Source organism: Bradyrhizobium sp. SZCCT0231 (genome assembly GCF_018130245.1).
Lineage (GTDB): Bacteria > Pseudomonadota > Alphaproteobacteria > Rhizobiales > Xanthobacteraceae > Bradyrhizobium > Bradyrhizobium japonicum_F.
In genome coordinates this window covers 1-57,671 of the sequence record NZ_JAFCKP010000024.1, presented here as the reverse complement: position 1 = coordinate 57,671, position 57,671 = coordinate 1, and the positions used below count along the sequence as shown (strand labels likewise).

Annotated in this window: 47 protein-coding genes and 1 pseudogene (1 of these 48 running past the window's edge); 31 read left to right on the top strand and 17 right to left on the bottom strand. The window is 62.8% G+C overall.

From position 1 onward, the window contains the following. Both flgK and JQ566_RS32030 read left to right on the top strand, forming a co-directional pair. Positions 1-32, top strand: partial view of a flagellar hook-associated protein FlgK gene (flgK, locus tag JQ566_RS32035; RefSeq protein WP_212379835.1) — the end only. It extends 1,744 nt beyond the left edge of the window; only the last 32 of its 1,776 coding nucleotides appear in the window; the start codon falls outside the window, past its left edge; it ends in the stop codon at positions 30-32. 12 nt (positions 33-44) lie between these two features. Then, on the top strand, positions 45-956 hold the full coding sequence (locus JQ566_RS32030; RefSeq protein ID WP_212379833.1) for a flagellin: 912 nt from the start codon (positions 45-47) through the stop codon (positions 954-956). 153 nt (positions 957-1,109) lie between these two features. Here JQ566_RS32030 and JQ566_RS32025 read toward each other — a convergent pair. The 6 genes and pseudogenes from JQ566_RS32025 to JQ566_RS32000 form a co-directional block, all read right to left on the bottom strand. Continuing rightward, positions 1,110-2,099: pseudogene (locus tag JQ566_RS32025) on the bottom strand (ATP-binding protein); the annotation flags it as partial. Positions 2,100-2,810: 711 nt separating this feature from the next. Next, a complete protein-coding gene (locus JQ566_RS32020; protein ID WP_212379831.1) occupies positions 2,811-3,458 on the bottom strand; it encodes a helix-turn-helix domain-containing protein in 648 nt (215 codons plus the stop codon). A gap of 100 nt (positions 3,459-3,558) precedes the next feature. After that, positions 3,559-4,134: a sarcosine oxidase subunit gamma gene (locus JQ566_RS32015; protein ID WP_212379829.1), complete on the bottom strand. Its 576-nt coding sequence runs from the start codon at positions 4,132-4,134 to the stop codon at positions 3,559-3,561. Continuing rightward, positions 4,127-7,111 carry a sarcosine oxidase subunit alpha family protein gene (locus JQ566_RS32010; RefSeq protein WP_212379827.1) on the bottom strand — a complete coding sequence of 995 codons (2,985 nt, stop codon included), beginning with the start codon at positions 7,109-7,111 and terminating at the stop codon, positions 4,127-4,129. Before JQ566_RS32010 ends, JQ566_RS32015 begins: the two co-directional genes overlap by 8 nt. After that, on the bottom strand, positions 7,108-7,377 hold the full coding sequence (locus tag JQ566_RS32005) for a sarcosine oxidase subunit delta (protein ID WP_212379825.1): 270 nt from the start codon (positions 7,375-7,377) through the stop codon (positions 7,108-7,110). The genes JQ566_RS32010 and JQ566_RS32005 overlap by 4 nt, the downstream gene beginning before the upstream one ends. Positions 7,378-7,389: 12 nt before the next feature. Next, the gene (locus JQ566_RS32000) at positions 7,390-8,640 is read right to left on the bottom strand and encodes a sarcosine oxidase subunit beta family protein (RefSeq protein ID WP_212379823.1); all 1,251 of its coding nucleotides are present in this window, start codon (positions 8,638-8,640) and stop codon (positions 7,390-7,392) included. 140 nt (positions 8,641-8,780) lie between these two features. Between JQ566_RS32000 and JQ566_RS31995 the strand changes: the two genes are divergently transcribed. The 18 genes from JQ566_RS31995 (at position 8,781) to JQ566_RS31910 (ending at position 26,341) form a co-directional block, all read left to right on the top strand. Beyond that, entirely contained in the window at positions 8,781-9,677 is an 897-nt protein-coding gene (locus JQ566_RS31995; RefSeq protein ID WP_212379821.1) for a class II glutamine amidotransferase, read from the top strand. Next, positions 9,677-10,360 (top strand): GltB/FmdC/FwdC-like GXGXG domain-containing protein, encoded by a 684-nt coding sequence (locus JQ566_RS31990; RefSeq protein ID WP_212379819.1) that lies wholly within the window; start codon positions 9,677-9,679, stop codon positions 10,358-10,360. Before JQ566_RS31995 ends, JQ566_RS31990 begins: the two co-directional genes overlap by 1 nt. 17 nt (positions 10,361-10,377) lie before the next feature. Then, positions 10,378-11,703 (top strand): FMN-binding glutamate synthase family protein, encoded by a 1,326-nt coding sequence (locus tag JQ566_RS31985; RefSeq protein ID WP_212379817.1) that lies wholly within the window; start codon positions 10,378-10,380, stop codon positions 11,701-11,703. A 58-nt stretch (positions 11,704-11,761) separates the two neighbouring features. Further along, positions 11,762-13,060 carry a type III glutamate--ammonia ligase gene (gene glnT / locus JQ566_RS31980; RefSeq protein WP_212379815.1) on the top strand — a complete coding sequence of 433 codons (1,299 nt, stop codon included), beginning with the start codon at positions 11,762-11,764 and terminating at the stop codon, positions 13,058-13,060. Between the two features lie 150 nt (positions 13,061-13,210). Then, complete coding sequence (locus JQ566_RS31975) at positions 13,211-14,377, top strand: transporter substrate-binding domain-containing protein (RefSeq protein ID WP_212379813.1); 1,167 nt, start codon at positions 13,211-13,213, stop codon at positions 14,375-14,377. 35 nt (positions 14,378-14,412) lie between these two features. Beyond that, positions 14,413-15,021 carry an ANTAR domain-containing response regulator gene (locus JQ566_RS31970; protein WP_025037901.1) on the top strand — a complete coding sequence of 203 codons (609 nt, stop codon included), beginning with the start codon at positions 14,413-14,415 and terminating at the stop codon, positions 15,019-15,021. 248 nt (positions 15,022-15,269) lie between these two features. Next, positions 15,270-16,526: an ABC transporter substrate-binding protein gene (locus JQ566_RS31965; RefSeq protein ID WP_212379811.1), complete on the top strand. Its 1,257-nt coding sequence runs from the start codon at positions 15,270-15,272 to the stop codon at positions 16,524-16,526. A 59-nt stretch (positions 16,527-16,585) separates the two neighbouring features. Beyond that, complete coding sequence (urtB, locus tag JQ566_RS31960) at positions 16,586-17,479, top strand: urea ABC transporter permease subunit UrtB (RefSeq protein ID WP_212379809.1); 894 nt, start codon at positions 16,586-16,588, stop codon at positions 17,477-17,479. A 1-nt stretch (position 17,480) separates the two neighbouring features. Beyond that, entirely contained in the window at positions 17,481-18,629 is a 1,149-nt protein-coding gene (gene urtC, locus JQ566_RS31955) for an urea ABC transporter permease subunit UrtC (protein WP_212379807.1), read from the top strand. 3 nt (positions 18,630-18,632) lie between these two features. Further along, on the top strand, positions 18,633-19,376 hold the full coding sequence (urtD, locus tag JQ566_RS31950; RefSeq protein WP_212379805.1) for an urea ABC transporter ATP-binding protein UrtD: 744 nt from the start codon (positions 18,633-18,635) through the stop codon (positions 19,374-19,376). Further along, positions 19,376-20,071, top strand: a complete 696-nt coding sequence (gene urtE / locus JQ566_RS31945) for an urea ABC transporter ATP-binding subunit UrtE (protein ID WP_212379803.1) — start codon at positions 19,376-19,378, stop codon at positions 20,069-20,071. The genes urtD and urtE overlap by 1 nt, the downstream gene beginning before the upstream one ends. Before the next feature lie 36 nt (positions 20,072-20,107). Then, positions 20,108-21,145, top strand: coding sequence for an aliphatic amidase (locus JQ566_RS31940; protein WP_212379801.1), 1,038 nt, complete (start codon positions 20,108-20,110; stop codon positions 21,143-21,145). 77 nt (positions 21,146-21,222) lie between these two features. After that, the gene (gene ureE, locus JQ566_RS31935; RefSeq protein WP_212379799.1) at positions 21,223-21,756 is read left to right on the top strand and encodes an urease accessory protein UreE; all 534 of its coding nucleotides are present in this window, start codon (positions 21,223-21,225) and stop codon (positions 21,754-21,756) included. A 3-nt stretch (positions 21,757-21,759) separates the two neighbouring features. Then, positions 21,760-22,431 (top strand): urease accessory protein UreF, encoded by a 672-nt coding sequence (locus JQ566_RS31930; protein WP_212379797.1) that lies wholly within the window; start codon positions 21,760-21,762, stop codon positions 22,429-22,431. A 12-nt stretch (positions 22,432-22,443) separates the two neighbouring features. Next, complete coding sequence (locus JQ566_RS31925; protein ID WP_212379796.1) at positions 22,444-23,139, top strand: urease subunit gamma; 696 nt, start codon at positions 22,444-22,446, stop codon at positions 23,137-23,139. 21 nt (positions 23,140-23,160) lie between these two features. Continuing rightward, on the top strand, positions 23,161-24,870 hold the full coding sequence (ureC, locus tag JQ566_RS31920) for an urease subunit alpha (protein WP_212379794.1): 1,710 nt from the start codon (positions 23,161-23,163) through the stop codon (positions 24,868-24,870). 3 nt (positions 24,871-24,873) lie between these two features. Next, positions 24,874-25,527 (top strand): urease accessory protein UreG, encoded by a 654-nt coding sequence (gene ureG, locus JQ566_RS31915; protein WP_212379792.1) that lies wholly within the window; start codon positions 24,874-24,876, stop codon positions 25,525-25,527. Continuing rightward, entirely contained in the window at positions 25,493-26,341 is an 849-nt protein-coding gene (locus tag JQ566_RS31910; protein ID WP_212379790.1) for an urease accessory protein UreD, read from the top strand. Before ureG ends, JQ566_RS31910 begins: the two co-directional genes overlap by 35 nt. Positions 26,342-26,434: 93 nt before the next feature. Here JQ566_RS31910 and JQ566_RS31905 read toward each other — a convergent pair whose 3' ends face one another. From JQ566_RS31905 to JQ566_RS31880, 6 genes are all read right to left on the bottom strand, one after another. Next, positions 26,435-28,759, bottom strand: coding sequence for a nitric oxide reductase activation protein NorD (locus JQ566_RS31905; protein WP_212379788.1), 2,325 nt, complete (start codon positions 28,757-28,759; stop codon positions 26,435-26,437). After that, positions 28,747-29,547 carry a CbbQ/NirQ/NorQ/GpvN family protein gene (locus JQ566_RS31900; RefSeq protein WP_212379786.1) on the bottom strand — a complete coding sequence of 267 codons (801 nt, stop codon included), beginning with the start codon at positions 29,545-29,547 and terminating at the stop codon, positions 28,747-28,749. Before JQ566_RS31900 ends, JQ566_RS31905 begins: the two co-directional genes overlap by 13 nt. Positions 29,548-30,568: 1,021 nt before the next feature. Then, entirely contained in the window at positions 30,569-31,669 is a 1,101-nt protein-coding gene (locus JQ566_RS31895) for a dihydrolipoamide acetyltransferase family protein (protein ID WP_212379784.1), read from the bottom strand. A gap of 20 nt (positions 31,670-31,689) precedes the next feature. Beyond that, positions 31,690-32,670 (bottom strand): alpha-ketoacid dehydrogenase subunit beta, encoded by a 981-nt coding sequence (locus JQ566_RS31890; RefSeq protein WP_212379782.1) that lies wholly within the window; start codon positions 32,668-32,670, stop codon positions 31,690-31,692. Beyond that, positions 32,663-33,760: a pyruvate dehydrogenase (acetyl-transferring) E1 component subunit alpha gene (gene pdhA / locus JQ566_RS31885; protein ID WP_212379780.1), complete on the bottom strand. Its 1,098-nt coding sequence runs from the start codon at positions 33,758-33,760 to the stop codon at positions 32,663-32,665. Before pdhA ends, JQ566_RS31890 begins: the two co-directional genes overlap by 8 nt. Positions 33,761-34,530: 770 nt before the next feature. Next, positions 34,531-35,442, bottom strand: a complete 912-nt coding sequence (locus JQ566_RS31880; protein ID WP_212379778.1) for a LysR family transcriptional regulator — start codon at positions 35,440-35,442, stop codon at positions 34,531-34,533. A 100-nt stretch (positions 35,443-35,542) separates the two neighbouring features. Here JQ566_RS31880 and JQ566_RS31875 point away from each other — a divergent pair, with 100 nt between their 5' ends. The 5 genes from JQ566_RS31875 to JQ566_RS31855 all read left to right on the top strand — a co-directional run bounded on the left by JQ566_RS31875 (position 35,543) and on the right by JQ566_RS31855 (position 42,141). Continuing rightward, positions 35,543-36,781 carry an NAD(P)/FAD-dependent oxidoreductase gene (locus tag JQ566_RS31875; RefSeq protein ID WP_212379776.1) on the top strand — a complete coding sequence of 413 codons (1,239 nt, stop codon included), beginning with the start codon at positions 35,543-35,545 and terminating at the stop codon, positions 36,779-36,781. Beyond that, positions 36,778-38,400, top strand: a complete 1,623-nt coding sequence (locus JQ566_RS31870; protein ID WP_212379774.1) for a hydantoinase/oxoprolinase family protein — start codon at positions 36,778-36,780, stop codon at positions 38,398-38,400. The genes JQ566_RS31875 and JQ566_RS31870 overlap by 4 nt, the downstream gene beginning before the upstream one ends. After that, positions 38,397-40,034: a hydantoinase B/oxoprolinase family protein gene (locus JQ566_RS31865; protein ID WP_212379772.1), complete on the top strand. Its 1,638-nt coding sequence runs from the start codon at positions 38,397-38,399 to the stop codon at positions 40,032-40,034. The genes JQ566_RS31870 and JQ566_RS31865 overlap by 4 nt, the downstream gene beginning before the upstream one ends. Further along, the gene (locus JQ566_RS31860; protein WP_212379770.1) at positions 40,031-41,017 is read left to right on the top strand and encodes a Bug family tripartite tricarboxylate transporter substrate binding protein; all 987 of its coding nucleotides are present in this window, start codon (positions 40,031-40,033) and stop codon (positions 41,015-41,017) included. Before JQ566_RS31865 ends, JQ566_RS31860 begins: the two co-directional genes overlap by 4 nt. A gap of 572 nt (positions 41,018-41,589) precedes the next feature. Next, positions 41,590-42,141 (top strand): hypothetical protein, encoded by a 552-nt coding sequence (locus JQ566_RS31855; protein ID WP_249139928.1) that lies wholly within the window; start codon positions 41,590-41,592, stop codon positions 42,139-42,141. Between the two features lie 686 nt (positions 42,142-42,827). On the opposite strand, the gene JQ566_RS31850 is transcribed toward JQ566_RS31855, so the two are convergent. Continuing rightward, positions 42,828-43,550, bottom strand: a complete 723-nt coding sequence (locus JQ566_RS31850; RefSeq protein ID WP_212379768.1) for a response regulator — start codon at positions 43,548-43,550, stop codon at positions 42,828-42,830. 553 nt (positions 43,551-44,103) lie between these two features. Between JQ566_RS31850 and JQ566_RS31845 the strand changes: the two genes are divergently transcribed. Together JQ566_RS31845 and JQ566_RS31840 are read left to right on the top strand one after the other, a co-directional pair. Beyond that, on the top strand, positions 44,104-44,931 hold the full coding sequence (locus JQ566_RS31845) for a DUF3313 domain-containing protein (RefSeq protein ID WP_249139927.1): 828 nt from the start codon (positions 44,104-44,106) through the stop codon (positions 44,929-44,931). Between the two features lie 351 nt (positions 44,932-45,282). After that, complete coding sequence (locus JQ566_RS31840; protein WP_249139926.1) at positions 45,283-46,527, top strand: patatin-like phospholipase family protein; 1,245 nt, start codon at positions 45,283-45,285, stop codon at positions 46,525-46,527. Positions 46,528-46,648: 121 nt separating this feature from the next. Here the strand turns inward: JQ566_RS31840 and JQ566_RS31835 are convergent, their stop codons facing one another. Continuing rightward, complete coding sequence (locus JQ566_RS31835; protein ID WP_212379764.1) at positions 46,649-47,884, bottom strand: sensor histidine kinase; 1,236 nt, start codon at positions 47,882-47,884, stop codon at positions 46,649-46,651. Continuing rightward, positions 47,881-48,609, bottom strand: coding sequence for a response regulator (locus tag JQ566_RS31830; protein WP_212379762.1), 729 nt, complete (start codon positions 48,607-48,609; stop codon positions 47,881-47,883). Before JQ566_RS31830 ends, JQ566_RS31835 begins: the two co-directional genes overlap by 4 nt. Positions 48,610-48,863: 254 nt before the next feature. Between JQ566_RS31830 and JQ566_RS31825 the strand changes: the two genes are divergently transcribed. Then, positions 48,864-49,952, top strand: a complete 1,089-nt coding sequence (locus tag JQ566_RS31825) for an efflux RND transporter periplasmic adaptor subunit (RefSeq protein ID WP_212379760.1) — start codon at positions 48,864-48,866, stop codon at positions 49,950-49,952. After that, the gene (locus JQ566_RS31820; protein ID WP_212379758.1) at positions 49,949-53,056 is read left to right on the top strand and encodes an efflux RND transporter permease subunit; all 3,108 of its coding nucleotides are present in this window, start codon (positions 49,949-49,951) and stop codon (positions 53,054-53,056) included. Before JQ566_RS31825 ends, JQ566_RS31820 begins: the two co-directional genes overlap by 4 nt. A gap of 120 nt (positions 53,057-53,176) precedes the next feature. Here the strand turns inward: JQ566_RS31820 and JQ566_RS31815 are convergent, their stop codons facing one another. After that, a complete protein-coding gene (locus tag JQ566_RS31815; RefSeq protein ID WP_212379756.1) occupies positions 53,177-54,769 on the bottom strand; it encodes an ATP-binding protein in 1,593 nt (530 codons plus the stop codon). Positions 54,770-54,777: 8 nt separating this feature from the next. Then, entirely contained in the window at positions 54,778-55,158 is a 381-nt protein-coding gene (locus JQ566_RS31810) for a response regulator transcription factor (RefSeq protein WP_212379863.1), read from the bottom strand. 246 nt (positions 55,159-55,404) lie between these two features. On the opposite strand from JQ566_RS31810, the gene JQ566_RS31805 reads away from it, so the two are divergent. Together JQ566_RS31805 and JQ566_RS31800 are read left to right on the top strand one after the other, a co-directional pair. Next, the gene (locus JQ566_RS31805; RefSeq protein ID WP_212379754.1) at positions 55,405-56,850 is read left to right on the top strand and encodes a sensor histidine kinase; all 1,446 of its coding nucleotides are present in this window, start codon (positions 55,405-55,407) and stop codon (positions 56,848-56,850) included. Then, on the top strand, positions 56,847-57,497 hold the full coding sequence (locus JQ566_RS31800) for a response regulator transcription factor (protein ID WP_212379752.1): 651 nt from the start codon (positions 56,847-56,849) through the stop codon (positions 57,495-57,497). The genes JQ566_RS31805 and JQ566_RS31800 overlap by 4 nt, the downstream gene beginning before the upstream one ends. The last annotated feature ends 174 nt before the right edge of the window (positions 57,498-57,671 follow it).

Genomic DNA, 57,671 nt, shown 5'->3' with positions numbered 1-57,671 from the left:
CGGCGCTGCTCACCGCCGTGCAGTCGACGTAAGGGGGTACGATTATGGTCGCGATGAGGGTGGCCACCTTCGCCCAGTCGAACCGGATGATCGCCGACGCCATGCGCGTGGAGTCGGTCATGGCCACCAAGCAGATCCAGGAATCGACGGGCGTCGTCTCGACGGATTTCGGCGGCTATGGCGCGGACGCGCAGCACGTCATCAACCTTCAGGTCTCGGTGACGCGCGCGCAATCCTATATCGACGCGGCTACGCTCGCCGACAGCAAAGTCCAGGTGATGTACTCGGCGGTCGGGTCGGTGACCGACATCCTGACGCAGCTGCGCTCCCAGCTCAGCGCCGCCTCTACGGGGAGCTCGACCGAGGTGAACTCGGCGATCAGCTCAGCCCAGCAGATGCTGGAGCAGATGGGCTCGCTGATGAACACGCAGTATGACGGCCAATACGTGTTTGCCGGTGGCAAGACCGACACGGCTCCGGTCGATCTCACGAGCTTCTCGTCCGGCACCGGCTCGACCACCACGTCGGACACCAGCTACTACAACGGCGACAGCGAGATCGCGTCTGTGCGGGTCGCCACCGACCAGACCGTGTCATATGGCATTACCGCCGATAATTCGGCGTTCGAGGAGGTGATGCGCGTGCTGAAGTTCGTGGCCAACAGCACGACGCTGTCGTCTGCGGATATCACCAGCGCGCTGGATCTCGCCAGCACGGCGCTCGACGACACCGCCGCCGTGCAGGCAAAGCTGTCCGGCGCCGCGTCATCGATCGAGACCGCGAGCGCTCGCCAGGCCGACTACAAGAGTTACGCGGAGACCTTGTCGAATGACCTGACCAGCGTCGACGTCGCCGCCGTCACGGCGCAGCTTTCGACTTACGAGACGCAACTCACGGCGTCCTATTCCGCTCTCGGGAAGATCCTGAGCCTGAATCTTGCGAGTTATCTGAAGTGAAACAAGGGCTGGGTTCGTTCGGTAATAGAGGGAGTCGCCGGGGCTCGACCGGATGGTGCGGACGCCCTTCCAGGGGAGCCAGATCCAATGCTCAATGAGCAAATGGGAATCTAAACGAAAAATGTAAGCCGTTCCGCTCGGGCTGGAGGCTGATCAAAAAAGAAGGCTCTCTCGATCAGGAACTGGTCGATCGCACATTGGCGCTGATTTTGGCGTCTGCTGCTTCACAGGCAATTGCATCCGCACGATCAGCCCATGCGGCTTGCGGTCGTGCAGCGACAGCTCGCCGCCATGGGCGATCGCGATCGCGCGCGCGATCGAGAGGCCGAGCCCGAAGCCGGTGGACTCGTCCATGGTGCGCGCATCGTCGCCGCGCGCGAACGGCTCCAGCATCTCCTGCTTGCGCGCATCCGAAATGCCGGGGCCGTCGTCCGCGACGTCGATGACGAGCGTGTTGCCGGAGACGTCGAGGCGGATCGTTACCTCGGCGCCGAAGCGCACCGCGTTCTCGACCAGGTTGGTGATGCCGCGATGCAGATCGTCGGGCCGCGCGACGGCGGTCGCGGACGCCGGCCCGACATAGTGCACGACATGGCCCATGTCGACGAACTGGTCGGCGACGAGCTGCAGCGTGCCGGCGATATCGACCAGCGTCAACGCCTCGACCTTGCGGTCGTCGCGCAGCAGCGACAGCACCGAGTCCAGCATCGCGCGCATCTGGTCGAGATCCATCAGTATGCGCCTGCGGTTGGCTTCGTCCTCGATGAACTCGGCGCGCAGGCGCAGCCGCGTGATCGGCGTGCGCAAATCGTGGCTGATCGCGGCCAGCATCCGCGTGCGATCCGACATCAGCCGCGCGATCCGCTCGTGCATGCGGTTGAGCGCGCGCGCCACCGAGCGGATCTCCTCTGGGCCGCGCTCGGGCAGCGGCTCGGCGGTGCCGTCGAGGCTGAAATTCTCCGCCGCCTCGGCAAAGGACGACAGCGGCCGCATCAGCGCGCGCGCCGCCCACAGGCCGAGCACGGTGACGCAGATGAAGGCGCTCATCAGCGCGCTCAGCCAGGGCCCGCCCCAGAACCACGGCCGCGGGGCGCCTTCGACATGGCCCACGATCACGGTCTCGTCGGGCAGTTGCACGCCGAGGACCGGATACAGAGCCGGGGCGTCCTGTCAGCCAATCTCACAAGGGTGAATGAGGCGGCCAAACGGTCGCGCCAGACTCGGTTCACGCGGCGCTGCTGCACCACGTTGACGTCGCTGCGCTCGAAAGGACGAATCTGCGGCGGCAAGCGGCGTCCGGGGTAGACGGGGTGATAGTGGACTTCCTACCGGCAAGACCTGGAAGACAATCTTCGCGATCCAGCTGACAGGGTCCATGGCGGTCACTATCGGCCGTTGCCGGTTCGCCGGATCTACATCCCAAAGGCTGACGGCGGCCAGCGGCCTCTCGGTATCCTTCTGCTGGAAGATAAAATCGTCCAGGGCGCGGTGGCGGAGGTCTTGAGCGCCATCTATGACGCCGACTTCCTCGATTGCTCCTTTGGCTTTCGGCCCAGGCGTAGTGCTCATCAGGCGCTGCGGGTAGCCGAGGCGGTGGTCACTGACAATTCTTAAGCGCGTGCGTTCCTCAACGTGCGACCAGGCCGGATCGTTCGGGCGCGCCCGGCCCATGATGTTTCGCAAGAGCGGCCTAGTGGCATCGGCCGATGGCAAATGCGATCATTGCCGCGGTATCGAGTATCGTCAGCTCAAGCAAATCCCGCGGCTGGGACAATCGGTCCGCGAGGAGCAGATGGTTATCTTCCGGAACAAGAGTCACGTACGTCAAAGCTCGACAAGCAAGATAGCGAAAGATCACCCGCGTGGATACACGATGATAGATAGATAGGTCATTGGTAGCTTGACGAGCGTCTCGGGACCGTGCAACGCGCCGGAATCAAACAGGATGGAATCGCCGGGACGCAGACGGTAACTGCTATCGCCGTGTCGATAATCGACCTCGCCAGTGAGCATGTAGATGAATTCCATGCCGGCGTGCTGGAAGGCTGTGAAGGGTTCCGCGTCCTCCTTCAAAGTGATCAAGTATGGTTCGACGACGACGTCACCGCCGATGACATGTCCGAGCAATTGGTAGACATGACCCACCTTGGTTCCGCGCCGCTCGATCACGACGCCCTGCTTGGCGCGCACGAATGAACAATCGCGTCGCTCTTCGGAGGCCGCAAACAGCAGGCTGAGCGGGACGTTGAGCGCCTTGGCGATCGACTGAAGCGTCGCCAGTGACGGAGAAATCTGCCCGTTCTCGATCTTCGACAGCATGCCGGCCGAGATGGACGATGCGGCTGATAAGTCGAGCACCGAGAGATCGCCGTCCCGGCGCAACTTTCGGATCTGGGCACCCAGGGCGCGTTCGAGGTTGCGAGGATCCTGCGGTGCGTTGGAGCCGGTACGGTATTCAGGCGCCTGGCGTGAGGCTGTTTTCGCGCTTTTGGCTCTCGCCATCGGATAGGTCCTTTAGATGAGATCCGAGCATGGCCCAGGGCCGACAACCAGTATACCAGGATTGGACGGCACGCAGCTTCGATGCATTGCCGACAGGCGATCAGGTCCGCGCGAGCCCGAACTCTGCCAGGCTGTCATCCAGCCAGCGACGGAAACTGTCGACGAGGCTGCGGAAGACCGCAATCTCGAAAACCGGTGTACCGTCTTCCAGATCATCCAGCCGCCAGATGATGGCGCCGAGGTGCGAAACGGCGGTCACGGCGACGGCGCCCGGCGCGAACGCACGGTTGTGTAGATCGATCGGAAAACCCTTGGCGAGAGCCTGGCCGATCCGCGGCCCGCTGATGCGATGGATGACATAGCCGTCGGTCTGATCGGTCACCGATGCGGCATCGCCGACAGCCTGCTTCAACGAGACGGAGAATCCATTGCCGCCATCGTCCTGCGTCGCGAGCCAGGTCGTAGGCCCGATCCCGATAAAGGCGACATTGCCGGATGCGTTGCGGCGCGGACCGGGAACGAGATCGACTCCATAGGCGGTCTTGACGCGCTGTTTCAAGTGCTCGTCCGCCCCGCGCCGAACCATGATCGTTGCGCAGCCGAGATCATTGCGTATCGATACGGTGACGCCTGGGTTGGAGGACGCCGCAAAGCCATGATTGAGACGATCAGCCACGCAGCCGCGCTCCTTCCGGATCATAGAAGGCGGGAGAACATATCTCGGCCTCGAAATCGGCACCTCGCAGCGGGTCGACAACCCGCAGGATCTGTCCCACGCGCTCTCGGCCGCGTGTCAGCAGAGCCAGCGCAATCCAATGGCCGAGCGTCGGCGAGAATGCCGACGACGTGACGTATCCCTGATCGTTCTCGAGCTTGACGGCTGCACCGGGCGAGAGCAGGTGAGCGCCGTTGCGCAGCCGCTGCCGGCGATTAATCGGCTTCAACCCGATCACGGCCGGACGGTCCGGATCGACGAGTCCGGGCCGACGCGCGAGCACCTTGCCGATGAAGTCCTTCTTGCCCATCATCCGGCCGAGCCCGAGATCGTGCGCGGTGGTGGTGCCGTTCAGCTCGTTACCGGCGATGTGTCCCTTCTCGATACGCATCACGCCAAGCGCTTCGGTGCCATATGGAGTGAGGCCGTACCGGGCGCCGGCCTCCATGATGGCGCGGATCGTCTCGTCAGCAAAGCGCGCCGGGACCGCGAGCTCGTAGCCGAGCTCGCCCGAAAAGGAGACCCGGAACAACCGCGCCGGCCGCCGTCTCCAGCAGAAATCCGCGCAGGCGAGATACGGAAATGCGGCATCGGATATGTCGATTGCGCCGCCGAGCAGACGATCCAGAAGATCGCGCCCACGCGGTCCGGCAACGGCGAATTGGGCCCATTGCTCGGTGACGGAGACGGCCTGGACGTCGAGCTCAGGCCAGAGCACCTGTCGGGCGTGATCGAGATGCTGCATCACCTTCGCTGCGTTCGCCGTCGTCGTCGACATCACGTAGTGATCGGGTGCAAAGCGGGCGCAGGTTCCGTCATCCATCGCGATGCCGTCCTCGCGCAGCATCAATCCATAGCGCACCTTGCCGACGGGGAGGGTGGAGAAGGTGTTAATGTAAATGCGATCGAGGAAGATACCGGCATCCGCGCCCTGGACGTCAATTTTACCCAAGGTCGAGACGTCGCAGACGCCGACGGCGCTGCGCACGGTCTTGACCTCGCGAATCACGGTTGAAAGCCAGTCCGCTTCGCCTGCTCGCGCGAACCATTGCGCGCGCCGCCACGGGCCTGCGTCGACGAAGGTCGCGCCGAGCTGTTCGGCCCAGCGGTGGCTCGGCGCCAGCCTGACCGGGCGGAAATCCTGGCCGCGATGACGGCCGGCGAAGGCGCCGATCGCGACCGGTGTGACGGGCGGTCGCGCGACGGTGGTGCCGACCTGCGGCATCGGACGATCCGTGAGCGCCGCCATCATGGCGTGTCCGATCACGGCTGCCATCTTGCCCTGGTCGGTGGCCATGCCGAGCGTGGTGTAGCGCTTCAGATGCTCCACCGACCTAAAGCCCTCGCGAGCGGCAAGCGCGATGTCGGCCTGAGTCACGTCGTTCTGGTAGTCGACGAAAGCCTTCGACCGGGATGCTGATACTTGCCACAGCGGCTCGCCGGCGATGCTTTCGTCGTCGACGACGAATTCGGGTCGGGCGCCGGATTTGAAGCCGGCAGCATCCGCACTGGCCGCCCCGGCAGCCGACCCTTGTTTCAGCGCTTCCGCCAGCGTCAGTGCGCCGCTAGCGGCGCCGATGACGACGAGATCCCGCGGCAGATCGCCGGGCAGAAAGGCCGAGCGTTCCTCGGACCAGCGCGGACGACCGCCGAGATGGGTCGAGAGCGAGAGGTTCGGATTCCAGCCGCCGCTGACCGCAAGCAGATCGGATTCCATCGCGATGTCTTCGCCATCATTTGACCGCACGCGAATTTGGCGGAGACCATGTGCGCCGCGTGTGTCGACGACGTGGGCGCCCTTCAACAGTCTGGCGCCGATCGTCCTGCCGGAGGCGACCAGCGATGGGGAGATCTCGGATCGTGCATCGACGATGGCTTGGACCTTGACTCCGGCACGCGCGAGGTCGAGCGCGGTGCGCCAGCCGTCGTCGCAACTCGTGAACAGGGTCGCCGCCTTGCCAGGCGCCACGCCGTAGCGATTGAGATAGGTGCGCACCGCGGAGGCCAGCATGATTCCGGGACGGTCGTTGCCGCCGAACACGATCGGCCGCTCGATGGCGCCTGCCGCAAGAATGGATCGCTGCGCCACGATCTTCCATAAGCGCTGCCGCGGCTGGTGTGCGGGGGGAACGGGCAGGTGATCGGAAACGCGTTCGAGCGCGCCGAAAGTGCCCCCGTCATAGGCGCCGAAGATTGTGGTCCGCAGCATCATCGTGACGTTCGGAAGTGCGTCCAGCTCTTTGGCGACTTGTTTGGCCCATTCAACGCCTGAGAGGCCGTCGATCGTGTAGACGTCGTTGTTCAGCCGGCCGCCGGGGATGAAGTCATCGTCCGCGATGATGACGCGCGCGCCCGCGCGTCCCGCTGCCAGCGCGGCGGCGAGGCCGCCGGGGCCACCGCCGATGACCAGCACGTCGCAGAAGGCGTACGCCTTCTCGTATTGGTCGGGATCGGGCTGCAGGCTGGCCCTGCCGAGGCCAGCGGCACGTCGGATCAGAGGCTCATAGACCCGCTCCCAGAACGAAGCGGGCCACATGAAGGTCTTGTAGTAGAAGCCGGCGACAAACAGAGACGACAACAGCGAGTTGACCGCACCGATATCGTAACGCAGCGACGGCCAGCGGTTCTGGCTCCGGGCCTCGAGCCCATCATACAGCTCGACGGTGGTGGCGCGCGTGTTCGGCTCGCGACGTGCGCCGCTCCGCAATTCGACCAGCGCATTCGGCTCCTCGGCGCCGGCGGTCATGATGCCGCGCGGACGATGATATTTGAACGAGCGGCCGACGATCCTGACGCCGGACGCGAGAAGAGCGGATGCCAGCGTATCGCCGTGAAAGCCCTGGTAGCACTTGCCATCGAAGTGGAAGCGCAATGCTCTGCTGCGGTCGATCAGACCGCCGTCGATTCGGTTGGGTTGCGGGGCGTTGATGTCGCTCATGCACGGATCCGGTCGCAGGCAAAGGTGGCTTTGGTGATTTCATGGGTCCTGATATTGCGCTCGACTTCCAGCCAGCTTCGACAGCCGGACGCGTGATACCAGAGTTCGCGATGCAGCCCGGACGGATTGTCCCGCAGATAGACCGCTTCGAAGAATTGGCGGTCGGCGTCGGGGGCGTCGGCAGCCGGCCGCGGGGCGCTGGCATCGCCAAGATAGGCGAATTCGCTGACGTCGCGATCTCCGCAGAACGGGCAGGGAATGCGCATGCCGATCGACCTTCAGTGCAGATTGGGTTGGGCGCCCTGGCCCTTTTCATCGAGCAAATGGCCGCTCGCGAAACGGTCAAGCCGGAAGGCGCGTGCCACTGGATGCGGCTCGTCGCGGGCAATCAGATGGGCGAAGCACCAGCCGGATGCCGGCGTGGCCTTGAACCCGCCATAGCACCAGCCGGCATTCAGATAGAGGCCGTCAAGCGGCGTGTGGTCGATGATGGGCGAGCCGTCCATGGACATGTCCATGATGCCACCCCATGAGCGCAACATCCGTAACCGTCCAATCATCGGCATCAATGCCATGCCGCTTTCGCAGACATCCTCTACGGTCGGCAAATTGCCGCGTTGCGCATAGGAATTGTAGCCGTCGATGTCGCCGCCGAACACGAGGCCGCCCTTGTCGGACTGGCTGATATAGAAGTGGCCTGCGCCGAAGGTGACGACACCCGGAATCAACGGCTTGATGGCCTCGCTGACGAAGGCCTGCAAGACGTGGCTTTCGATCGGCATGCGCAGACCGGCCATGGCCGTCAGCCGCGAGGTATTCCCGGCAACCGCCAGCGCCACCCTTGGTGCGCGGATCGTCCCGCGCGTCGTTTCCACGCCGACGACGCGATCGCCCTCACGGATCATGCCGGTAACTTCGCAATTCTGGACGATGTCGACGCCGCGGTCGCTGGCCGCGCGCGCATAGCCCCATACGACGGCGTCGTGACGGGCCGTTCCGCCGCGTCGCTGCAGCAGGCCGCCCTCGATCGGAAATCGGGCATTATCGAAATCGAGGAACGGCAGCATGCGCCGGACGGCGGTCCGGTCGAGCAGTTCGGCGTCGACGCCATGCAGCCGCATCGCGTTGCCGCGGCGGGCTGCGGCGTCGCGTTGCGCATCGGAGTGGAACAGGTTCAGCACGCCGCGCTGGCTCACCATCGCGTTGTAGTTCAGATCTTTCTCCAGGCCCTCCCAGAGCTGCATCGAGAATTCGTAGAAGGAATTGTTGCCGGGCAGCAGGTAGTTCGAGCGGATGATCGTGGTGTTGCGGCCAGCATTGCCGGAGCCGATCCAGCCTTTTTCCAGCACGGCGATGTTGGCGATGCCGAAATGTCTCGCGAGATAGTAAGCCGTCGCAAGGCCGTGCCCGCCGCCGCCGATGACGATGACGTCGTAGGACGGTTTCGGGCTGGCGTCGCGCCAAGCCGCCGTCCAGCCGCGATGGCCGAGCAGGGCTTGATGAGCGAGACTGAAGATCGAGTAGTGCATGGAGAGGATCGCATTGGGTTTGATGGAAGCCGAGCCCGGACCACACTATTCCATATTTCCTGACAAGAAAATATTGTTCTCGATAGTTGACAGCCGTCCACACGGGACGATATGCATGGTTCGCCCGATGGAGAGCAGGCATGTGCGGTATTGTCGGTCTATTCCTCAAGAACCCCGGGTTGCATCCTGAGCTCGGGTTTCACCTTGCGGCCATGCTTGGCGTGATGAGCGATCGCGGTCCCGACAGCGCTGGGTTCGCAGTCTACGGCAGCTCGCAAGCAGATCACGTCAAGCTTACGCTGCGTGCAGCATCGGCCGTCGAGATTCGTGAGGCGGTGGCGACGACTCTCGGCAAGGCGGGCGCGGGCGATCTGGACGCCGTCTTTCACGACACCCACGCCGTGGTCTCGGTGCCGTTGGCGCGTGAACAAGAGGTGCGGTTGCTGATCGCGCGCGACGGTCGCGTGACGCTGGTCGGCGTAGGCGCCAGGATGGAGCTGTTCAAGGAGGTCGGGCTTCCGGAGCAAGTAGCAAAGCGGTTCGAACTGTCCGGAATGAGCGGGACGCACGGCATCGGCCACACCCGGATGGCGACCGAATCCGCCGTCACCACGCGTGGTGCGCACCCGTTCTCGACCGGAAAGGACCAGTGTCTGGTTCACAACGGGTCGCTCTCCAATCATTGCGGCGTGCGGCGCTTTCTCAGCCGGGAAGGACTGACGTTCGAAACGGACAACGACAGCGAGGTTGCCGCGGGTTTCCTGACTTGGCGCATGCAGCAGGGTGCGTCGTTGGAGCAGGCGTTGACGGACAGTCTCGCCGATCTCGACGGGTTCTTCACATTCGTGGTCGGAACCGAGAGTGGTTTCGCGGTGCTCCGCGATCCCATCAGTTGCAAGCCGGCCGTCATGGCGGAGACTGACGACTATGTCGCGTTCGGATCGGAATATCGCGCGCTCGCCGTACTTCCCAATGCCGGAAAAGCGCGGGTCTTCGAGCCGGTGCCGGCCAGGGTCTACGCGTGGGAATTGCGCTGATGCGCTCCGTCGATCTCGAGGAAAGCAGCGTCCGTGAACTCAATGGCGAGCTGCATCGGCTCACGCCAGAGACCAACGAGACGCGATGGGTGATCGAGCATCCGCAAGGCAAGCACGCCATCGCCTGTGGTCTCGATGCCCCCGTGACCGTCGAGGTGAAGGGGCATGTCGGCTATTACTGCGCCGGCATGAACAAGCATGCCACGATCGTGATCGATGGAAATGCCGGCGTCGGGGTTGCAGAGAACATGATCTCCGGCGAGGTCCGGGTGAAGGGCGACGCCAGCCAGGCGGCGGGGGCGACCGGCGTCGGCGGGCTGTTGGTCATCGAGGGTAATGCGTCGGCGCGCTGTGGCATTTCGATGAAGGGCATCGATATCGTCGTGAAGGGCTCGATCGGTCCGATGAGTGCGTTCATGGCGCAGGCCGGCACTCTCGTCGTGTTCGGCGATGCCGGCGAGGCGCTCGGCGATTCCATCTACGAGGCGCGGCTTTTCGTGCGCGGATCGGTGGCAAGCCTCGGTGCAGATTGCATCGAGAAGCCGTTGTCGGACGAGGACAAGGTCATTCTTCTCAGGGTGCTGGATCGGGCTGGGTTGTCGGCCGGCTCGGACGGCTTCCGGCTCTATGGATCGGCCCGCAAGCTCTATCATTTCCACGTCGACAACGTCGATGCTTACTGAGGCAGGACGGCTTCCCGATGAACACACAGAGGCCGAAAGCCGCCACCCCGCCGCGATTCTCCGCGACCTTCGATCCGCAGGCCATCGCCGAGATCCAGCGCGCGGCGGCGACCGGCATCTACGACATCCGCGGCGGCGGTGCGAAGCGCAAGCTGCCGCATTTCGACGACCTGCTGTTTCTCGGCGCGTCGATCTCCAGATACCCGCTGGAGGGTTATCGCGAGCGCTGCGGCACCAATGTCGTGCTGGGCGGCCGCTTTGCCAGCAAGCCGATCGAGTTGAAAATTCCGATCACGATCGCCGGCATGAGCTTTGGTGCGCTGTCGGCGCCAGCGAAAGAGGCTTTGGGGCGCGGGGCATCCGCAGTCGGTACCTCGACCACAACCGGTGACGGCGGCATGACTGACGAGGAGCGCGGGCACTCGTCGATCCTGGTCTATCAATATCTGCCGTCGCGTTACGGTATGAACCCGGACGATCTCCGGCGCGCGGATGCGATCGAGATCGTGATCGGGCAGGGTGCCAAGCCTGGCGGTGGCGGCATGCTGCTCGGCCAGAAGATCTCGCCGCGGATCGCCAGGATGCGGACGCTGCCGGAAGGCATCGATCAGCGCTCGGCCTGCCGGCATCCGGATTGGACCGGGCCGGATGATCTCGAAATCAAGATCGAGGAATTGCGCGAGATCACCGACTGGGAAAAGCCGATCTACGTCAAGGTCGGGGCCAGCAGGCCCTACTACGATACGGCGCTCGCGGTGAAGTCCGGAGCCGACGTCGTTGTTCTGGATGGCATGCAAGGCGGCACGGCTGCGACGCAGGATGTGTTCATCGAGCATGTCGGGTTGCCGATCCTCGCTGCGATCCGGCCTGCGGCACAAGCTTTGCAGGATCTCGGCATGCATCGCAAGGTCCAACTGATCGTATCGGGCGGTATCCGCAACGGCGCGGATGTGGCCAAGGCGCTCGCGCTGGGAGCGGACGCTGTTTCGATCGGGACCGCCGCGCTGATCGCGATCGGCGACAACGATCCCGGTCTCGAAGACGAGTATCGGAAATTGGGCAGCACTGCAGGGGCCTATGACGACTGGCAGGACGGGCGCGATCCCGCCGGAATCACGACGCAGGACCCGGAGCTTGCTGCACGGCTCGACCCGGTCAAGGCCGGCCGGCGTCTCGCAAACTATCTCTCGGTGCTGACACTCGAGACCCAAACCATCGCCCGTGCTTGTGGCAAGAGCCACGTCCACAATCTCGAGCCCGAGGACCTCGTGGCGCTGACGCTCGAAGCCGCGGCGATGGCGCGCGTCCCCTTGGCCGGCACTTCGTGGATACCCGGGTCATGACGATCCGAAGACGGATCTGGCGTGAACCTGCTCAACGGCGAGTAGTGTGGAGACAACGATGTCAACGAAGCTTTCGGATACAGCGCGCGAGAAGGGGATCAAATACTTTTTGATCTCCTATGCCGATCTGTTCGGCGTGCAGCGGGCCAAGTTGGTGCCGGCTGCGGCGATCGACGGCATGGCCAGGAACGGCGCGGGATTTGCCGGCTTTGCCACTTGGCTCGATATGACGCCTGCTGATCCGGATCTGTTTGCCGTGCCGGATCCCGATACGCTCATCCAGTTGCCCTGGCGGCGCGAGGTCGGCTGGTTGGCCGCCGATCCGTGGATGAACGGCAAACCGGTTGCGCACGCGCCGCGTAACGTGCTCAAGCGCAAGATCGCGGAGGCTGCGGACGCCGGCCTGACGATGAAGACCGGCGTGGAGTGCGAGTTTTTCCTGCTGACTGAGGATGGTCGCGAAGTCTGCGACACCGCCGACCGGCAGACCAAGCCTTGCTATGATCAGCAGGCGCTGATGCGGCGCTACGATGTCATCAGTGAGCTCTGCGACGCCATGCTGGAGCTCGGCTGGCAGCCCTATCAGAACGATCACGAGGATGCCAACGGCCAGTTTGAGATGAACTGGCAGTTCGACGAGGCGCTGGTCACGGCCGACCGGCATGCCTTCTTCAAATACATGGCGCGCTCCATCGCCGAGAAGCATGGCCTCCGCGCGACCTTCATGCCGAAGCCGTTCATCTCGCTGACCGGCAGCGGTTGCCATGTGCACGTGTCGCTTTGGAAAGGTGAACGAAACCTGTTCGAGGACGAAGGCGGCGACCTCGGCGTCTCCGAGCTCGGCTATCATTTTCTCGGCGGCGTGATCAATTCGGCCGACGCTCTGGCCGCCATCCTCAATCCGTCGGTCAATTCCTACAAGCGCATCAACGCGCCGCGAACGGTCTCGGGGGCGACCTGGGCGCCGAACTCGGTCACCTACACCGGAAATAACCGAACCCACTTGATCCGAATTCCCGAGGCGGGCCGCTTCGAGCTGCGGCTCGCCGACGGTTCTGCCAATCCCTACCTGTTGCAGGCCGCGGTTCTATCTGCCGGACTCGACGGCCTTAGCAACAAACGAGATCCCGGAAAGCGGCTCGACATCAACATGTATACCGAAGGGCATACCGTGACCTCGGCCAAGCGGCTCCCGATGAATCTGCTCGATGCCTTGCGAGCGCTCGAACATTCAAGCGTGCTGCGGGATCATCTCGGGGAGTTCGTACCCGCCTATCTCAAGCTGAAGCATGAGGAGTGGAACGACTACGCACGCCATCTGACCCAATGGGAGCGAGACAACACCCTGGACTGCTGATGTCCGAACGCAATGCTCCGTGCCCAAGGCCGCTCCGGGCGTTGACGTCATCCCCATTATTCATCATAGACTGGAGATGCAGCAAGGGCGCGATATGGCACCGCGAGAAGAGGGGCGGCGTTGACGGATGCAGCCAACGATCGTGATTTGATGGTGTCAGCCAAAGACCATTCGGACAGTTGGCGGGTTGGCGTGCTGTTCTCGCAGACCGGCGTGACGTCGGCCATCGAGCGCACGCAGCTGAATGCGACCTTGCTCGCGATCGAAGAGATCAATGCCACTGGCGGAGTGCTCGGCCGACAGGTCGAACCCGTGATCTACGATCCCGCTTCAGATCCGAAGAAGTACCGCGCCTTTGCCGAGCGGCTGTTCCAGTTCGACCGCATCAGGATCCTGTTCGGCTGCTACATGTCCAGCACGCGTAAGGCCGTGCTTCCGGTCGTCGAAGGCCACCGCGGCCTGCTGTTCTATCCGACGCAGTACGAGGGGTTCGAGTATTCGCGCAATTGCATCTATACCGGCGCGGCGCCCAACCAGAACTCGATCCAGCTTGCACGTTTCCTGCTTTCCACCTACGGCAACCGCTTCCTGCTCGTCGGTTCCAATTACGTCTATCCCTATGAATCGAACCGCTTGATGGCGGACTTCGTAGTGCAGAGCAAAGGCAAGGTGCTCGACGAGATCTACGTGCCGCTGCAGGCCGGTCAGGGGGATTTCGACAAGGTCATCGCGCGGATCAAGAAGACCTCGCCGGAGGTGATCTTCTCCACCGTGGTGGGGACCGGCACTGCGGCGTTCTACAGTGCCTATCGTGCGGCAGGCTTCGACCCCGCACGCATGCCGATAGCAAGTCTCTCCACCAACGAGGCGGAGGTTGCAGAAATGGGCGCGGAGGTTGCCGAGGGACACATCACCGCTGCACCGTTCTTCGAGACACTGTCCTCGGCGGCCGCGCGGCGTTTCGTCTCGAGCTTCAAGCAAAAATACGGAGACGACGCGCCCGTGACGGCCGGCGCCGAAGCGTCCTATTTTCAGGTGCATCTGGCGATGCGTGCAGTCGGAAAGTGCGGCTCCGACGATCCGGAACAGGTGCTTGGCAATCTCAGGGATTTCGAATTCGATGCCCCGCAGGGAAGAGTGCGTGTCGATCCCGAAAACAACCACACCTATCTTTGGCCGCGGATCGCGCGGCTGGATCGAAACGGCCGATTCCAGGTCGTGTGGAATCCAGGTGTGCGCGTGAAACCGGATCCCTATTGTGTCGTGCAGAGACTCGACGATTGGTCCGTCGATGACCAGCAACTCATTCGTCCATGATCCCCATGGTTGCCTAGTTGGACGGAGAACCGGGCGTGGCCATTCAAATTCTCCGCGATCTGCGTGGTCTGCGGGTTCATGTCGTGCATCCGCCGGATTCGGAGCGGACCAAGCTGGTCGAGCATCTGCGTCGGATCGGCTGCATGGTGGAGATGCAATGGCCCGTGCCGGAATGCTGGCAGGAAGGGGCCGACATCGTGCTGCTCGCGATCGAGCACGACATGCGGACCGAGATGCAGCGCCTGTTGAAATCCGACGTCAATCGCAGGCCGACCCTCATTGCCGTCGTGTCCTACGAGGATCCGTCGACGCTGCAACTCGTGCTCGAGTTCGGCGCCGTCGCAGTCATCGAGCGTCCGATCCGGCCGTTCGGCTTGTTGACCAACATCACCATTGCGCGCAGCCTGTGGATGGAGCGTCGGGAAGCTGACAAGCGTGTACGCAAGCTCGAACGCAAGCTCGCGGGCATTCAACGTATCCAGAAGGCCAAGGCGATCCTGATGGACGGACAGGGATTGAGCGAGGCTGATGCTTATGAAAGCATCCGGCGACAGGCCATGTCGAAGCGCTTGTCGATGGACGACATGGCCTCCGCGATCATTCACGCAAACGAACTGTTGCAATATCGCGCCAAAGGTGATTAGCTTTTCTCCGTCGTGAAGAGAAATCTTTCGCGACTTTGCCGAACCATCGATGATGCTGGTTTGGCCCTGGCTGAGCAGCCCGAAGGACCCGCGAGGGTCCGTCGGGCTTTTTTGTTTTTCGGGGCGCTTGGTGTCGTCGCCACCTCAGTGTTGACGACGCCCGCTTGAGTCTTGGCGATTGTCTGACGGTAGCAACGTGCTTCGGCGCGATCGGAGATCCGTGTCTGGAGCTAACGGGGGAGTGTGCAATGGCAGTTGATAGGCGTAAATTTCTGAAGGGCAGCGCTTTGGCGGGCGGCGCGTTGATCACATCCCCCTGGGTGTTTTCGACGGGCGCTCATGCGGCGGGCGAGATCAAGGTCGGCGTGCTGTTCTCGCTGACCGGCGGGTTGTCGATCGTGGAGAAGTCGCTGCACGACGCCACCATGATGGCGATCAGCGAGATCAACGCGGCGGGCGGCGTCAAGGGCATGAAGATCGCGGCGATCGCGGAAGATGGCGCGTCGGATCCGAAGACCTACAACGAGAAGGCGTCGAAACTCGTCATCCAGGATCGGGTACCGACCGTTTTCGGATCCTATACTTCGGCCAGCCGCAAGGCCGTGCTGCCGGTGTTCGAGAAGCGCAACAACCTCTATTTTTACCCGACCTACTACGAAGGCTTCGAGTGCTCGAAGAACGTCGTCTATACCGGCGCCGTTCCGAACCAGCAGCTCTCGAATTTCATTCCCTGGATCATCAAGACCCTCGGCAAGAAGAAGTTCTTCATCGTCGGCTCGAACTACATCTATCCGCGCGAGATGGCCAAGGTCTCCAAGATTCTGATCGAGAAGAACGGCGGCGAATGGATCGCCGATGAATATCTCGAGCTTGGCCATTCCGAATGGGGTTCGATGGTCAACAAGATCAAGAACTCCGGCTGCGACGTCGTGCTGTCCAACGTGGTCGGTGACTCCGTGATCGCATTCTACCGCGAGTACAAGAACCAGGGTCTCACCCACGGCAAGCTTCCGATCTGCGCGACCGTGACCTCCGAGATCGAGATCGCGGCGATGGGTGCCGATTATGCCGTCGGCTCGTACACCTCGTTTCCCTACTTCCAGGCAATCGATACCGACCGCAACAAGGCCTTCGTCGAGCGTTATCGGGCCTTCGTGAAGGATCCGAAGGCGGTGACCCACCACGCGCTGGAATCGTCCTATTTCCAGGTCTTCCTGTGGAAGCAGGCGGTCGAGAAGGCAGCCGAGGTCACGCCGATTGCGATCCGCGAGGCGGTCAAGGGCCAGGAGTTCGACGCGCCCAACGGCCACGTCAAGATCGAAGCCGAGAACCTGCACACCTACCTGACCCCGCGCATCGCGCAGTGGCAACCGGACGGTCAGGGCAAGATCATCGACGCCTACAAGGAGCCGGTGATGCCGCTGCCCTATGTCGCCTATGGCGAGACGCCGACGAACCTCTTCTGCACGTCGAAGGGGCTCGACGCAAGCAAGCTGAAAACCTGACGTCAAGGAAACCCCGTCCATCGCGCGGTTGCCCGTGCGGTGGACGATGAGGTGTTGCCATGCTCGAAGTTCTGTTCATCGGTCTCAGCCTGGGTTCGATCCTCCTCCTGGTCGCCCTCGGCCTTGCGATCACTTATGGCGCCATGGGCGTCATCAACATGGCGCATGGCGAGATGGTCATGGTCGGCGCCTATGTGACGGTGCTGTCGGGCCTTTGGCTCGGGACGAACATCTTCGTCGCAATCCCGCTCGCCTTTATCGTGACGGCGCTGCTCGGGCTTTTGATCGAGCGCATCGTGGTACGTAAACTGTACGGTCGGCTGCTCGACACCCTGCTGGCGACCTGGGGCGTCGCGATCCTGATCCAGCAGGCCGTGCGGCTGGAGTTCGGGCTCTCGTTCTTCGGCATTCACATCCAGGGACTTGGCCCCGGCCTGCAGAATGTCGATGTACCCGGAATATTGCAGGGAACCCTTCATATTGCCGGTGCCGATATCAATCGCTACCGGACCTTTATCATCCTCGTCACAGCGGTTCTTGCGCTCGCCACGTGGTTCCTGCTCTACCGCACCGTCGCAGGCACCCAGGTCCGCGCCATCATCCGCAATCCGAAGATGGCCGCGGCCTGCGGCATCGATGTCGATCGCGTCAACGCGCTGACCTTCGCGTTCGGCTCGGGCCTTGCCGGCGTCGCCGGCGTGATGATGTCCGGCTTCAAGACGGTGTTCCCGGATATGGGCACGCCGATGGTGGTCGACGGCTTCATGGTCGTCGTGATGGGCGGCGTCGGGAGTCTGCTCGGATCGGTGCTGTCGGCCGGGATTCTCGGAGAAATCAACGGTGTGGTTGCCGCTGGGACCAACGACATCCTGGCACGCGCGGTCGTGTTCGGTGTGGTGATCGCGATCATCATTCTCAAGCCGAAGGGCCTGTTCGCCCTTAGGGGACGCTGAGATGTCGTCGCAGCGCCGTATCGACTGGGCGATCTACGCCGGCTTCGTGATCCTGATCATGCTGGTGCCGCTGGCGATGGACTCGTTCTGGCTGAATCGCATCGCCAAATATCTGGTGTTCGGCATGCTCGGTATCGCAGTCGCGTTGTCGTGGGGCTATGCGGGCATCCTCAATCTCGGCCAGGGACTGTTCTTCGGCGCTGGAGCCTACATGCTGGCGATGTCGTTGAAGCTGGCCAGCGCCACCAGCCTGCAGCAGGGCTCCGCCAAGCCGGTGCCGGATTTCATGCTGTGGAACGCCGAGCCGGGGGCCAAGACCGAGCTTTGCTGCATCACCAAGGCCTCGTTCCTGTGGCTGCCATTTCAGAGCCAATGGTTCGGCTTCGCCATGGGCCTGATCCTGCCGGTCCTGATGGCGGTGGTGGTCGGCCTCATCGTCTTCCGCAAGCGAATCTCCGGCGTGTTCGTTTCCATCATCATGCTGGCGCTGGTGCTGCTGGTCCGGCTGGTGATGATCGATGCCCAGCCGTTCACGAACGGCTTCAACGGCCTGACCGATCTGGGCTGGTTCAAGATCGGCGACTTCGAGTTCGATCCCTATATCGTGCCGACCTACTACCTGATCGCGGGTTCACTGAGCGTGGTGCTGCTCGCGGCGCGACTGCTGATCGACACCCGCGCCGGCGTGATCCTGCAGGCGGTTCGCAACGACGAGAACCGCGCCCGCTATCTCGGCTTCGACGTGCCGGCCTACCAGACCTTTTTCTTCGCGGTCTCGGCGGTCATCGCGGGCTTCGCCGGCATGCTCTATGTCATCGTTTCGGAATTCGCATCGCCGACCTTCATGGATCTGAGCTTTTCGATCGCCATGGTGGTGTGGGCAGCGGTCGGCGGCCGCGCCTCGATCCTCGGCGCATGCATCGGCGCAATTGCGATCAACATGATTTCGGCAACCGTCAGCGAAGTCGAGGGGTTTGCAGAGGCCTGGAAAGCCGTCATCGGACTGATCTTCGTGCTGGTCGTGCTCTATCTGCCACGCGGCATTGCAGGGCTTGCTCACGACCTGATCGATCGCGTGGTCGCGCGCAAGACGCGGGGCGCGTCGCCCGTGCTGCGTGTCCGCGATGCCACCTCACAGCTCGCGGAGTAACCTATGGCGCAGGCAGCATTGACCATCGACGGGCTTGGCGTCGACTTCGGGGGCTTCAAGGCCGTCAACGGCGTGTCTTTGATCATCGAGGAGGGCGAGTTGCGTGTTCTGCTCGGTGCTAACGGCGCCGGCAAGACCACGCTGATGGATCTGATCTCGGGCAAGACCAAGTCGACCGAAGGCCGTGTCTTCCTGCATGATACCAACATCACCAATTGGGAAGAGCATCGGATCGCGCGCGCCGGCATCGGCCGCAAGTTCCAGATTCCGAGCGTGTTCAAGGAGCTCACGGTCCGCCGCAACCTCGAAGTGGCGAGCTGCAGGAATCCCGGCGTATTCGCCAATCTCGGCTTCGGCTTTCCGGCCAAGGCCAAGGTCGACGAGGTGCTGGAACTGATCGGGCTGGCCGACGAAGCCAACCGCGTCGCGGCCTATCTGAGCCACGGCCAGACCCAATGGCTGGAGCTCGGCCTTTTGATCACGCAGGATCCGAAGATCATTCTGCTGGACGAGCCGACCGCCGGCATGACCCAGGCGGAGACGCACAAGACCTCCTTGATCGTCAACAACCTCCGGGGCCGCCACACCATCATCGTAGTCGAGCACGACATGGCCTTTGTGCGCGAGATCGCGGAGCGCATCACCGTGCTGCATCTGGGCCAGGTTCTCGCTGAGGGCAGCGTTACGGATATCGAGACGAATCCGAAAGTGAAGGAAGCCTACCTCGGCTCGAAGGGGATATCCTGATGCTGGCGTTCTCGCATGTCGATAGTTTCTACGATCGCAGCCACATCCTGCACGACGTCTGCCTGGAGGTGCCTGACGGCGAGGTCACTGCGGTGCTCGGACGTAACGGCACCGGAAAGACCACGCTGCTGAAGACGCTGATGGGCTTGACCGACCGGATCGAGGGGCAGATCAGGCTGAACGAGCGTGAGATCGGCAAGGAGCCGACTTTCCTGCGGGCGCGGGCCGGCATCGCCTATGTACCACAGGGGCGCGAGATCATTCCGGATTTCACGATCCGCGAGAACATCCTGATGGGCTCGTTCGCCCGGCATGACGGCAAACGCGAGATCCCGGAACTGGTCGCCGAGCTGTTTCCCTATTTGATGAACAATCTGACCCGCAACGGCGGCGTGCTTTCGGGCGGGCAGCAGCAGCAGCTCGCGATCGCTCGTGCGCTTGCCGCCGATCCCAAGGTGATCCTGCTCGATGAGCCGAACGAAGGCATCCAGCCGTCGATCGTCGAGGAGATCGAGAAGATCATCATCCGCCTTAATCGGGAGGTGGGCCTCACCGTGATCCTGGTCGAGCAGAACGTCTCGTTCGCGCGTCGCGCTGCGCATCGCTTCGCCATGATGGAGAAGGGACGCGTGGTCGTGTCCGGGGCGATTTCCGGACTGACCGACGAGATGGTTCATCGTCATATGGCGGTGTGAGCTGAAGCTGCAAGAAACTTCTTAGAGGAGAGCAAGATGCTGCACGGTGATATCACGTCAAGCAATGACACGGTCGGCGTCGCCGTCGTGAACTACAAGATGCCGCGCCTTCACACCAAGGCGGAGGTGCTCGACAACGCCCGCAAGATCGCCGACATGGTCGTCGGCATGAAGACCGGTCTGCCCGGCATGGATCTTGTGATCTTTCCGGAATACTCCACCCACGGCATCATGTACGATTCCAAGGAGATGTATGAGACCGCCTCGGTGATCCCAGGCGATGAAACCGAGATTTTCGCCGAGGCCTGCCGCAAGGCCAAGGTATGGGGCGTGTTCTCGCTCACCGGCGAGCGCCACGAGGAGCATCCGAACAAGGCGCCGTACAACACCCTGATCCTGATGAACGACAAGGGTGAGATCGTCCAGAAATATCGCAAGATCATGCCCTGGGTGCCGATCGAGGGCTGGTATCCCGGCAACTGTACCTATGTCTCCGAGGGCCCGAAGGGGCTGAAGATCTCGTTGATCATTTGCGACGACGGCAACTATCCCGAGATCTGGCGCGATTGCGCGATGAAGGGCTCCGAGCTGATCGTGCGGTGCCAGGGCTATATGTATCCGGCCAAGGACCAGCAGGTCATCATGGCCAAGGCGATGGCCTGGGCGAACAATGTCTATGTTGCGGTCGCCAACGCCACGGGCTTCGATGGCGTCTATTCGTATTTCGGCCATTCCGCGATCATTGGGTTCGACGGCCGGACGCTCGGCGAATGCGGCGAGGAAGAGTACGGCGTCAACTATGCCCAGCTGTCGAAGTCGCTGATCCGCGATGCCCGCAAAAACGGCCAGTCGCAGAACCATCTCTTCAAGCTGGTGCATCGCGGTTACACGGGGATGATCAATTCCGGCGAGGGTGATCGCGGCGTTGCGGCCTGCCCATATGATTTCTACGCCAAGTGGATCGCCGATCCGGAAGGCACGCGGGAGATGGTCGAGTCCTTCACGCGCACCACGGTGGGAACCGAGGAATGTCCGATCGAGGGCATCCCGAACAAGAAGGTGGCGCACCGCTAGGACGCATATCGTTGGTGGCGGCGGATTTAGGTCCGCCGCCCATCCTGCCTGATCATGAAATTCGCGAGGTATCTGCGATGCTGCGCATCGAACGCGTGCTGGGGAGCCAGGTCGAGCCCGCTTTGTCCGAGGCGCTTCACCGTCTTGAGCATGAGGGAGCGGTCGATATCGCCAATGTGCCGGCGACCGACCTGGCGCGGCGGCGTCTCTTGATCACCACGCGCGGCGGTGAAGAGTTGGCCATCGCCTTGCCTCGTCATGAAAAGCTTTTCGACGGCGCCGTGCTGCTGCTGGAGTCCGACCGTGCGATCGTGGTCCGCGCCGCAACCGAACGCTGGTTGCGATTGGAGCCGCGCTCGATCGCCGACGCCGTGGAGCTCGGCTACCACGTGGGCAATCTACACTGGCGGGTGCGGTTTGGCGGCGAGGTGCTGCTGGTCGCGCTGGAAGGCCGGCCGGAAGACTACACCGCGCGCCTGGAAAACCTGATCAGCGCCCGCCGGGTCGGTGTCACGATACTCGATGAAGATACTGCGGAGGCGGTCGAGGCCGTTGAGCCGCCCCAGCCTGGCGGCGCCCGCGGTGGCCATCACCATCATCACGATCATTGAGCCATGCTCCGGGTTTTGCAGGCGATCTGGCAAGCGGACGGCGCGTTTCCGAGCGGGGCCTTTGCGTTTTCCTATGGGATCGAGGGTGCTCTCGCGCTTCGCCGCGATATGACTTTGGGCGACTTCGAGGCATTGGTCGCCACGATGTTGAAGCAGCGCTGGGCCTGCTACGACAGGGTCGCATTGCTGTGGTCGTATCGTGCGGGGGACGATCTGGAAGCCATCGCAGCGGTCGATCGCGAGGTCGAGGCCTCCACGCTGATTGAGACGTTGCGCACGGGCTCGCGCCGCAATGGGGGGGCCTTTCTTGCTTCGCACGCAAGGCTGGGGCAGCCACTGGCAATCGCACTACGCGATGACGTGCAGGCGGGGAATTGTCTGGGACATATCGCTGTGATGCAGGGCGCGGTGTGGTCGGAGCTCGGGCTGGACGAGGCGCTGGCGCAACTCTGCTCAGGCTATGCGGCGGCGTCCGGTGTGATCACTGCCGCGATCAGGCTGGGTGCCATGGGCGCGCTGCAAGGGCAGGCCGTGCTGCAGCGATGCCTGCCGCTGATCGAGCGACTCGCTGCTCAGGAGGTACCGGATGACGTCGAACTGTCCAGTTTCGTGCCTTTCCTCGATATTGCCGCGGCACGGCACGCCCAGGCCGATCTGCGGCTGTTCGCCAATTGAGGGTGATGTCGAATGCTGCTGACGCCAACCGAACTGGAGCGCCTGACCATCTTCAATGCCGCCGAGCTGGCGCGCCGCCGCCGCGCCCGCGGACTGAAGCTGAACTATCCGGAAGCCGTCGCGTTCATCACCGACGAGATCCTGGAGGGCGCGCGTGACGGCCGTTCCGTCGCCGACTTGATCGGCTATGGCTCGACCGTCCTGTCGTCTGCGGACGTCCTGCCCGGCATCGCCGCGATGATGGACATCATCCAGGTGGAATGTGTCTTCCCCGACGGTACCAAGCTCGTCACGGTGCACGAGCCGATCCGGCCCGCCCCGGGCACGGAGGCCGACACCGAACGTCCGGGGGCCGTGTTGGCGCAGGACGGCCAGATCGCGCTCAATGCGGGGCGACGTACACTGACCTTGACGGCAGTCAACACCGGCGATCGTCCGATCCAAATCGGTTCGCATTTTCATTTCTTCGAGGTCAACAAGGCGCTGGAATTCGATCGCGCCAGCGCCATCAACATGCGGCTCGACATTCCGGCCGGCACGGCGGTGCGGTTCGAGCCGGGTGCCTCGAAGGAGGTCAATCTGGTCGAGTTCGGCGGCGACCAGCATCTGACCGGACTTAACAATCTCACCGAAGGTGCGGCGTCCGATCCCGCTGTTCAAGGGGCGGCGCTGGTGCGAGCCCGTGCGCGCGGCTTCAAGGGCGCCTGAAATCTGCAAGGAGACTGCTGCGTGGCGATGATCGACCGGCGTGACTACGCCGCCCTCTACGGCCCGACCACGGGCGATGCCGTCAGGCTCGGTGACACCTCGCTGCATGCCGTGGTCGAACACGACCATGCGGTCTATGGTGACGAATGCCTGCATGGCGGCGGCAAGACCCTGCGCGACGGCATCGGCATGGCCGGGATCACCAGCTCCGAGGGCGCGCTCGATTTCCTGCTCTGCAACGTGCTGGTGATCGATCCCGTGCTGGGGATCGTCAAGGGCGACCTCGGCATCCGCCATGGCCGCATCGTGGGCTTCGGCAAAGCCGGAAATCCAGCCATCATGGACGGCGTCGATCCGAACCTGATCGTCTCCACCGGTACCACGGTGCGGGATTGCGAGGGGCTGATCGCAACCCCCGGCGCCATCGACGTGCACGTGCATTTCGACAGCGCGGGCCTCGTGGAGCATGCGATCGCGAGCGGGATCACCACGATGATCGGCGGCTCGCTCGGACCGATCACCGTCGGCATCGATTCCGGCGGACCGTTCAACACCGGCAAGATGCTGCAGGCCGCGGAGGCCTGGCCGATGAATTTCGGTTTTCTCGGCCGTGGCAATGCCCATCGCGCGGCGCCGATGGTCGAGCAGCTCGAGACCGGGGTCATGGGGCTGAAGCTGCACGAGGATTGGGGTTCGATGCCGGCGGCGATCGACACCTGCCTCAAGGTCGCCGATGACTACGATTTCCAGGTTCAGATCCACACCGACACGCTGAATGAATCCGGCTTCGTCGAAAATACGCTGGAGGCGATCGGTGGCCGCACCATTCACATGTACCACACCGAGGGTGCCGGCGGCGGTCATGCGCCCGACATCATCCGCGTCGCCGGCGAGATGCATTGCCTGCCATCCTCGACCAATCCGACCAATCCTTACACTGTCAACACCTTCGACGAACATCTCGATATGACGATGGTGTGCCACCACCTCAATCCGGCGATTCCCGAGGACGTCGCCTTTGCGGAAAGCCGTATTCGTGCCCAGACCATCGCGGCCGAGGACGTGCTGCACGACATTGGCGCGATCTCGATGCTGGGCTCCGATAGCCAGGGCATGGGTCGTATCCATGAAGTGATCTGCCGGACCTGGCAGCTTGCCTCCAAGATGAAGGACCAGCGCGGCGCGTTGCCGGAGGACGAGCCGGGCCTTGGCGACAATGCGCGTATCAAGCGCTACATCGCCAAATACACCATCAATGCCGCCAGGACGTTCGGCATCGCCGACCAGGTCGGATCGCTTGAGCCTGGCAAGATCGCCGACATCGTGGTGTGGCGGCCGGCCTTCTTCGGCATCAAGCCGGAGCTCGTCATCAAGGGGGGCTTTATCGCCTGGGGCGCGATGGGCGACAGCGCGGCATCGCTGATGACGTGCGAACCGATACTGATGCGACCGCAATGGGGCGCGTTCGGCAGGGCCGCGTCGACGCTGTCGGCCTGCTTCGTCCATCCGCTGGCACTGGCGCGCGACCTGGGCGGCGAGCTGGGGCTGGCGAAGAAGCTGCTGCCGGTGCAAGGCACACGCAAGCTGAGCAAGCGAGACATGCTGTGGAACGACGCATGTCCGCACATCACCGTCGATCCGGAGACCTTCGATGTGTTCGTCGATGGTGTGCTGGCAACTTGCGAGCCGGCCCGTGAACTGCCGCTGGCCCGCCGCTACATGTTGAGATGAGCCATGTTTCATGCCCTGCGTGTGTCTGACAACGAGGCCCGCGGCGGCGCCAGTGCGGCGCGGGTCGGAATTGGCGGCCCGGTCGGCTCCGGCAAGACGGCGCTGATCGAGGCGCTGATCCCGGTGCTTCAGAGGCGCAACATCGACTTTGCCATCGTCACCAACGATCTCGTCACCAAGGAAGACGCCGAGCGGTTGCGGCGCTCCGGACTGATCGATCCTGCCCGCGTTTCGGCGGTCGAGGCTGGCGCCTGCCCGCACACCGTGATCCGGGAAGATCCCACACTGAACATTGCGGCGGGGGACGAGCTCGAGGCCCGCTTCGCGGGATTGGAGTTGATCCTGTTCGAATCTGGCGGTGACAATCTCGCCTCGACCTTCTCGCTCGATCTGGTCGACTGGTGGATCTTCGTGATCGACGTCGCCGGCGGCGACGACATTCCGCGCAAAAAGGGGCCCGGCCTGCTGCGTTGTGACCTGCTTGTCGTCAACAAGGTCGATCTCGCGCCCCATGTCGGCGTCGATCTCGATCGCATGCTGGCGGATGCGCGGCAGGTGCGGGGCACGAAGCCGGTGATACCGACCAATTTGAAGAGCGGCGTCGGTGTGGAGGCGGTCGTCGATGCGATCTCTGCTGCAGTCCTGTTCCGAATCTGAGACCGGACGCTCGCTCGATGGCGCGTTGGTCGTCGATCGCGCCGGCGGTCGCAGCGTCTTGCGCCGTCAGCAGATCGGCTATCCCCTGCATATCACCCGCGGGTTCTATCTCGATACAGTCAGGCCCGATCTGCTCACGCTCTATCTGCAATCCGCCTCGGGCGGCCTGTATGCCGGCGACCGCATCAAGCTGGATGTGCATATTGGTGCGCTGGCCGCGTTTCACATGACGACCCAGGCCGCGACCGTCGTGCATGACGGCCGCGCGAGGGGCGCGGTCCAGCGACAAGCTGTAACGGTGGAAGAGGGCGCGTTCTGCGCTTTGACCAGCGATCCCTACGTGCTGTTTCCCGGCGCCGATCTCAGCTTGGAGACGGATGCCGTGGTTGCTGAGGATGCAGTGCTGTGTCTCGCCGATGGCTTTGCAGTCCACGATCCCGAAGCGAAGGAGCGACCGTTTGCGGGCTTCGAGAGCCGGCTGAGTGTATCACGGCCGGGCGGCAGGTTGCTGATGAAGGACATCGGCGCGATCGACGGCGACGGGATGCGGAACGGGGCACTGGGCCAGATGGCCGCTGTCGCAAACTTCGTGCTGATTGCGCCGCCGGACCGATTTCCGGCGTTGGCCGACATGGAGCAGGCCTCCAGCCGCTGTGGTGCGCTGGCGGGATGTTCGTTGGCGCCGAACGGCGCAGGCCTCGTATCGCGTATTCTTGCCCCGGATGGCGGTATCCTGGCACGCGCACTCGACGCGTCGTTCCATGTCGCAGCCCATGCTGCGCTCGATGCCCCCCTGGCCCGTCGCAGGAAGTGATGCCTGTTCCTATTTTTCGGTTCGGCGATCTCCGGGATATCGGAGTCCCAGTCGTTCCGGGGCGATGAAATCCGAAACTGACGGGAGCTGGTCTCAGCGCCGCGCCAGACGGAAGTAGAGCTCCGACAGCCGTGCCGGCAGGTTCTCGACCCGGGGCACCAGCATGGTGTTGCCGCGTCCGAAGATGCGCGGGGCGGAGGCGATGCCGGCTGTGCCGAGCACGACGCCATAGGCGTCGATGCCGCGACTATGGAGATCGACCGCTGCGCGTCTGGCATCTTCGACGAGATCGAGCGGATCGGGCACGTCGATGTCGGACGGCTCACCATCGGTGAGCACGATCAGAAGCTTTCGGCTGGTCGAGGTGGTCCCCATCACGTTGCCGGCGTGGCGCAGTGCCGTGCCGAGCCGGGTCGACAGGCCGGAGCTGAGCCCTGCCAGCCGGGCCCGGCAATGCCGGTCGTAAGCCTCATCGAAGCCCTTGATGACGGTCATTCGAATGTCCTCGCGGCCGTTGGAGGCGAAGGCGTGCAGGCCGAAGGGATCGCCCAGCTGATCCATGGCTTCGGAGAAGATCGCAACGGCGAGGCGTTCGACATCGAGAACGGTTGAGCCCGATAGGAGCCGGTCGGATGTCGAGTGCGAAGTATCGATTAGAATCAGCGCGGAGAGATCGCGATGCACCGATTTTGATGAGCGGAACACACGAGGGTCAGGCTCCCGGCCGCTGCGTAAGGCGATGCCGGCGTCCAGCATCGCATCGACATCGAGATCGTGCCCGTCATGCTGCCGCTTCAAGCGCACGGTGCGGCCGATACGGAGGCCCCGCACCAGGCGCGCGACGCGGTTGCGCACGGCACCAGCGCGGTCGAGCGCCTCGTCGATCGTATGCGGATCGGCGGTTTTGGCCGCGACCTCGCGTACGACGGTCCAGTCGGGCCGTTCGATGCCGTGGACACGGTCCCATTCCGGATAGCGCCCGATGACCGTGCCGCGGTCATCGGGCGCGACAGGGCGACCGCGGCCGATCCCGGCCTCGGTGTTGCCAGGCTCGGTCTGCTGGCTGCTGCCGTCAGCACGCTCCTGTGAGTCCACGCGCACGGCATCGATGAACAGGTCGAGCACGCCGTCCGGGGGCTGCGCGTCTTCGCCGAAATCCCACAGTCCCAGTCCATCGTCGCGATACACCGGTTCGACCACATAGGTCCTGGCGTTGAACTGCACCCGCATCTGGCCGAGGTCGTTGCCGAGTAACGTGCCGATCTCGCGGCTGATCGCGGAATCCTCGATGCGCGGCAGAGCGGCTGCGAACAGCGCGCGCCCTTTGGCGACGAACCCGTCATCGTCGACATGGTCCGGATCGAACAGCGCACGCGCCAGCCGCGCCAGCAGCACCGTCGCGGTCGCTACGCCGCTGGGCGCGGCGACATGGTAGGGCGCCCACAGCCGGCGCAGTCCGGGCAAGGCGCGCATTGCCAGTGTCTCGACACGCGCATCCTCGATCAGGTTGACCAGGGCGACCTGCAGCGGCTTCAGCGTCCCGATCGGAAACCGGGCACGTCCCAGCACCAGATGCGCCTGCGCATGTGCGGTGGCGGCGCGAAACAGGGCGCGGGCGGCATCGCCCTGCACGCCGCGATAGGTTTCCGGCAGTCGGATGATCGGGCCGGAAATCGTGCTGCGGCGTTGCGGCTTGTCCAAGCTGTCGCTAGCCATGCCGCGCAGCAACGGCAACTCGCCCCACAACGCGGTGGCGAAGGCCTTCACCTCGGCTTCGACATTGGGGAAGCCGACGCCGCCAGAATCGCGCGCGATCATGCGGCGCGCCAAGTCATCCTGCAGGGAGAAGAAGGCAAGACGGCGGCTGCGATTGCCGGCAGCTGAGCGCAGGCCGGCGGCGATGAAATCCTCGAAAGCCTCGACCGTGCCGGGCAAGAGGATTTGTCCCATACGGCCGGCGGCCGGTAGCACGGACTCTGGCACCTCCCGCGCCAGCACCTCCATCGCGCGCCACCATCGCGATAGCGCCGCAGCTTCAAAGCTGCGGCGCGCGGTCGCCAGAGCGTTCAACGATGCGGTCGCCGCAGCCGCACCGGCATGGCGGCAGATTTCGGCGCCGATTTGCGCCGCGCCTAGTAGAGGTGCAATGTCCCGCGTCGAGGCGGCGTTGCGGCTCGCCTCCCAATAGGCGATCAAGCAGGCAGGGCCAGCATTCACGTTGACGAGTTCGAGCACTCCGCCGGCCCAGGTCTCGAGCTCGGCAGCATCGAATTGCCTGGAGAGTGCCTCCCACGTCGCCAGAAAAAACGGCCGCAAGGCGTCGCGCTGCCGCATGATCAGGTGCAGCCGCCTCGCGTCGCCCTCCGGCTCGAACAACACTTGCAGCGTGGCAGATGGCTTGGCGCTCACGGAACGCATGCCGCGATGGCGTCGGTCAGCGCCGCGCGGATGTCGGGATTATCCGTGATCGGCAGCACGATTCCGGCCTGAACAGCAGCCGTCAGCGTCAGGCCGGCGCGGACCATGCGGCCCGTATGGATCAGCATCCGGGTCGACGCGCCTTCGTCGAGGCCATGTCCCTGCAAATTGCGCGAGCGCTGGGCGATCCTGACGAGAAGCGTCGCCAGATCATTGTCCGCACCGCTTTCGCGGGCAATGATCGTGCTCTCGGTGGACGATGGCGGATAGCCGAAATCGATGGCGATGAAGCGCTGCTTGGTGGACTCCTTGAGGTCCTTCACCGCGCTCTGGTAGCCGGGATTGTAGGAGATCGTGAGCTGGAAGTCTGCATGCGCCGGTACGATCTCGTTGTGCTTCTCCAGCGGCAGGATGCGCCGCGCGTCGGTCAGCGGATGGATCACCACGGTGGTGTCCTGCCGCGCTTCGACGATTTCGTCGAGATAGCAGATGCCGCCGTGACGGACGGCCTGCGTCAGAGGGCCGTCATGCCACACTGTGCCTGATGGTTCGAGGAGGTAGCGACCGGCGAGGTCAGCAGCGGTCATGTCCTCATGGGCCGCGACCGTGATCAGCGGCTTACCGAGCCGCCACGCCATGTGTTCGACGAACCTGGTCTTGCCGCAGCCGGTCGGTCCCTTCAGCATCACCGGCAGGCGTTCATGATAGGCGGCTGTGAAGGTGTCGATTTCGGTAGCCTGAGGCTCGTAGTAGGGCTCGGTGTCGATCCGATACGCATCGAGCGGCATGAGGTGCTCCGTTGGGTGAAGGAGCGACGCCTTGAAACTCAAAGCGTTGCTGCCCTTCAAGCATAGGGTGTGGCAGCCTTTGCCTGGGAACACGCTGCGGCCCTGGAGCGTGCAAGATGGCGCGCAAGAGGCGCTTCAATCGAGATTAGAGCCGAAATCCCCAATCAAGACAAGCACGTCCTGCGATTGTTCTGCTACCAAGCTCACCACACGCGGGTATGCGGCTCGTCGAGAGCAAGCCCGCTCCGTCGATGGATATAATAACGGCGGCGGATTTTCGGAGCGCGCAGCTTAATGAGAAGCGCGTTGAAGTTCGGCGCGAACATGCGTCCGCAACGGGAACGGCTGCCGAGGCGATGCCTACGTGCACCAACGCCAAAGCAGTAGTGAAATATTTGACGTCGACGGCGGTCTGCATGGCCAGCGGGCGATCCTGCGCATACAGCAGGTGCTCAAGTGTCGATTGAACTCGCTGGAATAAATGACCCAGCGCGTATCGTACTTTCGATATCTCTGAGTGCAATTGGGGGAATGTGGCAGAGCGGCGAATGCCCATTTTCGGCCGGGTGAGCGCAGCAATGCGACAGAAAAATCATTGATCGTCCTTGACCCATGGCTGACTCTTAATCAGCTGCGCGATGGGCAGGCACAATGACGCATTGAGCGCGCGGTTCCCCCGTACAGCTCACGGGATGAACCCCGTAAAGCACCCACAAACTGCCTCAGGCGTAAGATTGGATGAAATATCGCAGGTTTGGTTGGTGTGGGGAAAGGTGGTAGCGCTCCCCCGCTACCAATCCTGCGATTTTGTACGCCCAACTACGATCTTCTACGATTTCGCATCCACAGTGGTGGCGGTCGGCCTCATGGGAGAATTCAAGCCGGCGGCGGATCATTGAAGGATCCTCAATGCGCCCGCAGACAGGGGGCACGGGTTCCTGCAGGCTGTTGTGCGATGACAGGCTTGGGCTGGAAGACACGTCTCAGAAGACACGTCTCAGGAGCACGCGCAAACGGTGATTCACGGCATAAGCTCAAGCTCCGACTTGAGCGCGACCAGGAAGCGAGCGGCCTCGCCGCCGGTCACGATGCGATGGTCGAAGGTGAGCGACAATGGCAGCATGCGCCTCACCGCTGGCTGGCCCCGATAAGCGACTGCCCGCTGCGAAATCCGCCCTGCTCCGATAATGGCCACCTGCGGCGGGACGATCACCAGATTGGCAAACCGGCCGCCAATCATCCCGAAATTCGACAGCGTAATGGTCGCGCCGCGCAGCTCTTCGGGGGGTATCGAGCGCGCGATTGAGTCGTCCCGCAAGCGGTCGAGGCCGGCCCGCAAGTCCGCGACGCTGCGCTCAGCGACATTGCGCAACACGGGAACGATGAGGCCGCCCTCGGTGTCAACGGCGATGCCTAAATCGATGCGCGCGATCAGGCGCCGTTCTCCCGTGCTGGAATTGTACCAGGCATTGAGAGCAGGTTCTGCCTTGCAGGCGATGGCGATCGCCCGCACCAGGCGGATCGTCACGTCCTCACCCGTCGGCCAATCGTCGATATCGGCTTCATCAGTTACGGTAGCGGGGACGACTTCCGCGTGGGCTGCCATCATGCGTTGGGCCATCGCGCGCCGCATGCCTCGCAGGGGCTCGGGGCGGCCGGTTTGGGACACGCTCTTTGCGGCCCGTTCGACATCGGCCCGTGTGATGGTGCCGCCGGGTCCGGTGGCCACGACGCTCTCAAGATCAACATCGAGCTTGCGCGCGAGTGAGCGCACAGCCGGAAACACCTGAGGCTGCTGTCCGGCCGGCCGCTCGGAGGAGGGCCCTGCCGCGAGCGGATGTTCAGTGCTGCCGAGTTCGCCGACAATTGTGCCGGTGTCCGGCTCGGCGCCTTCGGCAAATTCGACGAGCGGCGTTCCGACCTTCACGATGTCGCCCTTGGCGCCAAATACGTGCGCAATGCGTCCGCACGACGGCGACGGTATTTCAACGACTGCCTTGTCCGTTTCGACGGAAACAAGCGGCTGATCGGTGACGACGTGATCGCCTTCGTTGACATACCAGGCGACGATTTCCGCCTCTTCGAGACCCTCTCCCAGATCGGGCAGCATGAACTGGCGCATAGGACGAAGTCCGTCGAGAACTAGCTGAACTGGCACACCTTGCGCGCCCCGATGACGATGCGTTCGACCGAGGGCATATAGAACTGCTCGAGGCGTGCCATCGGGATGACGGTGTCGTAGCCGGTGATGCGGATCACGGGAGCGAGCAGCGAGGAAAGACCGAGTTCGGCGATGAGGGCTGCGATCTCGGCTCCGAATCCTCCGGTGCGAGCCGCCTCGTGCACGATGATGCAACGCCCGGTCTTTGCAATCGAGCCGAGCACGGTGCTTTCATCATAAGGCTTGAGCGTGGCAAGATCGATGACCTCGGCAGCAATGCCTTCGGCAGAGAGTGCATCGGCTGCGGCCATGGTCTCTTTCACCGCAGCTCCCCAACTGATCAGCGTGAGGTCGCGACCTTTCCGCAGGACAAAGGCATGATCCAGCGGCAAGGCTGCACCGTCATCCTGCAACTCGCCTCTTGCCGTACGGTATAAGCGTGTTGGCTCCAGAAACACCACCGGATCGGGATCGCGGATCGCGGCGAGGAGAAGTCGATAGGCGCGCTCCGGCGAAGAGGGCATGACAACGCGCAAGCCGGGAATATGGGCGAGCATCGCCTCGGTGCTTTCGGAATGATGCTCGGGCGCGCGAATGCCGGCCCCATGCGGCGTACGCAGGACCATCGGACAGGTGAGCCGTCCTTGGGTGCGGTTGCGGATTCGGGACGCATGGTTCACCAGCTGATCCAGACAGGGATAGATAAATCCCATAAACTGGATCTCGCCGACAGGCTTCAGCCCCTGCGCCGCCATGCCCACGCAGAGCCCGCTGATCAGGAGTTCAGCAAGCGGCGTATCAAGCACGCGCTCAGCGCCGAAGCGTTTCTGCAATCCTGCAGTTGCGCGGAAGACGCCTCCGTTGACGCCAACGTCTTCACCCAGCACGACGACGTCGGGATCGTCCTCCAATGCGCGTCCCAGCGCCAGATTGATGGCTTCCACCAGCGTTACCTCAGGCATCGTGCTCTCCCGCGAGCTCACCGCGCTGGGCCGCATAGACCTCTGGTAAATCGGCGTAGAGGTGATCGAACATGGTTTCCGGCCGGCGCGGTGCCGTTGCCAGGTAACGCTCAACCGCTGCCTCGATGCGCTCATGGCACTCGGAGGCGAGGCGCTCCTCATCTGCCTTGCCCCACATTCTTTGAGCAACGAGATAAGCCCTCAAGCGGGCAATCGGCTCTTCCTTCCAACGCGCCTGGACTTCGTCAGCCGAACGATAACGAGAAGCGTCATCGGAGGTTGTATGGTCGCCGAGGCGGTAGGTGACCGCCTCGATGAAACGGGGGCCTTTGCCGTCGCGCGCCGCAGCGACGGCCTCTTCTGCGGCGGCGCGCATCGCCACCACGTCACTGCCATCGACCTGCTCGCCGGTGAATCCCGAGGCGATGGCCTTCTGCGCCAGCGTTTCGCAACTGGTCTGCAGCCGCAACGGTACCGAAATCGCCCATTGATTGTTGGCGACGACGAACACGACGGGCAATTTGTGCACACCGGCAAAATTCATCGCTTCGTAGACGTCGCCTTTCGAGGTGGCGCCATCGCCGAACAGGCACACGGCGACACGCGGCTCCTTGCGCAGCTTCAAAGCATAGGCGACGCCGGCGGCATGAGGCGCCTGAGATCCTACGGGAACGCAGAACGGAAAATCGTGGACCGGCCCGGAGAAACAATTGCCGCGTTCATCCCCGCCCCAAAACAGCAGGATCTCTTCAAGCTTGACCCCGCGCCAAATCAGCGCGCCATTGTCGCGATAGGAGGGTAACAACACGTCTTCTTCCCGCATCGCACTGGCCATGCCAACCGACACCGCCTCCTGGCCGAGTGAAACGGCGTAAGTCCCAAGCCGGCCGGTGCGCTGCAATGCAACAGCCTTCTGGTCAAACAGGCGCAGCAGCACCATGGCCCGGTAGAGCGAGATGAGCAGGTCGGCGTCGGCGGCGAAGGCGGGGAGCGGCCGGTTTATCGAGCCGTTTGGCGCGAGGTAGTTGCGATGGCGCACCTCAAAACGCGCGATGACGGGCAGATCTTGATTTAACCTGCGGCTGGCCACGCGCTCACTCCCGGAGCGATTTTGCCCTCTGTAACTTGCTCAGTTGGTGATTGTGACGAGACGATGCAAGAGACTACGGCGGGTTCCGCTGATGCGCACCCGGTTATTGCTGCACTGCAGGTTGCCGGGATCGATCCACACGATCGTGGAAGCGACGCAGCGATGGCGGTATAGGAGATCATGGCAAATGGTCAGGTCGTCCTGGTAACGACTGAGCCTCCGGGCGGCGGCCCATCGGTTCGCTCGGTCTTTCTTCGTGACCGAAGGAGATCCGGCCAAGGCGGCAGCCGTCATTGCGGCCATCATGGCCCCGAATGAAAGAGTTGAAGCGTGGGGACCACTTCCGGAAGTTGCCGTCAGGCACTCGGTTTGAAACCTGGTGACTTCACGTAGGGGTGACCGGCGTCCGGCGATACGAGAACAGTACTGGCGCAATAGTGGATTTCGCGATGTAGCGGACCCCCGCTACCATCCTGCGATTTTGCGCGCCGAACTACGATTTTCCACGATCTCGTGCGCAGGGTGGTGGCGCGCCAAGCGCTTTGCGACAGCACCGGCTCTCCGGCGGTCTCATTGGCGCGAGCCAATGATGCATTGCGGCTGAAGATCATCTCCGCCGGGCACCCAGCGCAGTCGGATCGTCAGGAAAAAGGTCGCTCGGCGACGCCACGGGGCTGATCAGATCATGCGCTCGTCAGACAGATTGTTAGGTGTAAGACTTCTATGGCCACACCTCGGAGCCGCGCGCTCGCAAATTGGTGTGCACGGATTCATCCATCGCTGCGTGCCGCGTTGCGCAGCAGCTTGACGAACGCCTCCGCGGGTGGTGAGAGCACGAGTCCCCGCCGTTGATATATATAGTAGCGGCGGCGGATTTCCGGAGCGCGCAGCTTGATGAAACGCACGTCGAAATTCGGCGCGAACAGCCGTCCGTAGTCGGGAACGGCCGCCAGGCCGGTACCTACGCCCACCAACGCCAAAGCGGTGGTCAGATATTTGACCTCGACGGCGGTCTGCATGGAAAGCGAGCTATCGTGCGCAAGCAGCAGGCTCTCCAGGTGCCGGTTGAACTCGCTGGAATAAATGACCCAGCGCTCGTCGCGCAGTTTTTTCCACGAGACGGCGCGTTGCTGCGCCAGCGGATGCCGCGCTGAGCAGACCACTCGGATCGGTACATCCATCAGGAATGTGCTGGTGACATCCTCGCCGGTGGCGCGCTCTGGGCCAACGCCCAGTTCCGCCTCGCCCCGGCGCACCGTGCCCACCACCTCGTCCGCCATCGCGTCGGTCACGCGCAGGCCGACATCCGGATGGGCTTGCTCGAATTCGCCCAGCACTGCCGCCACCCACGTGCATGCCAGCATCTGCGGCGCTACCACGCGCAACAGGCCGGTGCGAAGGGAGCGAAGGTCCGAAGCGCCCTCTGCGATCTGTTGCACGTCATCCAGGATGCGGCGCGCCAGGGGAAGCAATTGCTGGCCGGCCGCCGTCAACAACACGACCGCGCCGCGGTCGAACAGTTTCAGCCCGAGGCTCTCCTCGAGCTGCTGAACCAGCATGCTGACTGCCGACTGCGTCAGGTTGATCTGTCGCGCCGCCGCCGTGAAGCTGCCCGCTCGAGCGACCGCGGCAAAGGCGCGCATCTGGCGCAGGCTAAGAGTGGAGAGAACGGCGGGCCGCATCACATATCCTCGCTCGAACGGATCGACTATCAGGAAACCTGATGACAATATTAGAAGAATTGGCTTGTGTGATGGGGGAATTATTTTTCAGAATTCCCGCATGCACATTGTCGTCATAGGAACGGGAATCGTCGGCGCTTGCACTGCGGCGTGGCTGCAGCGCGACGGCCACGCGGTGACCTTCGTCGACCCGCTGGGCGCGGGCGAGGCCTGCTCCTTCGGCAATGCCGGCTCGCTTTCGCCCAGCGCCTGCCTGCCGGTGGGCATGCCGGGCATGTGGAAGAAGGTCCCGCGCTGGCTGCTGGACCCATTGGGACCGTTGACGGTGCGTTGGGGCTATACCCCGCTCGTGGCGCCATGGCTGCTGCGCATGTTGCATCATTCATCACGCGAAGAGGTGACACGCATCGCCACCGCGTTACGTTCGATGCTGGCGCCGATCTTCGACTGCTATGATCCGCTGCTCGCCCATGCCGATGCGCAGGAGTTGGTGCGGCGGAGCGGTTGCCTCTACGTCTTTTCCTCTCGCGAGACGGCGGCGCAGTGGGCCTGGGGCATGAACCTGCGGCGATCGCTGGGCGTGCGGATGCAGGACGTGGAGCAGGACGAGCTGGAAAGTCTCGAGCCTGACCTCAAGGGACGTTTTCGGTTCGGCATCCTGGCGCCCGACAACGGCTCCACGTCCGATCCATCCGCCCTCGTCAAGGCGATCTACAATCGCTGCATCGGCGACGGCGCGCGTCACGTCCGCGACCGCGTCCGTGGTTTCGAGCGGCAGGGCCGGCGCGTCACGGCCGTGCTGTTGGAGCACGGCGAGCCGCTGGCGGCGGACGGCGTGGTGGTGGCAGCAGGGGCCTGGTCGGGCACATTGGCGGCACAGCTCGACAGCCCGGTGATGCTGGAGACGCAGCGCGGCTACCACGTCACCGTGCAGAGCTCGAACCTGGCCCTGCGCCACACCGTGATGGCGGTGGAGCACAATCTGATGGTCAACCCGATGGCCATGGGTCTGCGGCTGGCCGGCACGGTGGAATTCGCCGGCTTGAAAGCACCACCCAACATGGCGCGTGCCGATGCACTGCTTCGTCAGGGACAGCAATTATTCCCGCATCTGGACACATCGTCCTTCACGCGCTGGATGGGCCATCGTCCCTGTCTTCCCGACAGTCTTCCCGTGGTCGGTCCAGTCCGCGCGGCCGACAACGCCTGGCTTGCCTTCGGCCACGGCCATATGGGCATGTGCATGGGCGCGGCGACCGGCCGCGAGATCGCGCATCTGGTGGCCGGACGTCCGACGCAGGTGGACCTGACGCCGTTTTCGCCGGAGCGCTTCCGTTGAGCGCGTCCTGGTCGCTCGCCGTGGACATGGGTGGCACGTTCATCGATGCGGTGGCCTTGCGGAGCGACGGGCACGTTGCATCGCTCAAATATCCGCGCGCCGGGCGCCGGCTGGCGGAGCCGGTCGTCGAGGCACTCGATCGGCTGTGCGCGCAGGCGGGCATCGGGGCAGATGACGTCGGCCGCGTCGTGCACGGCTCCACCGTGATCACCAATCTGCTGCTGGAGCTGAACGAGCCGCCGGTGGCCCTTGTCCTGACGCGCGGCATGCGCGACGTACCGGTCCTGGCGCGCCAGGACCGCAAGGATCTGTATGAGCCGGTGATCATGCCGGCCGTGCCCGAAGCGAAGCTGTTTCCGGAGCCGCTGCGTTTCGAGATCGGCGGGCGCATCGATGCCGAGGGGCGTGAGGTGGAGCCGCTTGAACTATCGGCCGTGGACGCCATTGCAAATGCAGTGAGCGCCGCAGGCGTACGCGCGCTGGCGGTCGGTCTGTTGTTCTCGCACCGCAATCCGACGCATGAGCGCGCGCTGCGGGCTGCGCTGCACGCGCGCCTTCCGGGCCTGTACGTTTCCCTGTCCAGCGAAGTCGATCCGCAACTGCGGGAGTTCGAGCGCTGGCTCACTACGGCGCTGGACGCCTATGCCAAACCGCTGGCGGCGGATTATCTGCACGCGCTGGCCGACGCATTGAAGATGCGTGGCTTGCCGCCGCTGCGCCTGATGCGATCGGCCGGCGGCACTGCGCCCTGGCATGATCTCGCCGAGCAGCCGATCGGCCTCGCCATGTCCGGCCCCTGCGCGGCGCTGCAGGGCGTGGCCGCCGGCCTCGCAGCCTCCGGTCCCGCGATCGTTTTGGATATCGGAGGCACCAGCGCCGACATCAGCATTCTGCTCGACGGCAGGCCGACCTTTACCGATGCGCTGGAATGCGGCGGCTTGCCGATCCGTCAGCGCTGCGCAGATATCGCCTCCATCGGCATCGGGGGTGGCAGCGTGGTGTCGGTGCTGCCGGGTGGCGCGCTGCGCCTGGGGCCGCGCTCGCAAGGAGCCTGGCCAGGACCGGCCGCCTTTGGTCTCGGCGGTGACTTGCCGACGCTGAGCGATGCGCTTTGCGTACTGGACCGCTTGCCGCCCCGGCTGGCTGGCGGGATGGTGCTGGACCGCGCCGCCGCGGAGGCCGCGCTTGGCGACGTGGCCGGCGCGCTCGGCTTGTCGGTGCTTCGAACCGCTGAAGCCGTCGTGAGCGCGGCCGCCGCCGGGATGGCGGAGGCGCTCAAGACCCACGCCTTTCAGCGTAACCTGGATCCGGCGGATGCGGTGCTCGTCGCCATCGGCGGCGGCGGCGCGCAGCATGCGGCCGAGATCGCCGAACTGGCCGGTATGCGCCGTGTGCTGGTGATGCCGCACGCCGGCGTGATGGCAGCGCTGGGCATGCTCTACAGTCCGGAGGAGGGCGACGTCCGCCTGGCGGCGAGCGAAAGCCCGTGGGATTCGCTGCCGCCGCAGGGCGAGGGGCCGCATTCTCTGTTCGCGCCGATGACAACCGTCTTTGTGCCGGCGGGCTGGTCCTGGCGGGTGATGCCGGATCAGACGCTGGCGCTGGAGGCGAAGGCATGATGCCGCACACGCGCGACGTCCCACCTGATCCGGTCATCGCCCTGCGCATGGAGCCGCTGCGTCTGGCACTGCAAGGCACGGCCGACCGCATGCAGCATGGCATGATGCGTGCCGCCGTGTCGTCCATCGCGCGCGAGAGCGGCGACTGTGCCGCGGCCTTGTTCCTGCCGGACGGACGCTTGCTCGCCCAGGCACGCTCGCTGCCGCTGTTGCTGGGATCGCTGATTCCGGCCGTTGCCGGTGTGCTCGCACGCTTTCCGCTCGCAACGATGTCCGAGGGCGACGCCTATCTGCTCAACGACCCCTGGTCCGGCGGCACGCATCTGCCGGACCTGGCTCTGGTCCACCCGGTCTTCCACGATGGCGAGGTGATCGCCTTCGCCGCCGCCAATTTGCACCATCAGGATGTCGGGGGCATGGCCGCCGGCTCCATTCCGCCCGACGCAACCGAAGTGTACCAGGAGGGCCTGCGCCTGCCGCCGGTGCGCTGGCGCAGCGCCGAAGGCGTGCGGCCCGATATCGACGCCATCCTCGCCGCCAACTCACGCACGCCTGACAATCTGCGCGGCGACCTGGAAGCGCAGTGGACGGCGCTGACACAAGGCGCGCGCGAACTGAAGCAGATCGCGCGTCACACCGGACCTCGTTTTGCCGAGGTTTGCGATGCCCTGATTGCGCAGACCGAACGCATGACCCGCGCCGCCCTTGCGGCCGCGCCCGACGGCGAATGGAGCTGGCGCGATCAACTCGACGGCGACGGCATCGACACCGCCCCGGTTTCCATCGTGGTGAGCTTGCGCAAGCAGGGTGACACACTGGTGATCGACTTCGAGGGGACCGCGCCGCAGGTGAGGGGGCCCCTCAATGCATCGCCGGCGGCGATGCTGTCGGCGGCTCTGTTCTTCATGCGCACGCTGGCACCGGACGCACCCAACAATGCCGGCTGCCTTGCGCCACTGACGCTGAAGCTTCCACGCGGCAGCCTGGTCAATCCGGCGCTGCCCGCGGCGGTCAATGCGCGCACGGCGACCGTGAAGCTGGCGTGCAACGCGATTCTTGGAGCCTGGTCACAGTCGGCAAGCGGGATGGGCGTGGCGCCGCACGCCGGGGTGGCCACCGTCCTCGCGCTCAGCGGCACGCGGGTGGACGGGCGACGCTGGATGTTGACCGAGATCATCGCCAGCGGCGCCGGCGCCAGCGTCCACGCGCCCGGCCGCGCCGGCGTCTCCACCGACGTCGGCAATGCGCGCAATACCCCCGTGGAGGTGATCGAGACCGAAGCGCCGCTGCGGGTAGAATGCTACGAGATCCGCCGCGGTAGCGGCGGCGCCGGTCTGCAATGCGGCGGCGACGGCGTGCGGCGCGCCTATCGGCTGCTCGAAGGCCAGGGGTGGATCGCCTATCGCGGCGAGCGCCATGTCGGCCGTGCGCGCGGTGCGCGAGGCGGCGGGGCCGGCGCAACGTCGATGGCCCAGGTCTTGCGTGTGGACGGAGCGATCGAGCTCTTGCCTGCGCGCGCCCGCATCGCGTGGTCCGCCGGCGACCTGCTGATCATCGAAACCGCTGGCGGCGGCGGCTGGGGATCCCTCGCTCCAATTGAATCCGCCAACCCACTCGTAAGGAGTTGCCCATGATCCGTTTCCCGATGTCGCGCTGTGCGACGCTGGCGTTGGCCAGCTTCGCGATGCTCATGCCTGCACTGGCTAATGCGCAATCAACCTACCCGAACAAGCCGATCCACATCGTGGTGCCGTTCGCGCCTGGCGGCAGCACCGACGTGCTGGCGCGGCGTGTGGGAGAAAAACTCGCCGCGGCCTGGGGACAGCCGGTGGTGGTCGACAATCGCCCCGGCGCCGGCGGCGCCCTGGGCGCCGACTTCGTGGCCAAATCCGCACCCGACGGCTACAACCTGTTGGCGGGGGTGACCGGCAGCAACGCCATCGCGCAGGCGCTGTATCCGAAGTTGCCCTATAACGTGATCAACGACTTCGCACCCGTGTCGATGATGGTGAACTCGCCGCTGGTGCTGGCCGTCAATCCCGACGTCAAGGCGAACACGCCGGCCGAGTTTCTCGCCCTGGCCAAGTCGAAACCGGGCGAGCTGAGTTACGGCTCGGCCGGCAACGGCACGTCGATGCATCTCACCGGCGAGATGTACAAGCAGGCGACCGATGTTTCGATGGTGCACGTTCCCTATCGCGGAAGCGCGGCCATGCTCACCGACCTCATGGGCGGTCAGATCCAGGTCACGTTCGGCGACGTCCTGGTGCTGATGCCGCAGATCCAGGCCGGAAAGATCCGCGCGCTGGCCGTCACTTCGAAAACCAGGCACCCCCTGCTGCCGGACGTGCCGACGCTGGATGAAGCGGGACTGAAGGGTTTCGAGGCGCTGTCATGGCAAGGCTTGTTTGCGCCGGCCGGCACGCCGCCCGAGGTGGTCGAAAAGCTGAGCGCGGAAGTGAACAAGGCCATGCAGTCTCCCGACATCAGGGACTACTTCGCGGCGCAGGGCTTCATCGTCCAGGGCTCGACTCCCGAGGCCTTCAAGGCCTTTGTCGCGAGCGAGGTGCAGAAGTGGACACCGATCGTGAAGAATTCGGGTGCGCAGGTGAATTGAGCCGGCGCCGCCGGCGCGGCGCCAATTGGAATTCGCCTGCGTCATAAGAAAAGAGAGCTTCCACAATAGTGGGTTTCGCGGTGTAGCGCTCCCCCGCTACCAATCGTACGATTTTCTCCGCCAAACTACGATCTTCTACGATCTTGCGCTCGTGATGATAGCGCTTGGGGCGCCGCGCGAAACTGCATTGGTCGAACTGGTCTGCTCATAGGATCGACGACGATTGTCGCAAGCGGAAACGATTCCAACTCGTACCGGCGCCTGAGGAAGCCCGGACTTACGGGCCAACTCGGTGCGAAGGCACTTTGACCACTCTGACATATTTTGACGCAACAGCCGATCGTGCAGAAACGTTCAGTCACTCACGGCCCAATTTAGATCCAAGTGCCTCGATAACGAGCGCGGGTCAGGAAAGGGGCGGCGCTGGATTCCATCTAAGATCGGACGCCTGTCTGGAATTTCAACTTTGGCGGAGAGGGAAAGCGGGGTCTGCCGCATCGACGAGCTGATCTTCGCGCTGCGGTGTTCGATGTGAAGCCTGACCGATGGATCGAAGCCCGGAGCGACGATCAATGCTCTACAACGTATGGGGACAGATGACTTTCGCACTAGCAAGCGTGATGAACCCGCAAGGGCGCCGGTCGATCATGCCATGGAGCCTCGGTTTTTCGGTGCTGATGGCCGTCGCCGCCGCAATTCCTGCATCTGCGCAGCAGAGCTTCAATAGCGTCGCCGGTTCATGGTCGGGCAGTGGCTGGATGAAGCCGAAGGATGGGTCTCGGGAGCGGGTTCGCTGCAAGGTCGACTACGTACCCAAGAACGAAGGTCAATCCATGAAGATGAACGTGCGCTGCGCGAGCGACGCGTACAAGTTGGATCTGGGCGCCACGATCGAACAAAGCGGCTCGGAGCTATCGGGGAACTGGTTTGAAAGCCAGTACCGCGTCGGTGGCAAGGTCTATGGGCAGAATCAGAACGGGGTGATCGATGCCCGCATCGATGGCGACAAGATCACGGCGTTGCTCGTCGTTCGTACGAAAGGAAGCCGCCAATCCTTCGTCATGGAGTCGCCGGGAGCCTGGGTTTCCGAGGTCTCTATTGATCTCACTCGAGATGCGCGATGAAGCGAACGAAGTGCCGATGATCCCCTTCAGAGCCATCGCATCCTCGCTCGAATACGTCCCCCTCGGACCGACAGGCCGGTAAGCAAACAGTGGCGTCATCCAAATGAACCGACGGCGTGGGATATCCCGATCGCCCGTTTGGCTCGCATGTGCGTTGCTGACTTCGTGCGCTGCGGAGCCCAAAAGCACTCCGATGGCTCCGGAACCGTCGAAAGTCATGAACTCGTTGAAGAAGGTCGCTGCCGAAGCCAAGTTGGCGGAGCCCATCGAGATCTCGGAGCCGGTCCGAGCCCATCCGATATCCTCCGTTCCCTGGATCATATGTTTGCGAAGCGGCGCTACGGAGTTGTCGAAGCGTCGCCCCTATGCGGTGTTATTCGAAGGCAATCGCTACGTTGAGGCTCGGCTGTCGGTGATCGTCGACAGGTGCGAAGGACAACCGTTCGTCGCGTTGCCGAGATGATGCAGGGGCCGGCTCGGCAGGCTTGGCCTTCGACCCGAAGCCCGCTCCGAATGTGCCGACCAAAATCGCGCCGGACACACGAGGCAACGTTCGGACAAAGAACGATAAGAGCGAGCCAATTGCTGGCGCAAGGAATCGTCACACGATCCGCTCTGGCAGCCCCGCCTCAGGTTCCTCCGGGCTCTCCCAGCACCTCCGGTCGGAGGACTGAGGTGCAACAGGCTCAAGAGTGCTCGTCCAAATAGGTGACTTTGGCAGCAAGCTGATAGCCGCCGTTGCGCACCGTTTTGAATATGTGGTTCGCGCCACTCTCTGCGAGTTTGCGTCGCAATCGACTGATCAGCACGTCGATGGATCTGTCCAGCACGTCTCCGTCGCGCCCGCGTGTCAGATCGAGCAGCTGGTCGCGAGACAGGACGCGACCGGGTCGTTCGAGAAAGGTCAGGAGCAGGTCAAACTCGGCGCCGGTCAACTCGATCGAACCGCCTTGTCGACCGACGACCGACCGGGCGGACGGATCGGCGACGAAGCCTTCGAAGAGGTAACGCCCCTTGCCCCCATGGGCCGAGCGGTCATCTTCACCGCGACGGAGGACCGCGCGGATGCGGGCTATCAGTTCGCGCGGATTGAACGGTTTGCCGAGATAGTCATCGGCGCCGATCTCCAGGCCGATGATCCGGTCCACATCTTCCTTGAGAGCAGTGAGCAGGATGATCGGGATTCGGGAACGCGCGGACCGGAGATCGCGACAAAGATCGAGTCCGGATCCATCGGGGAGCATCACGTCCAGGACGATCAGATCGATCTGGTTCGTGGCGATCCGCTCGCGTACCTCGGCGCACCGGGACGCGAGCTGCACGCGAAAGCCTTGCTCCTTGATGTAGCGAGCAAGAAGCTTTCGAATCTCTAAATCGTCGTCGACGACAAGGATTTGCGGAATCTGCATGAGCGCCGGTTTAATCCGGTTAGAGCAACCTGAAGGGTATTATTTGTAACGAAGGCTGTCCCCAATTCGCTTGGACATCTTTCGACACAAATGGCGGCCGAGCAGCAACATTAGGTCATTCGCGGCCAGATTCCGAGCCATGAAGCCCGTCTATCAAGGATACCGGGTTCACAATAAGGGGGTCTGAATGCGCTCCGCCGCCGGTTTCAACCATTCTGCGTCATGTAAGTCTATTCCGTACCAGCGCCGGTGGCGGCTCGGATATTGCGCATTGCCACTTCGCCGCCTCGTGCTGAGGCAGTTCAGGACGTATCGGAGGCTGCGGGGACAGGGCGCCGCCCTTCTACGGGCTGCGGTCACCGTTTTGACCCACTTTGCCGGCGGGGGCATCGCAAGTGCACTCTTCTTGATCCTCCGCGCTTCCGGGCTCCGGAGTCTAAGGTCGTGCCGCCAGACAGGCCCGAAAGCCGAACCAGCCGCGGCCCCGAGCAACCGAATGTGCCCCGCGATCGCGACCGGCTGGAGGCAGACGGCACATGGTCGAAACAAGGGGATGTTCTTGGCGGCGCTACCGATCCTTGCAGTGTTGCCTGGATGTGCGACGCCCACGCTGGTGCAGGGCAATGCGCTCTCTTCATACGAAGGCTTGAAACAGTCGGACGGAAAGATCACCAAGTCCCGCCTTCAGGTCAAGAAAGAGCAGGTAGCCGCAGCGAAGACCGTCAATATCGCACCGACGGCATTCCCGCCTCATGTTGCGCCTGCCCTAACGCACGAACAGCGCGTCCTTGTCGCCAATACGGTGAGCCGTGCACTGTGCATCAATCTGAGCGACCGCTTCAAAGTGGTCTCGCCTGATCAACGGGCGGATTTGACCGTCCGAGCTGCTATCACCCGAGCAGCACCGACCGATGAAGTCGCAGCTGGTGTCTCGGCGGCCGCGTCTCTCGGTTCGAGCTTTGTGGATACGAGCGTTCCAATCCCCGTGCCGCGCATTCCGGTCGGTTTGGGCGATCTCTCCATTGAAGCCGAAGCTGTTGATCCCGCCGGTCGACAGCAGGCGGCCATGATCTGGGGAAGAGGTGCGACGGCATTTTTCAGTACGCCGAGGGTATCGAAAGCGAGTGACGCCTACGACCTCGCCCGGGACTTCGGCGACGACTTCGCCAAGATGCTCAATAAGGGTGAAAGCCCCTTCGAGGGCTTCAGTATCGACATCCCGTCCTTGGAAAAGGTCGGTTCGAATATCGGTCTCGCTCCCAAGTATGCGGCGTGCGAAACCTATGGCCGCGCTCCTGGGATCGCCGGTCTTGTCGGCGGCAAACTGGGCCTTCCTCCCGAATGGACCGATGACGGTCCGGCGGCGACACGAGCGCAGTGATGTGGCCAAGGACGGTCGCATCGACAGACGCGGCCTTTGCGGCTCGACCGCGAAGGTCGCCATGATGGTGGTCATCCTCGTCGTTGTGTACGGCGCCGTAGCTTATGTCGGCCTTTCGCTCTTCAGGACTGGGTGGCCGGGATGACCGTCTGGATCGCCTCGGGCCTCTCGGATGAATGACGTTGAGACGGCGGGGTCATGGCCGGCCTCTGCCGAGCATCCAATGCAGAACGCATATTCAAACGACCGGACATTTGTCGCCGGGCCCTTTAAGCGGACGGCGCATCTGCTCGGAGAGGTCGGATTAGGCGTGCTGAAATCGTGAAGACCATGTGCACATCCGGATCGTTGATGCGTCTGGCCGCGGTTTTCCTGATGACCAGCGTTCTTTGCGGATGCGCCTCCATGTTTCCGCGCGATGTGGTTCCGAAACGGCTCATTGACGAAGCTGAACTCGCCGGCATGCCAAACATTCGGCTATGGGGAGACGCTCCGTCGGAGGCGGTTGGCGCCGTTTCTACGATCAAGCAGACCAGGAGGGTGCCAAGTGCCGCTGCGCTTGGCCGTCTCGGCCAACAATCGGATCGGCTCAACATTCTCGCAATCTCCGGCGGAGGCGACAATGGTGCCTTTGGCGCCGGTCTTTTGGTCGGCTGGGGCGATGCCGGTACGAGACCTGAGTTCGATCTCGTTACCGGGGTTAGCGCCGGCGCTTTGACTGCGCCGTTCGTCTACCTGGGGCGGAGCAGGGACGCGGCATTGAAGGAGGTGTTTACGCGATACGAGCGCAGCGACATCTACGATCCCGGCGTCGTGGCGCCGCTACTCGGATCAGGCTTGGTCGACAGCTCCCCGCTCGAGAGCCTGATAGCAAAATACGTCGATGATCGTTTCCTCCGCGACATCGCCAACGAGCGGCGGAAGGGAAGAGTATTGCTCATCGGAACGACGAATCTGGATGCGCAGCGCCCGGTCCTGTGGGATATGGGCCGCATCGCAATGAGCGATCATCCCCAAGCATTGAGCCTCTTCCGCAAGATTCTGCTCGCTTCCGCATCCGTACCAGGCGCCTTTCCTCCTGTACACATCAAGGTCAGAGCCGCAGACCAAACCTACGAGGAGTTGCATGTCGACGGAGGTGTGACTCAGCAGGTCTTCGTGCCGCGACCTTCGACGATCATCCGCAGCGACGCCTCGACCAAGCGAACTGCTGCCCGCTTGTTCATCATTCGAAACGGAAAGATCAGCCCGGAATGGGAGGCCGTAGAGCCGGGCATTTTCTCGATTTCACTGAGGTCTATCTCCACCCTGATAAAGAACCAGAGCATTGGAGACCTCTATCGCATCTATGCGAAGGCCGAGATCGACGGTACCGATTTCAATCTTGCGGCAATTCCATCGAGCTTCGGCGCGATGAAAGAGAAGTCGTTTGAGCAGGCATATATGCAAGCGCTATATCGGGAGGGCTATCGTTCAGGTTTTGAAGGTTATCATTGGATGAAGGCCCCACCGGGGATGGCGAAGAACCCAGGGCCGCTTGGTAGTCCGTCCGGTTCAGTCCGCCCGTCGACGAGGCAGAGCGTGGAGCTCAGGTAGCGACGGCCGTTATGATCCTTCTTGCCGTCGCGGAGAAATGTTTCCGCGGTCTTGGAAATCAATTGACTATCAGGCCATCGGCAGTTCGAAGGGCGGACCGCCGGTGGCCAGGTCGGAGTGATCAGATAGCCGAACAGGCCGGCAACCTTACGGTCTGGATCAGCCCGCGCAGAGATCCATTCTCGATTTTGATGCTGCCTCCAGCCCGCTGGACGATCTCTTTCGCAATCGTCAAGCCAAGTCCGGCGCCGTCGAACTGCTTCATGCGTGCCCGGTCGGCGCGAAAAAACGGTTCGAAAACCTGCCCGATGAGATCGGGCGGGATCCCTGGACCGTCGTCGTCGATGACGACGACGATTTCCTTCGGAGTGCTTTGGACGGCGACCCGGGCCCGCTTCCCATGAGTGGACGCATTTATGATCAGATTTCTGAAAGCGCGACTTAAGCCCGTTCGGTTCGCCAGCGCGGTCCCGGCCGCGGAGTTGGTCAAAGTGACGTCGTACGATAGCGTTCGAAGCTCGTCCACCAGATCGGATATAAGAATGTCCAGCCGGATCGGTGCCGGGGCCGATTTGCCGGATTCCTCCCTCACGAGAAGAATTGCGCTATCTGCGATCCGGTCTAGCTCGTCGATATCCTTCAACCACATCTCACGGTCTTCTTCGTCCTCGACGAACTCCGCGCGCAGGCGCATGCGAGTGATCGGCGTTCGCAAGTCGTGGCCGGCTGCGGCGACGAGCCGCATTCGGCTCTCCATTGCCCCTTTAAGGCGGGAGGACAGCGAATTCAACGCTTTGGCAGCGACCCGCACCTCCGCAGGTCCCGTCACGGCGAGTTCGGGAAGCACCGCGTCGGGCCCCACGGTCTCAATTGCGCGTTCGAGAAGGACGAGAGGCTTGACCATTCGGTTCGCGAAGAAGAGAGCGACGGCCATCGTGCCCAGCGTGGTCAGCGCGAGCCAGATCAAGAGTAGATGGAAGACGCCGCCTCCCGGAGGCAAATCCGGGATTTGCGTAACGATCCAACCTTGATCCACCGGAATGGACAGAAGAGGCAAGTCGTTCTTGCGGGACACGATGACGTCGCGAGGAGCTCCTCGAGCCATCAGCGCGTCGCGTAGCCAAGCGGTGAGATTGGCTTCGACTTCACCGCCAGCTGCGGCCTCTTGAACGATGACCAACTTGGGAGCGATCTGCCTAACTTGCGTCAACAACTCTATTTGATCGACGAGTGGACTGATTGCATCCTGTTCGTTGGGCGGATCAAACAGGTAGATGAGAATTGAGGTCAGAATGCAGACCACCGCGATGATTACGACGGTGAGAAGGACGGCTAGTTTCGCGCGCAAAGTGTTCACGCCGGGTAGTCCTGCAGACCGACTTTTGCGACGAGCTGATAGCCGCCGTTGCGAACTGTTTTGAAAAGGGGGGGAGCCCCCGAAGTATCGAGCTTCCGCCTCAGACGGCTGACCAGGACATCGATCGAGCGATCGAATGCTTCTCCTTCGCGTCCACGCGTGAGATCCAGGAGTTGGTCCCGTGAGAGCACGCGTCCGGGCCTATCCAGGAAAACCTGTAACAGGTCGAACTCCGCGCCGGTCAATTCGAGCGCATTGCCTTGAGCGTCGATTACGCTGCGCAGCTGCGGATCTGCGGTAAGTCCGTCGAACCGGTACTTTCTTGCGTCTCGATACCGAAGGTTCCTCTCGGAGCGACGTCGCAACACGGCACGAATTCTGGCGACCAGTTCTCTCGGATTGAACGGCTTGCCGAGATAATCGTCGGCCCCCATCTCCAGGCCCACGATGCGATCGACATCCTCCTTGAGCGCGGTCAGGAGGATGACCGGTGTCGTGTTCCGCTTCGCTCGCAGATCGCGGCAGGCGTCGAGCCCGGAGCCGTCCGGGAGCATCACATCCAAGACCACGAGGTCGATCTTGTCAGTCGCGAGACGCTCCCGCATTTCGCTACAGCTCGCGGCCAGAACGACCCTAAATGATTGGCCTTCGACATAGCGGGCAAGCAGCCTACGGATCTCGGGATCGTCGTCGACCACTAGGATCTGAGGAGTATGTTCGTTCATGGACGCCGTTCATGGTGGCTCGGGAGCCTGACATTACCGCCAAGCCGGGTCGAAAAAAGCCGGAATTCGTAACGAAAGGCGGTAGGGCGCCAATCCAGCAACATTTCGACACAAATCGGCGCCTGTCGAGACGATCTGACACAAATTGTTCTACGCGAGCAAACCTCGCGTCCTACCCGGATAGTCGCCAGCCGTCCGACCAAAGCGGCTGGCGAGGCATTCGGAGGTCGACAGGCGTGGAGGAAAGTGCTGGCATGACAAGAATCTATCGCAGCCTGGGATCGATCGCGATCATCGCGATCTCTCTGATCTTCCATTCGATCGTTCGGGCGGAAACTCTCTCATCTGTGATGACTGTGGTGGCGGCCGCGGTCGAGAAGTCGGAGGTTACGAGGACCATCACCGCGACAGGCAACGTCGTCGCGTGGCGCGAAATTCCGGTGAGCTCCGAAGCGGGTGGTCTGGCGGTGATCGAGATCGCCGTCGACGAAGGCGACGTTGTTGCGAAAGGTCAGGTATTGGCGCGCCTCAGCCATGATCTGACGGCTGCGACGCTATCCAGGCAGAAGGCCGTGGTCGACGAACTGGAGGCAAGCCTTGCCATTGCCAGATCGGACGCTGCGCGAGCGCATTCGGTTTCCTCGGGCGTCATAAGCGCGCAAGCGATCGAGCAGCGGGATACTCTCGTCAAGACGGCCGAAGCCAAGCTGGACGCGGCTCGTGCTCAACTCAACGAGGCCGAAGCGCGGCAACGTCAGACGGTCATCGTCGCGCCCGCTGCGGGAACGATTGCCTCGAGGTCCGTCGCGATCGGGCAGGTGGTCCAGGTCGGCGTCGAGATGTTCCGCTTGATCCAGGACAATCGCATAGAGGTCGATGCCCGCGTAGTCGAAACCGACCTGCTCGCCGCCGCTGCCGGACAGCACGTGACAGTACTTGGCCCCAGCGGACAGTCCGAGCAGGGCTCGGTCCGCATCGTTTCGCCGCTGGTAGACCCGAAGACGCGCTTGGGTACGGTTCATGTCGTGCTGCCCAAGGATACGAATCTCAAGCCGGGGATGTTCGCGCGCGTCGAGATTTCGGTGGAAAGCAAACTTGCCTTGACCGTTCCTCTGAAGGCGCTGGTCTGGCGCGAGGCGAAGGCTCACGTCTTCAAAATTGGTCGCGACAATCTGGTGTCATTGGTCGAGATCGGGATCGGCGCCAAAGAATCGGATGGCATAGAAGTCCTTCGCGGGCTGGAGGCTGGAGATCGCATTGTGACCCAAGGCGCCGGTCTTTTGAGCGACGGCGATTTCGTAAACATAAAGACTGCATTGGTCAAAGGCGGGGCGTTCCGATGAATGGAATCTCCGGTTGGGCGATCCGCAATCCTGTAGCGACCATCATCCTGTTCGTGCTGCTCACCCTGGCGGGTACGGTCGGATTCTCGAAGCTGCGCCTCAACAATATGCCCGACATGGATATTCCGACCGTGACGGTCAGCGTTGCCTGGCCAGGAGCGGCGCCGACTGAAATCGAGACGCAAATCACCCGTTTCGTCGAGGACGGCGTCGCAGGACTTGGCACAGTGAATCGCACTCGTTCGATCGTGAACGAGGGACTGTCCATGACCATGGTCGAGTTCGCGATCGGCACCGATATCGATCGGGCGACGAACGACGTCCGGGACGCCGTCGTATCGATCCGCTCGAAGCTTCCGCAAGGAGCCCTCGATCCCATGGTCCGGCGCGTCGAAGCGACGGGACAGGCGATCCTGACGTTTATCGTCGACGCTCCGATGATGGCTCCGGATGCGTTGAGCTGGTTCATAGACAACGACATCGCCAAAGCCGCGCTTGCAGTCCCCGGCGTCTCCAAGATCCTCAGATCCGGCGGTGTCGATGCGGAAATCACCGTCAAGCTCGATCCCGACCGATTGCTGGCTCTGGGACTGACCGCCGCGGAAGTTTCAGATCTGGTAAGAAACCGCAACATGACCCAGCCCGGCGGCCGCGCGACGCTGGGAGGAGCCGAACAAGCCATTCGCACGGTTGGCAGTGTCCCGGACCTCGCGGCCCTCAAGGAGATGCGTCTGGCGTTCGGCGACGGTCGCAGCGTCAAGTTGTCCGAAATCGCAACCGTCGAGCGCTCATGGGCCGATCCGCGACAGAGGTCCCGGTTCAATGGTCGAGAAGTCGTCGGCTTCAGCGTCTACCGGGCGGTCGGGACCGGAGAGTTCGCCGTGACCCGGGACGTTCGGAAGCGGCTGGCTGATTTCGCCGCGGCCCACAATGGTGTACGGATCCTGGAAGTAACATCCTCGACCGACGCCGTCATCGAGGGCTACGACGCGGCCATCGAAGCGCTCCTGCTGGGCGCGTTGCTCGCTGTTCTGGTCGTCTGGATCTTCCTGCGGGATGTTCGAGCGACTTTGATCTCCAGCGCCGCACTGCCGTTGTCTTTGATGCCGACCTTCGCGGTCATGTATGCGCTGAACCAATCGCTCAACAATATCACTCTTCTGGCGATTGCTCTGGTCGTCGGCATTCTTGTCGACGATGCCATCGTTGAGATCGAGAACATCGTTCGGCACATTCGGCAATCCGGAAAGAGCGTTTACGAGGCCGCCATCGATGCAGCGGACGAGATCGGCATGGCCGTGGTTGCGACGACGTTCGCCATCATCGTGGTCTTCGTCCCGGTTGGGCTGATGCCGGGCATTCCGGGCCAATTCTTCAAGGCCTTCTCGATCGCCGTTTGCAGCGCTGTCTTCTTCTCCCTTGTGGTCGCGCGCCTGCTTACGCCATTGATGGCGGCTTTTCTCCTGAAGACGAGCGGCAGGGAGCATCGCGAGCCGGCGTGGGTGCGGCACTATGCTTGGATGTTGAAATGGACGCTTCGCTATCGATGGATCACCGTCATTGCCGGTATCGTATTCTTCGCCGCGTCCTTGTCACTCATTCCGTCCCTTCCCACCGACTTCATGCCGGCGGCCGATCGCGCGCGCACAATCCTCAGTGTGGAGTTGGCACCGGGTGCGACGTTGCAGGAGACGGACGCCGCCACGCAAAAGGTGACATTCTTGCTGAGGGCGAGACCTGAAGTCGCTTCCGTCTATGCCGCGGTCGGCACCGAGACCTCGACGTTTTCCGGCCCGGGAGATCTTTCTAGCTCGGTAGGGGAGGTCAGAAGATCGACCGTCACGATCAATCTCGTTCCGAGGGCTGAGCGAAACCTCTCACAGCAGGCGTTCGAGTCCTCGATTGGCCGTCAGCTTTCGGTCATTCCGGGCGTCCGTATCCGTCTCGGAGAGGACGGGTCGTCCAGTGCGAAAATCCAGGTATCCTTGTTGAGCGATGATCCCGCTGCACTTGCCGATGCGGCACGCCTGTTGGCGCACGACATGCGCACCACTCCGGGATTCCACCGCGCGAGAGTGATGAGCAGCTTCGCGAGGCCTGAGCTACAGATAACTCCGAAGGCGGACAAGGCCGCTCTGCTCGGGGTTTCGACGAGCGCGATGGCCAAGACCGTCAATATCGCCACCGTAGGCGATATCGACCAGAACCTGTCGAAGTTCAGCCTGGGAACGCGACAGATTCCCGTTCGTATTCTACTGAACGACGTTGCTCGCTCCGACATGGCAAGTCTGTCGATGCTGCAGGTGCCGACCTTCGAGAAGCCGGTGCCTTTGTCGTCTGTTGCCGATATCAGCTTCGGCTCGGGTCCGCTTCAGATTGAGCGGACCGATCGCACCAGAAGCGAGACGATCGAAGCGGAGCTAGGTGGTCTGACGGTAGGCGAGGCGGAAGATTTGGTCGCTCAAATGCCTTCGATGAAGCGGTTGCCAACAGGAGTGCTCTACAAGCCTGCGGGCGACTCCGAACGCATGCAGGAGCTGTTCGATGGGTTCAAGCTCGCGGTCGGATCGGCCATCGTCTTGCTCTTTGTCGTTCTCGCCCTGCTCTTCAACGGTTTCGTCCAACCTGTGACCATTCTGACGGCGCTCCCCCTGTCGATCGGGGGAGCTCTCGGATCGCTGCTGATGACAAGGACGCCGATCTCCTTGCCCGTAATGATCGGTATGCTCATGCTCATGGGAATTGCGGCGAAGAACTCGATTCTTCTCGTCGAGTACGCGATCGTCGCCAGGCGCGATGGCGGCCTTGATCGCACGCAGGCATTGCTGGATGCCGCTCGGAAGCGAGCGCGACCCATTGTCATGACGACCCTGGCGATGAGTGCCGGCATGTTGCCGATCGCCTTGGGCATGGGAGCGGATGCCGAGCGGAGGGCGCCCATGGCGATCGCAGTTATCGGGGGACTATTCAGCTCGACGGTCCTCAGCTTGATGTACGTGCCTGCCTTCTACACGGTGATGGATGACCTGCAGCGCTGGATAGGAAAAGTCCTTTGGAGAGGCTATGGGCAAGCCGGTGAAATCGTTCGAAGCGGCGCATCGTGACGTCGCGACGTGCTTCCTGGCTTCGCGAGGGGCGTCCGGCCGCGCTGCCATTGCCGGAAAGCAGCCCGCCCTGGAAAGCGGCTTTCAGGGCGCCTTCCGAACGGCTTCGCTTTACCCATCCTACGAGCGCGATGGTGGTGTCGGTTCCGACAGGGCTGTCGTCGAGGAATCGACCGAGCAACCGTGTCCGCACGCCGCGAATGTTCGGCGCGGTTCCTTCAAGCTCACGGCTGTGTCGCGTCTTTCAAGCGCATAGCTTCGGATCGAGTTGAGCAATCGATATCGCGCGAGACCCTCGCCGGCTTCGAACGAGATCAATGACTTCGTGATCAACTTGTCGATGACAAGCAGATCATCGAAGGGAGTCGGCAAGACCTGACGAGCAGCCTCGCAGGCTGCATCGAGCGTAAAGGGCTCCCCGTAAGCGGACAGATGGTGCAGCACTGCCTTCTCGTCTTCCTCAAGCAGGCTGTAGCTCCAGTCGATCGATGCAGCCATCGTCTGGTGACGCGGCAACGCCGTTCGGTGACCTTGCCAGAACAGCCAGGTATTCGTCTCAAGAGAGCCGACGATCTGCGAGAGGCCAAACGCCGGCACGCGCATTGCCGCCAGGTTGATGGCAAGTGCCACTCCGTCCAGTCTGCGGCAAATCTTCGCAACGATCTGTGCGTTGGATTCCGTCAACTCAAACTGGTGTCCGCTCGCTGCGACCTTGTCGATGAACAGGCTGAGTGCCGGATGGGAAAAAAGCCGCTCGGCCGATTGTTCATCTTCGACCGATGGACACTCAAGACCCGAAAGCCTGTACACGTGCTCGCCGTCGGCCCGGAGTGTCTCCCTGCTGGTCGCAAGGACACGTATCTCGGGGGCTTCTCGTAGAATCTTCTCAATTAGCGCCGCGGCAGCATCGATCAAGTGTTCACAGCTATCGAAGATCAGCAGCATGCGTCGATCGCGTACAAATTCGAGCATGGCTGCATTCGGATCGCTCGACGGGGCGGTTAGTCCGAAAGAAGATGCCAACGCGACCGGCAGAAGATGCGGCTCGGTGATCTTTGCAAGATCGAGAAAATGAATGTCGCCCTGGAAGGATGCAAGCTGGTCGTGAGCGACAGCAATGGCGGCTGTTGTCTTTCCGACACCTCCCGGTCCGTGAACGGTGACGAATCGCGTCGTTCTCAGCAGGTCCGAGACCATGCGCACGTCGTTGTCGCGGCCGACCATTCGAGCCAGCGGCAGCGGAAGCCGTTGTGCCTGACCCCGCTCCTTGCCCCGCGCGAGCGCGCCAGTAGATTCGAGGTGGCCGGTGGTCGCGACAAGGCAATAACCCCGGCCGGCTACCGTCTTGATGTAGCACGCACCGTCAAGTCCGTCGCCCAGCGCCTTGCGCAGCCCGGCGACCTGCACCCTTAATCCGCCTTCGTCGATGTTGATGCCAGGCCAGACGCGGGCAATGAGCTCGTTCTTGCCGACGACCTCACCCTGTCGTTCCGCCAGCAGGATCAGGATTTCGAGAGAGCGGTTGCCGATTGGGAGCGCGTTGCCGTCCTTGAGCAGGAGCCGCTGACGGGGAAAGAGCCGGTACGGACCAAAAGCGAAGAAGTCCTTTGCCGCGCTGCTTTGTGCCGGCACATTCGCCTGGGTTGCCCGCGGCAACGCATCGGGAGGGCCTACCGCCGAAACCTCCTGGGTTATGACGGTGTCCGCGGTCATGGCATGCCCTACATGGTCTGCTTGCCGAGGGCGGATTCGATACAACCGAGCAGATCGTCTCGTCCGAATGGCTTGGACAGGAAACAGACTCCGCCGGCGCGCAGGGCTCTATCGCGAACGCGCTTGTCCGGAAAGGCCGTCACGAAAATGGTCGGAATCCTGCGGCCGGAGGCAATCAGTCTGCCGTGCAGTTCAAGTCCGGTCATATCAGGCATCTGGACATCCAGGATCAGGCAGGAAGTATCGGGCAGCTTGCCGGATTTCAGAAAGTCATCGGCCGATTCAAACGTGACTGGGGTGTATCCGAACGATTCAACCATGCCGCCCATGGCGACCCGCACCGATTCGTCGTCGTCCACGATTGCAATCAAGGGTTCATCGTTCAAGATGCTCTCCTATCATCCCAGATTGACGGGAATCCGAAGGGGTAACCATTGGCGAAGGCGGCACTCTAGATGCCAAATTCGTTGCCCGAATTAACCAAGGAGTCGCGGATACTATCGTTTCGTTTAGGTGCGTTGCCGCATTTCACGGTTTTTGCTAGTAAAGTAGGCGGTGTGAGGCAGGCGTGGAACGCCTGAAATCGGAGAGCGCCACCTTGGCTCCGATCGCCTTCAAATGGTCAGCGCGGATCGATGAACCAGCCCGTTTCCAGACATGACCGCGTCCTCCCCACAATCGGTATCATCGCTCTCGCGGCCGGCATTTTCGCCATCGACGTTATTACGCCGCTCGAAGTGTCGGTCAGCATCCTCTACGTGTTTGTCGTGCTCGTCGCCTCGGTCATCTACGGCCGGACCGGCATCTTGGTCGCCGGGCTGGCTTGCGAGGCATTGACTCTGATCGCGCATTCGCTTTCGCCGGGCGATCCCTGGTCGCATTGGTCGCTGATCGACCGCGTCATCGGTGTTGTCGGCATTGCCATGTCGACCTTGCTGGTGATGCGCAACCAGTCCGCAATGGACGCGCTTCAAAGGAGCGAAGCCTTCCTCGCGGAAGCGCAGCAATTGGGCCGCACGGGCAGCGTCGGCTGGCGCGACCCTCGGGGCGAACAGTACTGGTCGCGGGAGACATGGCGCATCTATCGATATGAACCGGGCCAAACGGCGCCCACTCTCGCTGCCATGCTTGCGCGCACGCACCCGGACGACCGAAGGCTGCTTGAGCAGACCATCGAAAAGGCTTTCCGGGAGCAGACAGGCTTTGCACTTGAGCATCGGCTGTCGATGCCCGACGGTGAAACTCGCTATGTCCGGATTGTCACCCGCATTGCCAGGGAGTGGGCGGGCGAGGCGGGTATCGTCGGCGCGGTGATGGATATCACCGCTGCCAGGCGCGCTGCTGACGAACTACAGCGCGCCCAGTCCGACCTCGCCCGCGTAACGCGGGCCACGACCATGGGTCAGCTCGCGGCATCGATCGCACACGAGATCAATCAGCCGCTCACCGGAGTCGTCACCAACGGGCACACCGTGCTGCACTGGCTCAATGAGAGGACGCTGAACCTGGACAAGGCCCGCACGACGGCGGAACGCGTGTTGCGTGATGGTGAGCGCGCGAGCGGTGTCATCCGGCGCATCCAGGGGCTGTTGATGAAGACGCCGCCGCAGGCCACCGACATCGATCTCAACGAGTTGATTGGCGGGGTCCTCGATCTGCTGCAAACCGAACTGCGGCTGCGCGATGTGGCGGTGCAGACCCAGCTTGCGCCGGCGCTGCCGGCCTTTCTCGGCGATTCCGTCCAGCTTCAGCAGGTTGTCCTCAATCTTGTCATCAATGGAGCGGACGCCATGTCGGAGGTGACCAGCCGACCAAAGGTGCTGGTCGTCGGTTCGCGCGAAGGGGCCGATGGCGAGGGGGTGGTGTTCGTGCGAGACAGCGGTATTGGTCTCGACCGGGAGACGGTGGACAAGATCTTCAGTCCCTTCTTCACGACCAAGGCCAAGGGGATGGGAATGGGATTGACGATCTGCCGCACTATCATCGAAGCGCATGGTGGACGGCTATGGGCTTCACCCGCGGAACCACACGGCGCGCTATTCCAGTTCATCCTGCCGAACAAGGCGCACGCCGACCTATGAACGACGAATCCCCCATAGTGGCGGTCATCGATGACGACGTGTCGGTGCGTGAATCCATCGAGGGATTGCTGGAGACGGCGGCGCTTCGCGTCGAGCTGTACGCCTCGCCGCGCGAATATCTGCAGGCCAAGCGCAAGGACAATCCGAGCTGCATCATTCTTGACGTCCGCCTGCCTGGTTCGAGCGGACTAGATTTTCAGCGCGAGATGACCGCGGCCGGTATCCGGGCGCCGATCATCTTCGTTACGGGCTATGCCGACGTCCATATGTCCGTCCAGGCCATGAAGGCGGGCGCGGTCGAGTTTCTCACCAAACCCTATCGCGACCAGGATCTGCTGGAAGCGGTGCTGTCGGCCATCGACAAGGACCGGCAGCGTCGAGCGAACGACCGCACTCTGACCGATATCAGGCAGCGCTTCGAAGCGCTGACATCCCGAGAACGCCAGGTGATGGCGCTGACGATCTCTGGCCTGCAGACCAAACAGATCGCAGGCGCCGCCGGCATACGCGAGGTCACGGTACGGGTGCATCGGCGCGAAATCATGCGGAAGATGAATGCGCGATCCCTGGCTGATCTTGTGAAAATGGGCGAGGCACTCCGGAGCAGGGGTGTCACGCTTGACCCTCATGCGCCGCCCGATGACTAACGCCGTCCAGCTTGCGCACGGAAGCGATCCGAGCAGCCTTGTTCTGTGGGAAGTCATGTGAGAGGGCCGATGATCGAGACGGTCCCCCGGCCTTCCCCATAGGCGTTAAGGTAGCGCAGGCATGGATTGATACCGACGTTTTCGGGGAGGCTCGCGCAGGTGCCGCCCAAGCGC

Bases quoted from the DNA above. Each gene is read 5' to 3' on its own strand.
- JQ566_RS32030 (WP_212379833.1), top strand. From the start codon at position 45: ATGGTCGCGATGAGGGTGGCCACCTTCGCCCAGTCGAACCGGATGATC.
- JQ566_RS32020 (WP_212379831.1), bottom strand. From the start codon at position 3,458: ATGGCGAGAGCCAAAAGCGCGAAAACAGCCTCACGCCAGGCGCCTGAA.
- JQ566_RS32010 (WP_212379827.1), bottom strand. From the start codon at position 7,111: ATGAGCGACATCAACGCCCCGCAACCCAACCGAATCGACGGCGGTCTG.
- JQ566_RS32005 (WP_212379825.1), bottom strand. From the start codon at position 7,377: ATGCGCATTCCCTGCCCGTTCTGCGGAGATCGCGACGTCAGCGAATTC.
- JQ566_RS32000 (WP_212379823.1), bottom strand. From the start codon at position 8,640: ATGCACTACTCGATCTTCAGTCTCGCTCATCAAGCCCTGCTCGGCCAT.
- JQ566_RS31995 (WP_212379821.1), top strand. From the start codon at position 8,781: ATGTGCGGTATTGTCGGTCTATTCCTCAAGAACCCCGGGTTGCATCCT.
- JQ566_RS31990 (WP_212379819.1), top strand. From the start codon at position 9,677: ATGCGCTCCGTCGATCTCGAGGAAAGCAGCGTCCGTGAACTCAATGGC.
- JQ566_RS31985 (WP_212379817.1), top strand. From the start codon at position 10,378: ATGAACACACAGAGGCCGAAAGCCGCCACCCCGCCGCGATTCTCCGCG.
- glnT (WP_212379815.1), top strand. From the start codon at position 11,762: ATGTCAACGAAGCTTTCGGATACAGCGCGCGAGAAGGGGATCAAATAC.
- JQ566_RS31975 (WP_212379813.1), top strand. From the start codon at position 13,211: ATGGTGTCAGCCAAAGACCATTCGGACAGTTGGCGGGTTGGCGTGCTG.
- JQ566_RS31965 (WP_212379811.1), top strand. From the start codon at position 15,270: ATGGCAGTTGATAGGCGTAAATTTCTGAAGGGCAGCGCTTTGGCGGGC.
- urtB (WP_212379809.1), top strand. From the start codon at position 16,586: ATGCTCGAAGTTCTGTTCATCGGTCTCAGCCTGGGTTCGATCCTCCTC.
- urtC (WP_212379807.1), top strand. From the start codon at position 17,481: ATGTCGTCGCAGCGCCGTATCGACTGGGCGATCTACGCCGGCTTCGTG.
- urtD (WP_212379805.1), top strand. From the start codon at position 18,633: ATGGCGCAGGCAGCATTGACCATCGACGGGCTTGGCGTCGACTTCGGG.
- urtE (WP_212379803.1), top strand. From the start codon at position 19,376: ATGCTGGCGTTCTCGCATGTCGATAGTTTCTACGATCGCAGCCACATC.
- JQ566_RS31940 (WP_212379801.1), top strand. From the start codon at position 20,108: ATGCTGCACGGTGATATCACGTCAAGCAATGACACGGTCGGCGTCGCC.
- ureE (WP_212379799.1), top strand. From the start codon at position 21,223: ATGCTGCGCATCGAACGCGTGCTGGGGAGCCAGGTCGAGCCCGCTTTG.
- JQ566_RS31930 (WP_212379797.1), top strand. From the start codon at position 21,760: ATGCTCCGGGTTTTGCAGGCGATCTGGCAAGCGGACGGCGCGTTTCCG.
- JQ566_RS31925 (WP_212379796.1), top strand. From the start codon at position 22,444: ATGCTGCTGACGCCAACCGAACTGGAGCGCCTGACCATCTTCAATGCC.
- ureG (WP_212379792.1), top strand. From the start codon at position 24,874: ATGTTTCATGCCCTGCGTGTGTCTGACAACGAGGCCCGCGGCGGCGCC.
- JQ566_RS31910 (WP_212379790.1), top strand. From the start codon at position 25,493: ATGCGATCTCTGCTGCAGTCCTGTTCCGAATCTGAGACCGGACGCTCG.
- JQ566_RS31905 (WP_212379788.1), bottom strand. From the start codon at position 28,759: ATGCGTTCCGTGAGCGCCAAGCCATCTGCCACGCTGCAAGTGTTGTTC.
- JQ566_RS31900 (WP_212379786.1), bottom strand. From the start codon at position 29,547: ATGCCGCTCGATGCGTATCGGATCGACACCGAGCCCTACTACGAGCCT.
- JQ566_RS31895 (WP_212379784.1), bottom strand. From the start codon at position 31,669: ATGCGCCAGTTCATGCTGCCCGATCTGGGAGAGGGTCTCGAAGAGGCG.
- JQ566_RS31890 (WP_212379782.1), bottom strand. From the start codon at position 32,670: ATGCCTGAGGTAACGCTGGTGGAAGCCATCAATCTGGCGCTGGGACGC.
- JQ566_RS31880 (WP_212379778.1), bottom strand. From the start codon at position 35,442: ATGCGGCCCGCCGTTCTCTCCACTCTTAGCCTGCGCCAGATGCGCGCC.
- JQ566_RS31875 (WP_212379776.1), top strand. From the start codon at position 35,543: ATGCACATTGTCGTCATAGGAACGGGAATCGTCGGCGCTTGCACTGCG.
- JQ566_RS31865 (WP_212379772.1), top strand. From the start codon at position 38,397: ATGATGCCGCACACGCGCGACGTCCCACCTGATCCGGTCATCGCCCTG.
- JQ566_RS31860 (WP_212379770.1), top strand. From the start codon at position 40,031: ATGATCCGTTTCCCGATGTCGCGCTGTGCGACGCTGGCGTTGGCCAGC.
- JQ566_RS31855 (WP_249139928.1), top strand. From the start codon at position 41,590: ATGCTCTACAACGTATGGGGACAGATGACTTTCGCACTAGCAAGCGTG.
- JQ566_RS31850 (WP_212379768.1), bottom strand. From the start codon at position 43,550: ATGCAGATTCCGCAAATCCTTGTCGTCGACGACGATTTAGAGATTCGA.
- JQ566_RS31845 (WP_249139927.1), top strand. From the start codon at position 44,104: ATGTTCTTGGCGGCGCTACCGATCCTTGCAGTGTTGCCTGGATGTGCG.
- JQ566_RS31840 (WP_249139926.1), top strand. From the start codon at position 45,283: ATGCGTCTGGCCGCGGTTTTCCTGATGACCAGCGTTCTTTGCGGATGC.
- JQ566_RS31830 (WP_212379762.1), bottom strand. From the start codon at position 48,609: ATGAACGAACATACTCCTCAGATCCTAGTGGTCGACGACGATCCCGAG.
- JQ566_RS31825 (WP_212379760.1), top strand. From the start codon at position 48,864: ATGACAAGAATCTATCGCAGCCTGGGATCGATCGCGATCATCGCGATC.
- JQ566_RS31820 (WP_212379758.1), top strand. From the start codon at position 49,949: ATGAATGGAATCTCCGGTTGGGCGATCCGCAATCCTGTAGCGACCATC.
- JQ566_RS31815 (WP_212379756.1), bottom strand. From the start codon at position 54,769: ATGACCGCGGACACCGTCATAACCCAGGAGGTTTCGGCGGTAGGCCCT.
- JQ566_RS31805 (WP_212379754.1), top strand. From the start codon at position 55,405: ATGAACCAGCCCGTTTCCAGACATGACCGCGTCCTCCCCACAATCGGT.
- JQ566_RS31800 (WP_212379752.1), top strand. From the start codon at position 56,847: ATGAACGACGAATCCCCCATAGTGGCGGTCATCGATGACGACGTGTCG.